Origin of the sequence: Rhizobium sp. CCGE 510 (assembly GCF_000292525.1) — a bacterium.
Lineage (GTDB): Bacteria > Pseudomonadota > Alphaproteobacteria > Rhizobiales > Rhizobiaceae > Rhizobium.
This window is the reverse complement of record NZ_AEYF01000002.1, coordinates 111,195-165,927: the sequence shown is the minus strand read 5'-3', so window position 1 is coordinate 165,927 and position 54,733 is coordinate 111,195. Positions and strand designations below refer to the sequence as shown.

The following is a 54,733-nucleotide window of genomic DNA, read 5'->3' as shown; positions in this document are numbered from 1 at the left end:
CCGGAAAGGCCTGATGGACCGGTGCGAGACCGAAATAGTAGTCGGGATCGTTGGTGGTGATATAGATCGTGGTCAGGTGCTTGCCGCTGGCCTTGATAGCATCGGCGACGACCTTGCCGTCCGAGAAGCTGAAGCTCGAGTCGATGAGTATCGCTTCCGTTTTCCCGGTCACCAGAACCGGAGCGCGCAGGAAGCCTGCTTCGCTGGCCTTGAATGCCGTCCATGACAGGGGAGGCTTCTCCTGTGCGAGACCGGATGTAGCGAGAGGGATCATGACAGCAGCTGCTGCGGCGATCGTTTTGAGGGTGGTGCGTCTGTCGATCATCGTAGGATTCCCGAGGTTTGTGGACGGGCCAGACCCTGCGCTCGAGGCAGAGAGGCCGCAGCCGACACCCGAATGATGTCGCCCACGCTGGAGCGCCGGATTGAGGTTTGGAAGGTTGAATCAGTAGCCGACGGTAAACCGCTGCCTGACGTGGGCCGGAGCTTCGACCTCGTCAACGAGTGCGATGGCGAAGTCCTCGAAGGAAATGCTGCTGCCGTTTTCGTTCGTCAGGAGCTGGTCCTTGCCGAGGCGGAAGATTCCTGTCCGCACGCCGGGGACGAATACGGCCGAAGGCGACAAGAAGGTCCAGTCGAGGTCGTTTTCAGCTTTGAGCTTGTTGAGGTAGTCGACGCCGCCCTGCGCTTCGGATTTGTAGATCGCCGGAAACTCGGGCGTGTTGACGAGGAGGACGCCTGGCGCGACTTCAAGGCTGCCGGCCCCGCCCACCACGTAGTAACGACGAACGCCGGAGGCCTTGACTGCGCCAAGCAGCTTGTCCGGATCGCTGGCGGAGAAATGCACCGAGCTTATGACTGCGTCATGGCCCTTCAGAACCTCTGCGAGAGCATCAGGTGCCTCGATGTCGCCAGAAGCGGCGATGACGTTGGAGAGAGATGCGATCTTGGAGGGATCTCGGGCGATCGCGGTGACTGTATGGCCGCGAGCTGACAATTCGGACAGGATGCGGGAACCGGCCTGACCGGAAGCGCCGATAAGAGCGATTTTCATGATGATACTCCTGGTTGGGATTGATGTTTCATGCGTCTGCGCGGAGCTCGTCGAGCGCTGCGACGAGATGAGCCGAACCTTGATATAGCGCCTCGCCGCTGAGGACGTGGGCCTCGCCGTTGATGACGGCGACGAGCTGCGGAACTCCGCGAATGCCGAGCGTGCTCATCTGACGCTGGGTGTCTTCCACCCGCACCAGCGTGCGCTCGCGCAAATCGGTGTCGTTCCGGAGCCTCCCGTCGAACGTCTCAACCGTCAGTTCGACGCCACGCTCACCAGCGACCTGAACGGCGACCGTCGCCACCTCCTGGACGTTGGACGTGTCGCGCCCGTTGACATAGCGAGCGATTTGGATGGCATGCAGGAAACGAGGCTCAAGCTTCATATCGTGTTCGCCAAGTGCGGTCAGCGCCAGCGTCGCAGGCCCGGAGTCGAAAATACCGTTCGGTGCGAGCAGGACGTTCTGATGGTACTCCTTGGAGAAACGTTGCCCGGTGAGAGCCTGGATCCTCTGGTCGTTGCGCCAGGCGTGGTCGGCGATCGACGAGACCGGCTGCCCTCCAGCGAACAATCCCGACGGGCGCATCATGAGCTTGTCTCCGAACTTGTCGGCGAGGCCAGCGAGTGCGGGTGCGCTTGCGTAACACCAGCCGCAGAAAGGGTCGAAGAAATATTGAAGTTCGATGTCGGTGGTCACTACGATCTCCTTGTGTTGCGAAAATATAATGTTGCGAGGATCAAAGATAAACGCCACCATGATCGACAGAATGTTGCATGAATCGAGCGAATAAATGGACCGGGTAATCGCGGCAAAAGTTTTGTTGAAGACCGTCGAGCACGGCAGCGCTTCCGGCGCAGCCGAAGAATTGGGCATGTCCCGGGCAATGGCCTCGCGCTACATCGCGTCCATGGAAGATTGGTCAGGAACAAGGCTTCTCCACCGCACGACGCGGCAGCTGAGCCTGACATCGGCGGGTGAACGCGTTCTTGAAATGTGTCGGGACATCGTCCGTGTTGCCGACGCGGTCACGGAAGTCGCAAACCATGCCGATACTCCGCGTGGTCTCCTTCGGGTGACGGCACCCAGCATTCTGGCCGAGGCGCAGCTCATCCCGCTGCTTTCAGATTTTGCGGACGTCTATCCGCGCATCAAGGTCGATTTACAGATTTCCGATCGGACGATCGACCTTGTGCAGGACCGCATCGATCTGGCGATAAGGATCGCCAACCGCCTGGACCCGTCCTTGATCGCGAAACGGCTGGGAGAGTGCTCGTCGCGGCTCTACGCCTCGCCGCGCTATCTCGGGGAATTCGGGACTCCGAAGGGACTAGAGGACCTCAACGACCATAGGTGCCTCACCTACACCCACCTTGGGGGGACGGAATGGTCGCTGAATAATCTTGAATCGCAGGTCGTCATTTCTGTGGAAGGTACCTTCCAGACCAATGACGCTCTCGCTCTCCGGCGTGCCGCTCTGTCCGGTCTCGGCATCGCAACGCTGCCTTGTTTTGCCGCCGATCAGGAGGTTCAGACGGGTAGGCTGGTTGTCGTCTTGCCGGAATGGAAGCCAACCACGCTTGGCATCCATGCTCTTTACGTTTCCCGAAAGCACCTCCCGATGGCTGCGCGGGTTCTCATCGACTTCCTTGCGGCAAGGCTGGCGGATATATAGGTTTAGATAACTCGGGTGATCGCTCGGGAGTGGCACTAGAAATACATTTTACCTTGCTTCGAATACGACCTCGACAACGGTTTCCAGCGTTAGACGTCCAATCACGCGCAACGGCATCGTGTACTCGTTGCACCGCCGGCCCGTGGGGTCTGCTCGCTGCTTATCACGCTGTTTTTATGGTGATCCGGCAAATTGTGACTAGCTGGACGCGTAGATTTTGTCATCCTCCCGGTGCAGATTGGCCATCGGCCGCTCTAGGTCGAGGAAAAATGGAGAGGAATATGAATTGGAAAGCAGTAGCTGCGGCACTAGCGATCGCCGGCATGGCCTTCGGTTCGGTGACCGCCGCCGACGGCACCCATGATTCGCGCATCGCGCTGATGAAGCAGATCGGCGGGGCGGCAGGCGCCCTGGGAGCGATCGCCAAGGGCACCAAGCCTTACGATGCCGAAGCGGTGAAGGCGGCGCTGACGACGATCGCCGCAACAGCCAAGGTGTTCCCTGATCAGTTCAAGCCGGGCACGGAAACGGGCGATAAAGAAGCGAGCCCGAAAATCTGGGAAAACATGGATGACTTCAAGGCGCGCGCCGCCAAGCTCTCAGCCGATGCCGAAACCGCGCTCGCCCAGCTTCCGGCCGATGCCGCGGCTGTCGGCGCCACGGTCAACACACTCGGCGCCAGCTGTGGCGGCTGTCACAAGGCCTATCGCCTCAAGGAGTAAGCGGTAGGCCGTGCAGCAGTTTGCGTCCGGAATGGCGCAAAACAAAGATAGACCACGATCCGCGCCAGCCTTGCCGCTGGCGCGGATCGCCTTATGTGGGATCGACCGGCGGCCAAATGTCGGCAAAAGGGGAGGCGGGGCATGGTCCGCAGGTTCATCCGGTTATTGCTCTGTCTGATCGGCGTCGCCGTGCTCGGCGGAGGCGCCTTCTATCTGGTGACCGCGCCCGATCCGCTGCCGGAAAGCCACTTTGCCGGTCTTGGTGCCCCGGATCCCGCCAACGGTCAGATGGTCTTCTGGGCGGGCGGCTGTGTCAGCTGTCATTCAGCTCCCGGTTCCGAGGGCGATGCCAGGCTGACACTCTCGGGCGGGCTGGCGCTGAAGAGCCCGTTCGGAACCTTCCACGTGCCGAATATCTCCCCCGATGAGAAGGCCGGCATCGGCGCCTGGACGCTGGCTGAGTTCGGCAATGCGATGAAACGCGGCGTCGGCCCAAGCGGCGAGCATCTTTACCCGTCCTTTCCCTATGGCTCCTATGCCCGCATGAGCGACAAGGACGTCAACGATCTCTTCGCCTTCCTGAAAACCCTGCCGAAGAGCGCCAACGTCGCGGCCCCGCATGAGCTGCCGTTCCCCTTCAACATCCGGCTGGCGCTCGGCGGCTGGAAATTCCTCTATTTCAACGACCAGCCGCGCGTCGCCTTGGCCAAAAGCGATGAGAAGGTGAAGCGCGGGCAATATCTTGTCGAAGGCCCCGGTCATTGCGGCGAATGCCATACGCCGCGCGATGCGCTCGGCGGCTTTAAGGCGGATCAGTGGCTCGCCGGCGCCCCCAATCCGGAAGGCAAGGGCCGCATCCCCGATATCACCCCGGCCTCCAAAAGCATCGGCGGCTGGAGTGGGTCCGATATCGCCAGCTATCTCGAAACCGGTTTCACGCCAGATTTCGATAGCGTCGGCGGTTCGATGGTCGATGTGCAGCAGAACATTGCCCATCTGCCGGCCGCTGACCGCGAGGCGATCGCGGCCTATCTGAAGGCCGTGCCGGGGCGCTAAAGCATGTCGTGCAAAAGTGTGCCGCGGTTTTGCGGCAACGACATGCGAAAGAGCCCACAGCTCAAGCGATCGACTGCATATAGCGCATGCCGGTCACCGGCCGCGGGGTGAAATCCATCTGTTCGTAGAAGCGGTGCGCCAGCACATTTCCGGTCGCGGCGCTGACGGAGAGGTAGCCGCAGCCGGCATTGCGCGCGGTCTCGCGCGCCCGGTCGACGAGCAACTGGCCGGTGCCATGACCGCGATGGCCGTCGCGCACGAAGAGATGGTGCAGGTCCATGCCGCGCTTTCCCTCTTGTGCCCTGTAGAGCGGCACCAGAATGGCGTAGCCGATCAGCCCTTCGTCGGTTTCGGCAACCAGCGCCGTGATCCACGGCAGTGGGCCGAACAGGTCGCGCTCCAGCTGCTCCGGCGTCGTTCCCGCCGCATCGCCGTGATGGGCGGCAAGCAGCGCGATCATCGCGTTGAGTTCGGGCAGGTCGCGCGGCTTGGCGGCGCGGATCGTCGCCACCGATGGGCGCATCAATGAAATTTCACTGTCTTCGATTTCGGTCATGGTCTTCGCGTCCTTTGATAGTCTGCCGTCAGGACGCTGCCGATACAACAAAGCCGCCTGACGGCGGCTTGTTGACAATATGATCTTGTCCGGCCGCCCTTTACAGGTACAGCCAAAAATACGAGCGGCTCTGGTGCGCGTTCTTGATCATGGGGCATCAATCGTCGGAAACGCGGCGTTTGTCAATGGCGTCAGAGCCGGACGCTGAAACAGCCCATCAGCCTTGATATTGGCCGGCGCCGTTGATAGTATACCCCCCTATACTATAGGTGAGCGCTGTCCATGTCCCACACCACGCTGCAGAAAAAGAAGCTCGTCGCCCGTGTCAGCCGCCTGAAGGGGCAGATGGAGGCGGTCGAACGGGCGCTCGAGGCTGAGCGCCCCTGCGGCGAGATCCTGCAATTGCTTGCCTCCGTCCGCGGCGCCCTGACCGGGCTGACCGGCGAGGTGCTCGACGATCACCTGCGCGAACATGTGCTGAATGCCGTCGATGACGCGGCGAGGGCGGAAGCGGTCGAGGAAATATCGGAAGTGCTCAGAACCTATATCCGCTGAGTGCCGTGACGAAGGAGCCTGTAATGAGTGCCGGAATCGGGAAAGCAATGAATACCTTTGAACACGATCATGTCTTCCTCGGCGCCGATCATCAGCGCAACGAGCGGCGCATCTGGCTGGTGATCGCGCTGACGGCGGTGATGATGGTGGCGGAAATCGCCGCCGGCACCGTCTACGGCTCCATGGCCCTGGTCGCCGATGGCTGGCACATGTCGACCCATGCCAGCGCTCTGCTGATTTCGGCGCTCGCCTATCTCTTCGCCCGCCGGCAGGCGCGCAATCCGCGTTTCACCTTCGGCACCGGCAAGCTCGGCGATCTCGCCGGCTTCGCCAGCGCTATCGTTCTGGCTTTGATCGCACTGCTGATGGCCTGGGAAAGCTGGCTGCGCCTTTCAAATCCTGTACCGATCGGCTTTGCCCAGGCGATCGCCGTCGCGGTGATCGGCCTTGCCGTCAATCTCGTCAGCGCCTGGCTGCTTTCCGGCCGCGGCCATACCGCGCATGGCAATCATGCGCACCATCACCATCACGGCCATGGCGATCACGCCCATCACGCAAAGCCCGGCGACAACAATATCCGCGCCGCCTATCTGCATGTCATCGCCGATGCCTTGACCTCGGTGCTTGCCATCGCGGCGCTGACGCTCGGCAGCCTCTACGGCTGGCTCTGGCTCGATCCGCTGATGGGCATCGTCGGCGGCCTGGTCATCGCCAATTGGTCCTGGAGCCTGCTGAAATCCGCAGGCAGCGTCCTTCTCGACGTCGTCCCGCACGGTGAGACTTTGCCGAAGGAGATTCGCGAGGCGATCGAGACGGAGGAAGACCGGATCACCGATCTGCATGTCTGGCAGGTCGGCCCCGGCCACCATGCGGCGATCGTCGCGGTCGTCACCTCTGAGCCGCGGGAGCCGGCCTTCTACAAGGGCAGGCTTTCGGCGCTGACGGAATTGTCGCATGTGACGGTCGAGGTCACACGCGCCGCGTGATCGGCGTGCGGACGACAAAGTCGCTCGGCGACAATAAAGTTGCCGCGGGGACAACAAGATTGCTCGGCGGACAACAAGATTGCCGCGGGGACGAGATGCCGCCGCAATCGCCCCTTAGCTCTGTCTTCCTCACCGCCGGAGGAATCATGGATCTCAGTCTTACCCGCCGTATGCTGATAGGCTCGGCTTTGTGCCTGCCTGCGCTAACGCTTCCCGTCAGAGCCCAAGAGACGAGTGAGGAAGACAACGACAACATCCAGCGCCGCCTTGCCGCGCTGGAAAAACGCACCGGCGGCCGTCTTGGCGTCTCGGTGCTCGACACTGAGACGAGCATTTCCTTCAACTATCGCGGCAGCGAAGCCTTTCCGATGTGCAGCACCTTCAAGGCGCTAGCCGCCGGCTTCGTGCTCGCCCGTGCCGACAAGGGCGAGGAAAGTCTCGACCGCCGGGTGACCTATGGAAAGGAAAAGCTGGTCGACTATTCGCCGCTCAGCGAAAAACACGCCGGCACCGATGGCATGACCATTGCCGAACTCTGCGCGGCGGCGGTGACCGTCAGCGACAATACCGCCGGCAACCTGCTGCTCGAAAGTTTTGGCGGTCCGGCTGCATTAACCGACTGGCTGCGCTCGATCGGCGACGGCACGACGCGTCTCGACCGCACCGAACCGACGCTGAACGAGGGCCGGAAGGACGATCCGCGCGACACGACGACACCGGATGCGATGCTCGACACGCTCGGCAACCTGACGCTCGGTTCGATCCTCACCGAGGCCTCCTCAGACAGGTTGATCGCCTGGCTGGTGGCCAGCACCACCGGCGGCGAGCGGCTCAGGGCCGGCCTGCCTAAGGATTGGAAGGTCGGCGACAAAACCGGCACCGGCCCAAACGGCTCCCTCGGCGACATCGCCGTCATCTGGCCGCCCAACCGCGGCCCGATCGTCGCCGCCGTCTATATCGCCGAGGCGACCGCGCCGGTGAAGGAACTCAATCCGGTCTTTGCCGAGGTTGGGCGGATGATCGCCGAGATGGTTTGAATTGGGGGAATGCGAAGGGCATGATCGCAAGCTGTCCGGTTCTCGCGCCGATGGCTGCCCCTCACCCTAACCCTCTCCCCGTAAAAAACGGGGAGAGGGGACGTGCCCAGCGAGACGTTGGCGAAGGACAGAGAGGTCGCGGCATATCCCTTCGCCCCGTTTACGGGGAGAAGGTGGCGGCAGCCGGATGAGGGGCAGGCGGCGATCTCTTCGCTGAGTATCCCCGGGAAGCGCGCCTCCCCATCACGGCAGCGTATAAGCAATCACATAATCGCCGGGCTTGGTGCCGACCGAGCCGTGGCCGCCGGCGACCATGACGACATATTGTTTGTTGTCCTCAGTCGCATAGGTCATCGGCGTCGCCTGGCCGCCGGCCGGAAGCCGGGCCTGCCAGAGCTCCCGGCCGTTGGTCACGTCATAGGCGCGCAGATAGTTGTCGACCGCAGCCCCGAGGAAGGCGACGCCGCCCTTGGTCAGCATCGGCCCGCCGATGCCGGGCACGCCGACCTTGAAGGGCAGGGGCAGCGGCGTCATGTCGTGTACGGTGCCGTTCTTGTGCATGTAGGCGATCTTGCCGGTGCGCAGGTCGACGCCGGCGACATAGCCCCATGGCGGCGCCTGGCAGGGGATCTTCATCAGCCCGAGGAACGGGCCCATGAAGACGCCGTAGGGCGCGCCGTCATTGCGGTTGAGCCCCTGTTCGCTGCCCTTCTCGTCCTGACCCCGCGGCGGAATGTCGGCGGCCGGCACCAGGCGCGAGGTGAAGGCGAGATAGGTCGGCATGCCGAACATGATCTGCCGCTCCGGATCGACCGCGACCGAGCCCCAGTTGAAGGTGCCGAAATTGCCGGGATAGACGATCGTGCCCTCGAGCGAAGGCGGGGTGTAGCGGCCCTCGTAGCGATAACGATGGAAGTCGATGCGGCAGGCGAGCTGGTCGAATAGCGACACGCCCCACATGTCCTTTTCCTTGAGCGGGTCGGGCGAGAAGGTGAGATCGGAGATCGGCTGCGTCGGCGAGGTGTGGTCGCCGGAGACCGCACCATCAGGCGCCGGGATCTCCTTGACCGGGATGATCGGCTCACCGCTGCGCCGGTCGAGCACATAGAGATCACCTTGCTTGGTCGGGCCAACGAGAGCCGGAACCACAGTGCCGTCCGGCTTCGTCAGGTCGATCAGCGCCGGCTGGGCCGGCACGTCCATGTCCCAGAGATCATGATGCACCGTCTGGCGCACCCAGCGCATTTGGCCGGTGGCGATATCCAGCGCGACGATCGAGGAGGAGAACTTCTCGACATTGTCGCTGCGGTTGATGCCGATCTGATCGGGCACTTGGTTGCCGAGCGGGATGTAGACCATGCCGAGCGCCTCGTCGACGCTGAAGACCGACCAGCTGTTCGGCGAATTGGTCGTGTAGGTCTGGCCTTCGGCGAGCGGCGTCGTCACGTCCGGATTGCCGGAATCCCAGTTCCAGAGCAACGCGCCGGTATTGATGTCGAAGGCGCGGATGACGCCGGATTGCTCCTCGGTCGAATAATTGTCGTTCACCGCCCCGCCGACGATGATCTTGCCCGCCACGGCGACTGGAGGCGAGGTGGAATAATAATAGCCCGCCGGGTTGTAGCGCATGCCGGTTTCCAGATGCAGCACGCCCTGGTCGGCAAAACTGGTGCAGACCTTGCCGTCCGCCGCGTCGAGCGCAATCAGCCGGGCATCGGAGGTCGGCAGGTAGACGCGCTCAGCGCAGGGCTGGCCGGCGGCCACATTGGGATCGGCATAGTAGGTGACGCCGCGGCAGGTCTGATGCTGGCGGTCCGGGTTCATCCCGGAATTGGCGTCGTATTTCCATTTCTCCTTGCCGGTCTTGGCGTCGAGCGCGATCGCCCAGTTATGCGGCGTGCACAGATAGAGCGTGTCCTTCACCTTGAGCGGCGTCACCTGATAGGTCGTCTCGCCGACATCGTCCGGGCGTTTGACGTCGCCGGTCTGGTATCGCCACGCCTCCTTGAGGGTGGAGACGTTTTCGGCGGTGATCTGGTCGAGCGGCGAATAGCGCTGGCCGAAGGGCGTGCGACCGTACTGATGCCATTCGCCGTCGGGGACGCTGCCGCCGAAGGCGGGGTTGGCGGCGACCTCATCCCTAGGCAGTTCGCCGGCAAGATCGTGCGGGTCTGTGGTCATCGAATAGAGGGCGACGAGGATGGCCAGAAGAACAGGCACGGCGAGCGGCCACGGGTTTGCGCCGTAGGTGATGCCCGTCGGGCTGCGAAAGCCGAGCGGCCGGCGGATCCACGGCGTCAGCAGCCAAAGCCCGAGCAGGATGATCATGCCGCCGCGCGGGCCGAGCTGCCACCAGTCGAAACCCACCTCCCAGATCGCCCAGGCCAGTGCCGCGACGACCAGCACCGCATAGACCCAGAGCGCCACCGCCTTGCGCATCAACAGCAGCCCGGCGGTGATCAGGAACATCAAGCCGGCGAACAGATAGAACATGCTGCCACCGAGCGTGACGAGCCATAGCCCGCCGCCCCCGAGGGTAAGCCCGATGATGATGAAGAAGATGGAGGTGATGACGATCGCCATAAGGCTGTCTCCCGCTTGATTTAGCCGGGGTGGAGGATCGGCGGAAAACTCCCGCCGATCAGGCAGATAGCGCGAAGGAGATGCCTTTCAACGGCCATATTTGCCGCAGGCTGGTGTCACGGTAGGGTTGCATTGTGCCGGGCCGTCGATCCCTTGATTGCCGCAGCCAAACGGCAAAGCCGCGCTCACGTCCCGCAAAAGGTCGCAAGCACCCGTTCGCTCGGCTGCGGAGGTTCCCGATAGGCGGCAAAACCCGGCTGGTCCTCATAGGGTTTGGAAAGCACGCTCAGCAGCGCCTCGAACAGCGAGAAATCGCCATTCTCGACCGCGGCCTCGATCGCCTGTTCGACCCGGTGATTGCGCGGAATGAAGGCCGGATTGACGCTGCGCATGGCGGTCGCGCGCTCAGCCCCCGTCTGCGGATCGCGTGACAGTCTCTCGCGCCACTGCGTGAGCCAGGTGCCGCAGGCCTCCGGTTCGCGGAAACTCGCGGCAAAGGTAGGCTTCGCGGTCTCGTCGCCGGCAAGATCAGACAGCCGGCGGAAGGTCAGGGTGAAATCGGCGTCCTGCGCCTGCATCAGCGAGAGCAGCGCCTGCACCAGGTCGAGGTCGCCGTCCTCTTCGCCGGCAAGGCCGATCTTGTCTCGCATGCCGGCCAGCCAATGCGCCTGGAACCGTTCGCCATAGGCCCGGATCACCGCGTTCGCCTTGTCGACTGCGCCGTCGGGCTCTTCGTCGATCAGCGGCAGCAGCGTTTCGCCGAGCCTTGCGAGGTTCCATTGGCCGATGCCCGGTTGGTTGGCATAGGCATAGCGCCCCTGCTGGTCGATCGACGAGAAGACGGTGGCGGGATCGTAGGCATCCATGAAGGCGCAGGGACCGAAATCGATCGTCTCGCCGGAGACGGTCATATTGTCGGTGTTCATCACGCCATGGATGAAACCGACATGCAGCCAGCGGGCGATCAGCGCCGCCTGCCGTTCCGAGACCGCCGAAAACAGCGCAAGGTAGGGATTGTCGGCCGCTTTCAGCGCGGGATAGTGCCGGTCGATCACATAGTCTGCCAGCGCCCGCACGCCGTCGGTATCGCCCCTGGCTGCGAAATACTGGAAGGTGCCGACGCGGATATGGCTTGCCGCGACGCGGGTGAAGACCGCGCCCGGCAAAACCTCTTCGCGGTAGACCGGCTCGCCTGTGGTCACCGCCGCCAACGCCCGCGTGGCAGGAACGCCGAGCGCAAACATCGCTTCGCTGATGATATATTCGCGCATCACCGGCCCGATTGCCGCCCGCCCATCGCCGCGGCGCGAAAAAGGCGTTGGTCCGGCACCCTTCAGCTGAATATCGAAGCGCCTGCCGCTGCGGTCGATCACCTCGCCGAGCAGGATCGCCCGGCCGTCGCCGAGCTGCGGCGAGAAGCCGCCGAACTGATGGCCGGCATAGGCCATGGCCAGCGGTTCGGCGCCTTCGGGAACAAGATTTCCGGAAAAGATCGCCGCACCGTCGCGGCGAAGCGCCTCGACGTCGAGCCCAAGCTCGGCGGCCAGCGGTTCGTTGAGCTTGATCAGCCAGGGCTCCGCCACCGAAGTCGGCGTCTGCGCCGCAAAGAAGCGCTCGGGCAGGCCGACATAGCTGTTGTCAAAGGCAAAGGCCGCGCCGGCCCGGTTTTTCTGCAGAGTGGAGGTCATGGTTCATAGGTAGGGCCGGGGCGCCCGCGGCGCAAGCCGGATTGGTCGGAGTGAATGACCTTCACGAAGCTCCGTCCGATGCAAGGAATCGTGATCTGCCTTTACCTCTCGTCAAAGCTGCTTTGCCATAAACGACATAGCGCCGCCATGATCGCAGGCGTATAGCAAATCGTCTCCCCTGGCCTTGCGCCATGTCATTCCCGCGGCCTTGCTGCCTCTTGTGCTCCGCCGCGCCACCGCGAGTTAATCCGGACGATGTCGGATCAGATCTACCAGGCGCCGATGGTTCGGCGCGCCGCGCCCAATTTCCGGGTGATCGCGATGATTGTCGCGAGTGCGATGCTGATGGAAAATATCGACGCGACCGTGCTGGCGACGGCGCTGCCGACCATGGCGCGCGATTTCAGCGTCAGCGCGCCGGCCATGTCGATCGCCCTGACCTCCTATCTCTTGAGTCTGGCGATCTTCATTCCGGCCAGCGGCCGGATGGCCGACCGTTTCGGCTCCCGCACCGTCTTCCGCGCGGCCATATCCGTCTTCGTGATCGGCTCGATCCTCTGCGCGCTGGCGCCGACGCTGTCATTCCTGGTGCTGGCGCGGCTGCTGCAGGGCATAGGCGGGGCGATGATGATGCCGGTCGGGCGGCTGGTGCTGATGCGCAGCGTCGACCGCAAGGATATGGTCAGCGCCATGTCCTGGCTGCTGGTGCCGGCCCTGATCGGCCCGATCGTCGGCCCGCCGCTCGGCGGCTTCTTCGTCACCTATCTCGACTGGCGCTGGATCTTCTACATCAACGTGCCGATCGGCATCATCGGCATGATCTTCGTGTCGATCTACATCGACGAGGTGAAGGGCAAGGCGAGCGGCCCCTTCGATACGCTCGGCTTCGTCCTTTCCGGCATCTCGCTCGGTTCGCTGCTCTTCGGCTTCGAAATGTCCAGCCATGAAGGCGAGGGCGCCTTCTCGATCTTTCTGATCGCCCTCGGCCTGCTCTTCGGCATCGCCTATCTCCGGCACGCTCGCAAGCACCCGTCGCCGATCATGGATTTCTCGCTGATGAAAGTCCCGAGCTTCGGCACCTCGGTGATCGCCGGATCGCTGACGCGCATCACGCAAGGGGCGCAGCCCTTTCTGCTGCCGCTGCTCTTCCAGATCGGCTTCGGCCTGTCCGCCGCTGCGGCCGGCCAGATCGTCATCGCCACAGCGCTTGGCGCGCTCGCCATGAAGCCGATGGCGAAGTTTGTCTTCCGCCGGCTGGGCTTCCGCCGAAGCCTGGTCCTCAACGGCATCTTCGGCACGGTCGGCTATGGCCTCTGCGCCGCCTTCCGGCCGGATTGGCCGATGCCGCTGATCTTCCTCGTCCTGATCCTCAGCGCCTTCTTCCTGTCGTTCCAGTTCACCGCCTATAACACCATCGCCTATGACGAGATCGACAAGGAACGGATGAGTTCGGCCACCAGCTTCTACACCACATTCCAGCAACTGATGCTGTCGCTCGGCATCTGCATCGGGGCCTTGGCGCTGCACGGTTCCATGGCCTTTAGCGGGGCTGAAACGCCGGCACTTGGCGATTTCTCGACCGCCTTTATCGTCGTCACGATCATTTCGATCACCGCCACCTTCTGGAACCTGCGCTTCTCCAAGACCGCCGGCGAGGAGATCAGCGGCTATAGGGCGAAAAGGACGAAAGGCACGTAGGCCTTGTGCCCCGTCAGCCCCCCTCTGCCCTGCCGGGCATCTCCCCCACAGGTGGGGAGATTGGCTGGGCGCACCGGCTTCCCGAAACAATGAGCGTCCAGCATGGCGAAACGGTAGAGGGGCACGAAGTCCAAGCCACTTGTGATCTCCCCACCTGTGGGGGAGATGCCCGGTAGGGCAGAGGGGGGCGGCCCCGGCACGCCCTTGCTGGGGACGACGAAGGCGTCAGAAATCGACCGGCTCCCGCAGATGCTCGCCCCCAAGGACCGACCCTTGAGCCCATAGGCGATCTGACCGTCAAATCCCCCGAAGGCGAGATCACTATCCCGCAGCGCCACCTCCACGGCCCAGGCTCAGTGCGCCTCTGCCGTCCCGTGATTACAAGCCACAGATCGTGCCAGCGGTGCTCACGCATCATCGGGCCCCCTATCGCCATTCTCTCCGCCTCTCAGGTCGTCACGCCGCCTGCGGCAGGCATGCCTCGCAGATCGCCGCGACATGGCGATGGTCGGTGCCGCAGCAGCCGCCAAGCACGCGCAGCTCGGGCATGCGGTCGATGAGCTTGCGGTAGCGGCGGCCGAGATCTTCGGGATCGCCTGCATCCAGCGTCTCGCTATTGTCCAGTTGCTCATGGCTCATGGTCGACGCATTGGCACGGATCCCGGAAATGCGCTTCAACCAGGTGCTTCGAAGATCGAGCGCCGCTTCGAAATGCGTCGGGTGGGCGCAGTTGATCATGTAATAGGCCGGCGCGCCGCCGGTCGCCGCATCCGTCGTCTCGATGGCGTCTTGAATGCTTCTGCCCGTCACCAGCCTGCCGTCCGTCTCCAGGGTAAAGGAGATGGCCGAGGGCATGCCTAGCGATTGTGCTGCCCGCGCCACGCCGATCGCCTCGTCGATATTGGTAAGCGTGAAGGCGGCCACCATGTCCGCCTCCGTGCCGGCGAAAGTCGCAATCTGGAAGGCATGGTAGTCTTCCGCTTCGGCCGCATCCATGGTGCCCGCCTTGTAGCCATCGCCGCGCGGGCCGATCGCACCGCTGATGACGATCGGCCGTTCCGGCCGCTCATAGGCGCTGCGTAAACCCACGAGCAGGTCGACGGCTTCCTCGTTTGCCGCCTTCAGGGCTTCGCTCGTATAGCCGAGCTTCTGCCCCCAATCCGGATTGGCCCGCCATGTCGCCGTATCGAGCACGAAGCCGGTGCCGTGCCGCCGGGCGATATCGAGATAACGGCGATAGTAATTGCGCATGCGCTGGCGCCCGTCTTCGGAAGCCAGCAATATGAAGGCAGCGAAATGCGGAAGATCGATGCCTTCCTGGAAGATCATCGTCGTTTCCATGCCGCCATCGCTAATGAAGGTGCCGCCTTTGAGCTGCGGCAAACCGCTTCTGTACTTTGCCATTGTTGAAGCCTCCCCCTCGCAGCAGCCGAAACGGCTGCCGTCGATGAGTGAAGTTCTGGCGCTTAATCGGCTGCCAAACTAGGCGACTTGCGGTATACTCCAGGCGGCTTTGATTTTTGCGTATTGATATCAATCGCTTGCTTCAACTGATCCTGCCCTGGGCGGCGGCAGGTCCGACCGTGCAACACTGAAAACTGTACCGCCGGTACAGGAGGGGACATGCGAAAGGGCGAGGAAACGCGGACCCGCATCCTCGATGTGGCCGAAGCGGCAGTCTTGCAGAAGGGTTTCGGCGGCACCTCCATCGAGGAACTGATCGCCGAGACCGGCATCACCAAGAGCGGCTTCTTCTATCATTTCAGGGACAAGAACGAGCTCGCCAAGGCGCTGCTCAACCGCTACATCGAAAACGACGAGCGCATCTACGACGAGATCTTCGGCCGCGCGCGTGATCTCGTGGACGATCCGCTGCAATCCTTCCTGCTCGGCCTGAAGCTGCTGTCCGAACTGCTCTCCGACCTGCCGAACGGCCATCCCGGCTGCTTGGTGGCGACCGTCTGCTATTACGAGCGGCTATTCGACCGCGAGATACAGGAGACCAACCGGAACGCAGTGCTTGCCTGGCGCCGCCGTTTCGGCCGCATGCTGCGGGAGATCATGGCTGTCTATCCGCCGCGCGAACCCGTCGACGTCGACCAGCTCGCCGACATGGTGTCCTCCGTTCTGGAAGGCGGCATCGTTTTGTCGAAGACGCTGAAGGAACCGAACACACTGGCCGAGCAGGTGCTGATGCTCCGCACTTTCGTAAAGATGCTCTTCCTGCCGGTGGCGGAGATGCCAAGGGCCTAAGGCAATTCCAGCAAAAATGCGAAGCGGTTTTGCGTCCGGAATTGCGCTGACATCCTCAGTCTCCGTCCTCCAGCGCCGCGGCCATTTCCGCGAGCTTGCGCACGGTGTTGAGATTGCGCGACGTTCCAGTGTTCAGCGCCGGCAGCTTCAGCTTCGAGCGGCCGGAGCCGTTGGGGTAATGCACATAGATTTCGTAGGTCCCGAGCTTTGCCTCCTCGCCATCAGGCGCCACCATCTTTTCCAGCGCATCGGCAGGCGGTTTTTCGGGCAGAAAATAGACGAGCAGGAAGTTCGGTTTGGCGTCGGGAAACGGAGCGCCGGCGGCAATGGCGTCGAGCTCCTTGCGGCTGCGCACCATTACGCCTGGCCGCTTGCCCACCTTTTGTCCGAGCGCCGCGTCGAGCTTTTCCTCCACCGTCTTTTCCGCTTCGTCCGAATGGAAAAGCACGTTGCCGCTCTGGATGTAGGTCTTCACGTCGGAAAAGCCGAGGCCTTTGCAGATAGCCTTCAGTTCGGCCATCGGCAAAGAGCCGGTGCCGCCGACATTGATGGCGCGGAGGAGGGCGATATAGACGGGCATTTCGTTGTCTTCCTTGGCCTGTTGTGCCGTGCCAGCCCCCCTCTGCCCTGCCGGGCATCTCCCCCACAGGTGGGGAGATTGGCTGGGGGCGATGGCTTCCCCAAACAACAGCCCGTCACATCAATCGTAAATCAGGGCGAGGCATATCCTCCTGCTGATCTCCCCCTTGTGGGGGAGATGCCCGGCGGGGCAGAGGGGGTGCCACTAGGCGCGCCCAACCCTTCACATCTTCCCAGCCACCTTGATCGCAAACGCATACTCGAACGCGATCTCTTCCAACCGCTGGAAGCGCCCAGACGCGCCGCCATGGCCGGCATCCATATTCGTCTTCAGAAGGATCGGCGCCTCGCCGGTCGTCTCCTCACGCAGCTTCGCCACCCACTTGGCCGGTTCCCAATAGGTGACGCGCGGATCGGTCAGGCCGCCGAGCGCCAGGATCGGCGGGTAGGGTTTGGCGCCGACATTGTCGTAGGGCGAATAGGAGGCGATCTGCTCGTATTCTTCCCGGCTGTCGATCGGGTTGCCCCATTCCGGCCATTCCGGCGGGGTGAGCGGCAAACTATCGTCGAGCATCGTGTTGAGCACGTCGACGAAGGGAACGGCGGCGATGAGGCCGGCAAACTTCTCCGGCGCCATATTGGCAACCGCACCCATCAGCATGCCCCCGGCCGATCCGCCCTCGGCGATGATCTTCGCGTAAGAGGTGAACTTCTGTTGATTCAGATAATCGGCGGCAGCGACGAAGTCCTTGAAGGTATTCGTCTTCTTGTCCATCTTGCCGTCTTCGTACCAGGAAAAACCCTTGTCCTTGCCGCCGCGGATATGGGCGATGGCATAGACGAAGCCGCGGTCGGCGAGCGACAGGCAATTGGTGTTGAAACCGGCCGGAATGGTGATGCCGTAGGCGCCGTATCCGTAGAGCAGGCAGGGCGCGGTGCCGTCCAGCACTGTGTCTTTGCGATAGAGCAGGGTGACCGGAACTGTCTCGCCGTCCCATGCCGGGGCGAAGACGCGGCGGGTGATATAATCGTCGGGATTGTGACCCGACGGCACCTCCTGGGTCTTCAGGAGCGTGCGTTCGCGGGTCACCATGTTGTAATCATAAAGCTGCGATGGCGTCGTCATCGACGAATAGGAGAAACGGATGACATCCGTGTCATATTCCGCCGCGCCCGAAAGCCCCAGCGAATAGGCTTCCTCGGCAAAGGCGATTGCATGTTCCTCGCCGGTTCTTCGGTCGCGGATCATGATCTGCGGCAGCCCGTCCTTGCGCTCCAGCCAAAGAAGATGGCGGGCATAGGCCATGTGGCTGATGATCAATGTGCCGGGCTTGTGGGCGACGACTTCGCGCCAGTTTTCCTTGACCGGATTGTCGGCCGGCGCTTGCATGATCTTGAAGTCTTTGGCGCCGGCGTCATTCGTCAGGATGTAGAAGACGTCGCCGCCCTCGGTCAGCGAATATTCGATGCCTTCCTCGCGCACTGCCACCAGCTTCGGCTCGGCGGTCAGGTCGCTTGTCGACAGCAGCCGATATTCGCTGGTCTCGTGGTCGTGGATGTCGATATAGATGAAGTCGTCGAGCAGCGAGCCGCCGACGCCCATGAAGAAGCCGGCATCGGCTTCCTCATAGACCAGCCGGTCCGCCGATTGCGGCTGGCCGACAATATGGTGGAACACCTTCGAAGGCCGGTGGTTCTCGTCGAGCGCCGAATAGAAGAAGCTCTTGCCATCTGGCGCCCAGACGCCGCCGCCGCCGGTATTTTCGATCCGGTCTTCGAGGTCTTGCCCGGTCGAGAGGTCGCGGACCTTCAGCGTGAAGAATTCCGAGCCCTTGTCGTCATAGCCCCAGATGCCGCAGCTGTGGTCGCTCGTATGGTCGAGACCGCCGAGACGGAAATAGGCCTTGCCTGATGCCTCCTTGTCGCCGTCGAGCAGCACCGTGCGGATCGCCTCGTCGGCGACGTCGCCGTCCCTAGCGATGCGAAAAAAACGCGGCTGTTCGCCGCCGGTGACATAAAACGTGCCGTAGGCATAGGCCCCGTCCTTCATCGGCACCGAGCTGTCGTCTTCCTTGATGCGGCCGCGCATTTCGGAAAACAGCACCTTTTGCAGCGGCTTGGTGTCTTCCATCGCCGCATTCATATAGGCGTTTTCGGCTTCGAGATGCCGGCGGATGTCAGGATCGAGGATCGAGGGATCCTTGAACATCGCCTGCCAGTTGTCGGCGCGTAGCCAGGCATAATCGTCCGTGCGGGTGATGCCGTGGCGCGTATCGGAGATCGGCTTCTTCGGGGCAGCAGGCGGTGTCGGCAGGTTTTTGAAAACGGACAAGGAATGGCTCCGGTGGGAATGTCAAGTTGGCAAGAGATAGAGGCGCCCCGGTCCCGGATCAAGCGTCAAAGCTGCGCCAAGGATGCGGAGGGCCTTCCACAAGCAAGGAGGCGGCTCTGCCCGCCTTGCCTTGATGTCACCACAATATTTAAGAATGTCCGCTATCAAAGAGCGAAAATTGCACGCGCCAAGCCTCCGGCAAGCTGCCTGTGGCAGGGTGAAGAATGGATAACAGCAAGGGATTTCTCCGCAATGCCGAAACGTCTGCTCCTGTTTGTATCCCTCGTCAGCCTTGCTGCCCCTGCCTTTGCCGTCGATCCGGCCATCAAGAAGCAACTTGAAAAACTCGATCCCTCGACCCGTCTGGAACAGAGCTGCGACACCGAGGCGATGAGCCGCATCAACCAGGAAAGCGCCGGCTTCAAGCCTGACAAGGTGATCGCTTATACCTTCAAGGACCCGATCCCCGGCGACAATTCGCTGCAAGCCCCGGGCGCGGTCTTCCGCAGCAAGGGCGATTGGTATCATCTCTCCTACAATTGCATCACCGGCCCGCAGCATATCAACGTGCGCGAACTCGACTACCAGATCGGCGACAAGGTGCCGCGCGAGAAGTGGGACAAGTATTATCTCTACGATTGATGCCCTTGGCTTTGTTCGGGCGGCAGCGGTGACATCCGGCCACATGGCGCCATGCAAAAGCATCCGCTAAAATCTGTCGAAACCGACTTGTAGAAGCCTCTGATATGAACCGCATCCTGCTCGCTTCGGCGTTCCTTCTGGCCGCCATGGCTCCCCTATTGGCGGACGAGTTGCCCTCAGCGCTGCCTGCCTCGGCCGCTGTCAGCCCGGCACCAAAGACGCCGGCGGTCAAGCTCGTCGAGCCGCATCTGCATATCGCCCGCTCCAACCTTGCCGGCCATGCCCGCATTGCGCTGACCTTCGATGCCTGCATGGGGCAGGCGGACGAGCGTATCCTGTCGACCCTGGTGCGCGAACGCATCCCGGTGACGATCTTCGTCACCGCCCGGTGGCTGAAGCACAACCCTGCAGCGGTTGCCGTGTTCCTGCAGAACCCCGATCTCTTCGAACTCGAAAATCACGGAGAGAACCATATTCCGGCCGTCGACACGCCAACGCTGATCTATGGCATCGCCTCGGCCGGCTCGCCGCAGGCGGTGAGGCAGGAAGTCGAAGGCGGCGCTGCTGCCATGGTCGCGGCCGGCATTCCGGCACCCCGCTGGTTCCGCGGCTCGACTGCCAAATATGACCTTTCCGCCATCGGCGAGATCCGCGCCATGGGCTATCGCATCGCCGGTTATTCGGTGAACGGCGACGGCGGTTCGCTGCTCGGGGCTGCGATTACCGAAAAGCGCATCGCCTCCGCCAAGGACGGTGATGTCGTCATCTCCCACGTCAACCAGCCGACGCATGCGGCGGGCGAGGGGGTGGCCAAGGCGCTGGTCGACCTGAAGGCGAAGGGCGTGCAATTCGTCCGTCTCGAAGACGTCGAGGATCTGGGCGACGACAAAACGACGGAGTAGAGCCTCCGAATCTCTCTGCTTGTTTACCCGCAGAAATCGAATAATGCTGTTCTTGTTTGTTCGGTTGAGGGGACGCATGTTTCGTGCGATTTGGGATGTCGAAAGTGAAATTCGAAATGAGCTTCATCCCGCCGAAGTGGTTGTTTGGATAGGGCAGCCAACTGCCTGGGGAACTTTCGTTTTTAAGTGGCCTGACGTGTTTTTTGGCGTGATCTTCGCGATCTTGGGTTCCACTTTGCTGTTGCCGGCAGATAACGGGGTTGTCAGCATCGATAAGCCAGCTGGAATCATGGGCATCATATTCCCCGGAATTTTCGCGCTCATTGGCATCGCGACTATCGCGGGCGTGGTTTTCGATATGATTGCTACAAGTCGAACCGCTTACGCCGTCACCGATCGCAGGCTTCTCATCATCCGAAATATGATCAGGCGACGCGTGACGACGATAGCGCCGACAGCCATCAACGTTGTGGAGGTCAGGGAAAAATGGGATCGCTCAGGAACCCTCACTTACCGTCGGGAGGGAGACGGAGATAGTGTCAAAAAATTCGGCTTTTTCGGTATCCCAGACGTTCGCGAAGTGGCCAAGCATGTTGAAGAATTGCGGATGATTGGAAAGCAAGCGAGCCAGACGAACTGAGATTTCAGCGCCTTTGGCTTTCCGTCACGTTTCGATGAACGCCCGAATGGAAACGCGCCAAACCCGGTCCATCCCTGTCGAGCGCAAAATCCTCGAACCAGTCGCGATGCATGCCTGCCAGCAGCGCGCCGATCATCTGGGCTGCGAGATAGGAAAAGGTGATGCCGTTGCCGCCGTAGCCGTAGGCGGCGAACACATGCGGCATCTCAGGCACCGGGCCGATCAGCGGCAGGCCGTCGGCGGTTTCGCCGAAGGTTCCGCACCACGCATGTTCCACGCGCGTATCGGCCTTCGGCCATAGCCGCTTTATTTTCTCCTGGATTGCGATGGTCTTGGCCGGCAGCTTGCGGTCGCGGGCTTCGGGATCGGTCGTGCCGTCATCCTCGCCGCCGGCGACGATGCGGTTATCCTCAGTCGTGCGCATATAAAGATAGGGGTGGCTGTTCTCCCAGATCAGCGCCCTGTCGCGCCAGAAATTTGCCGGATACTGGGGCACGGTGGCGAGTGCCCAGCTCGAGCTTGCGCGGTGCAGCTTCGGCATGTCGATGCCCGGCATCGAATAACCTGTGGCAAGCACGACATGCCGCGCCTCGATGATATGACCTCCGTCCGTCTCCGCCGTGACGCGATCGCCTTCGCTGTGAAGTGCCGTGACGGAAGCACTCACCAGCCGCGCGCCGCGCCGGATGGACATCTCGATCAATGCCCAGGTCAGCAGCAGCGGGTCGCATTCCGCCGAACCCGGCGAATAGATCGCCCCGTCGCGGTCGAATTCGAACTGGGTGAAAAGATCGGGATGTTCGAGGTAAACGCCGGGCAGGCCGGCCCGGCGGCGCAGCTGACGCTCCTCCAGTAGATCGCGCGCGCCTTCTTGGTTGGCGGCCAGATAGAGCGTGTTGCGCGGCCGGAAGCCGCATGCAATCCCGTTTGCGGCGATCAGCTTGGAAAGGCCGGCGACCGCAGCACCGCTGCGGCGATAGATGCCGGCGGCGCGTTCGAAGCCGTAATAGTCTTCAAGCTCGGTGAGCGTGCTGTCTATTTCCCATTGCAGCATCGCCGTGCTCGCCACGGTGCTGCCGAAACCGGGCTCCTCGCGGTCGATAATAACGACGGAAAAACCGCGCGCCGTCAGATGTTCGCCAACCAAGGCGCCGGTGATGCCGCCGCCGATCACGGCGACGTCGGTGGAAAAGTTCTGTTCGATCGGCCGCCATGCGGGCCGTATGCCGCTTTTTCCCCAGAGAGAACGACCGCTGACCATCTCGTTGTGATCGGATTCGTTGAGATCGAGATCAGAGGCCACGCGTGTCTCCCCGGTTGATCATTTCGGCAGCTGCGGCTGCGGCTTTTCCTCGATCAGCAATTCCTCGATGATCGTGATGACGATCAGCGACAGCGGCAGCGCCAGCATAGCGCCGACGGCACCCCACATCCATGTCCAGAACAGGATGGCGAGGAAGACGACGAAGGGATTGATTTCCAACCGCCGTCCCATCACCGCCGGAAAGATCAGGTTCTCCATGAGAAGATGCACGGTGAAGAAGGCCGCTGCCGGGATCAGGCCGATGACGAGGTCATCATGGGTGAGAATGCCGGCGACTGCGACGGCAAGCGTCATCAGCGTGATGCCGAGATAAGGGATGAAGCTCGACAGGAAGGCGAAGAAGCCCCAGAGCACCGGCGCCGCCAAGCCGCCGGCATAGGCGATAACCGTCATGACGACGCCGAGCCCGATATAAATCAGCGAGGCTGTGGCGAAATAGAAGCCAAGCACCTGCTCGACGGCATTGATGACGCGAATGGCCGCCAGGCGTTGCGTTCGGGTGCGGAAGGTCATGATAACAGTCTTGCGCAGGTTGACCCGGCTGGCGAGGAAGAGCAACAGCGCCGCAAAGAAGATCATCCCCTGCACGACAGCCGGCGTCAGGCTGGTGGTCACCACGTGCAGCACGTTGCCAGTGTTTTCGAGCAGCGCGCCGATCGACATCGGCCCGCTTTCGAATGTCGCCGGGGTGATATGCAGCCATTCGATGCGCTCGAGATAAGGCATGACGCGGTCCATGGTCCGCTCGGCAAAGGCCGGCCCCTCATTGGCAAACGTCATCAGCGGGCCGGCGAGCGAGTTGATCACCAGGAAGATCACCAGCGCCACGCTGCTCGACAGAATGAAGGCGTTGGCAAGCCGCGGCACGCCCAGTCTGCTGAGTTTTTCCGCGGCCATGCCAAGGATCATGCCGACGACGACGGCAAGCGTGATCGGGATGAGGATCAGCGACATCATGTAGACGGCGGCAAGGCCGAGAATGCCGAATATGCCGATGATCGCCCAGGCCATGCTGATATCGAGACCGTCTTTTTCCAGCCGGTGCAGCGGTGGCGGCGGCAGCTCTTCGGCTGTCTCCTTCAGCGTCTGCGCCCAAGCGCTGGTGCGACGTTCGCCGATCGCGATCTTTTTTGCCTGTTTGCGGATGCCGTTGGCGATGCCCATGCGGTCAGGTCCCCGAAGCCCCATTGCTTCGTCACGGAAACGCGCCGATGCGGTTCCGGTTCCGCAAGCCCTTTTGACCTCGCAGGGATAAGCCTCATCGGCAATTGGGTCGATTTGAATCATCCCGGCGGAACAACCTTGTAACCGCAGGAGTTCGGCCTGAGAAGGAGTGAAGCCATGATCAAAGATCCCGACCAGCGGAACGCCGCCGAGACTTATACGGCGGATCCCCCTTATGCCGACGAGGCAGCGCTTAAAGCAAGCGACCAGAGGCGGTGGTGGGGTTGGACGGTCCTGCTGGCCGGCGCAGCGGTGCTGATCATTGCCTGCGTGAGCGTCGCGATCTGGCCTGATCCTAGCAACAACGATCCGACGGCGACAGCCTCGACCAAGCCGGACCCGATCAATGCGCAACCATCCGGTCCCGGCGCCTTTAACGACGATCCTGCCTCCGGCCCGTCAAAGCCTCCGGAAGCGGTAGACCGTTCACCCTCGCCAAGCGGAAATGGTGGCGGACCGACCGGCGTCACGAGTCCGGCAGGCACCGAGAAGGTCAAGTAGCCTCGTCGCGATCAAGCCGAAAGCGTCAGGCCGATGCCCCACGGATCCCTGAGGAACACGCCGCCATCACGCTTCTCGCTCTTGATCTCCAGCGTATCGAGCTTGGAGATGGCCGCATCCAGCGTCGCCTTGTCATTGAAACGGAGCTTGTAGTCCGAAAGTCCGGTCATATTGTCGGCGCGTGCGACAGCACCCCGGCTGTTCCAGATATTGGCGGCGATGTGATGATGGTAGCCGCCGGTCGCAAAGAAACTTGCGCCGGGACGGCTTGCCATCAGCTTTAGGCCGAGGACGTCGCGGTAAAAGGCGTCGGCCTGAGGGATGTCGCCGACCTGCAGATGCAAATGGCCGATCGCCGTTCCCACAGCCATGCCGCTCCAATGCTCATCGGTCGCGCTGTCATAGAGCGCCTGCAGGTCGAGCCGCAGCGTTGCCATGTCGACCATGCCATCCTGATCGAACTTCCATTGCTCGTGCGGCCGGTCGGCATAGATTTCGATGCCGTTGCCCTCGGGGTCGGACAGATAGATTGCCTCGCTGACGAGGTGGTCCGAGGCGCCGTCGAGCACAACATTGTTGTTGGCGGCGTGGCGCAGCCAGCGTGCGAGCGCCGCCCGGTCCGGCATCAGGAAGGCGGTGTGGAAAAGACCGGCGGCATTGCGTGGCGCGATCGCCGCGTCTTTGGCGGTCGTCAGCGTCAGCGTCAGCAGCGGCAGATCGCCGACACCCAGCACTTGCCCGCTCGCCGTCTTCTCGATGACCTTCAGGCCGAGCATCGATTGATAGAAGCCGGAAACGACAGCGAGGTCGGTCACGACCAGATGCGACTGATCGATATAGGCGGGTCGTGTCAGCGCATAGGAAGTTTCGGTCGTCATGGATTGTTCTCCTGCCACTGATCTGGCCTGTGGAATGGACGGCGTGCCGGCGGTGGCGACGAATGTGCCGCCCGCGGCAAGGCCGAGAAAGTTTCGTCGATTCATCCGCCTCTGCCTCCTCTGGGCTGCCATAGCTGATCTCTATATGGCGGATTCCTATTGTTCACAGAAGATCCGTTTTTGAGGATGAAGCGTTGAGCAAATGTTGACGATGACGTCCACTTGATCGCGGTCAAAGCGCCCATATCTTCTTTAGAGGAAGCTTATAAATCTCAGTCATGGAGGGAAGCCATGTACAGGAAGATCATCGTAGCGATCGCGCTCGGCGGCATCGAAAAGGGAGGCACGATCCTGCGCAAGGCCGCGTCCCTGCTCGACGACGGCGGCGAGATCGTCGCACTCAACGTCATCGAGGACGTGCCGACCTATGTCGCCGTCGAACTGCCGGCCAACATGGTCGAGGACGCCATGCAGGACAGCCGCGACGAGCTGAAAGCGCTGATCGCTGCAACCGGTATTGCGGCAACCGTCGAGATCCGCAACGGCCCACCCGCCAAAGTGATCATCTCGACCGCCGACAGCCACGGAGCCGACCTCATTATCGTCGCCTCGCATGTTCCGGACTTTTCCAATTATTTCATCGGCGCCACCGCCGACCGGGTCGTGCGCCACGCCAAATGCTCGGTGCTGGTCGACCGGCAGAAGGTTTGATGCGCGCAGCTGCTCCGCCGTCAATCAGCCTGTCACGAAGATTTACCGCCCGTGCGCTTTGCCGCAGTTGCGTGCCTGTCGGTTCGATGCGACGATTGCAATCGGGGTCTGAAACGGATTGGCGGGCATGGCCGAATTCAACGGCATTCGCTGGGCTTACGACAGATACGAGCTGATAGCCGACGGTATCGTCCATGGCGTCGGTCTCGTGCTGGCGCTGATCGGCGCCACGGTGCTGATCTTCTACGCCACGCTCTGGAGTTCCTACGGCGCGCTCGCTGCCGCCTGGATCTATGGCGTCGGGCTGGTGCTGACGCTGGCCATTTCCTTTTCCTACAACGCCTGGCCTGTCTCGCGCACCAAATGGTACCTGCGCCGCTTCGATCATTCGGCGATCTTCCTGTTGATCGCCGCCACCTACACGCCCTTTCTCGAACGCGGCGCCGACGACCCGCTGCTCTTGTTCATGCTGGTCGCGATCTGGCTTTTCGCCGCCGCCGGCATTGTCCTGAAATGCGTCTTTCCCGGCCGTTACGACCGCGTTGCCATCCTGCTTTATCTCGCCATGGGCTGGAGCGGCGTGCTGGTGGCCGGGCCTGTCGCCGCGCGCATTCCCTCCGCCTCGATGCTGCTGATCGTCATCGGCGGGGTCATCTATTCGCTCGGCGTCATCTTCCATGTCTGGGAGAAGCTGCGCTTCCAGAACGCCATTTGGCACGGTTTCGTCGTCACCGCCGCGGCGGTGCATTATTCGGCCGTCTTCACCTGCTTCAGCCTGTCGGGGCCGGGGCTCTAAAGCATGTCGCGCAAAAGTGTGTAGCGGTTTTGCGGTAACGACATGCGAGAAAATAATGGTCTCAAGCGCAAGGAGCGAATCTGAAAGATCGCGACGCGCTTTGACGACGGCCGTGCCCAAAGTCGCCGGTATTTCGCATCCGCCGTTTACATCGTTCGAGGCCGGGCGTATGCCGCGTTTCGCAGACAATACGAACGGGCAATCATGACAGACGCTGTCCTCCTCCGCGATGCCACCGAAGCCGATCTTTCCGCAATCCGCGATATCTACAATCACGCCGTCGAGCACACCACGGCGATCTGGAACGACACGCTGGTCGATCTCGAAAACCGCCGGGAATGGATGAAGGCGCGCAAGGGTCGCGGCTTTCCGGTCATCGTTGCCGAGCTGTCAGGCAAGGTCGCGGGCTACGCCTCATATGGCGACTGGCGCGCCTTCGACGGCTACCGCCACACCGTCGAGCATTCCGTCTATGTCCACAAGGATTGCCGCGGCGCCGGCATCGGCGAGCGCCTGATGCGGGAACTGATCGCCGATGCTGCGGCAGGAAATATCCATGTGATGATCGCCGGCATCGAGGCAGAAAATACCGCTTCGATCAGGCTGCACGAAAAGCTTGGCTTCCGCATTGCCGGCAGATTTTCCGAGGTCGGCACCAAGTTCGGCCGCTGGCTGGACCTCACCTGCATGGAGCTTCGGCTGCCGCTCGACTGATGCGGCAACCCTCGGCGGCCCATTGTGAACGGCGCGCGCCATCTTTTTATTGTAGTCTGAGCTGTGTAAGAAAGGGAGGCAGCCTGCTTTCCGCGAGGCGGCCTCAGAATGGTATGGAGGTGAACAGCTCAATGGCAATGCACGGATCGTCGCTCGGTCTCCTTGCCCTCGTTCTTCTGGCATTTGCGCCGGTTGCCGCCCGGGCCGCCGATTGCGGCAGCCTGGCCTCGCCGAAGCTCGACTGGCAGGAATGCACCAAGAAGAACCTGATGCTGCAGGGCAGTGATCTCGAAGGCGCCAACCTCGTCGGCACCGATTTCTCGCTGACGGATCTTGCTGGCGCCAACGTCAAATCCGCCAATCTCGAAAAGGCGACGTTGGTGCGTGCCTCACTCGAGGGAGCCCACGCCGAAGGCACCAACTTCGCCAAGATCGAGGCCTATCGCGCCAGTTTCGCCAATATTGCCGCCGACGGCGCCTCCTTCGCCGGCGCCGAACTGCAACGCGCCAATTTCGCCGGCGCTACGCTTGCCGGCGCGAGCTTCGAAAAGGCTGAGCTCGGCCGCGCCGATTTCGACAAGGCGGTGCTGACGGGCACGAAATTCTCTTTCGCCAATCTCTCCCGTGCCGATCTCTCCAGCGCTACCTTCGAGGGCCCGCCGATATTCGAGCGCGCCTTCATGTTCCTCACCCGCATTGAAGGCCTCGACCTCTCCGCCGCCGCCGGGCTCGAACAGGCGCAGATCGACCTCGCCTGCGGCGACACCTCGACCAAGCTGCCGGCCGGCCTTTCGGCGCCGACGAGCTGGCCATGCCCTGCCGAACACGAGTGATCGGGCGGTTAGCCGGATCGTCGCGCTGCAGGCATGGTTTTGCGCCGAAAGCTGCCCCTCACCCTAACCCTCTCCCCGTTTTGACGGGGCGAGGGGACGTGCCCTGCAAGGGGTTAGTGGGGAACGGAGAGGCTGCGGCGCAACCCTTCGCCCCGTAAGCGGGGGTCCGAAGGACGGGTCGAGACGCGTGGCTCGACCCCGGTTGGCGCCGGCCGGCGGATGGGGCAGGCCGGCTCTGCCCTGAACGCCTACTTCCCAGGCTCGAACACCATGGAATGGCCATTGATGCAGTAGCGCAGGCCGGTCGGCGGCGGGCCGTCGGGAAAGACGTGGCCGAGATGGGCTTCGCAGTTGCCGCAGCGGATTTCGGTGCGCACCATGCCAAAGGCGGTATCGCGATGCTCGGTCACCGCATCGGGCGACACCGCTTCGAAATAGCTCGGCCAGCCGCAACCGGCATCGAATTTGGTGTCGGAGCGGAAAAGCGGGGCGTTGCAGCCGACACAGCGGTAAAGCCCCGTCTCGAAGGAATCCCAATAGGGGCCGGTGAAGGCGCGCTCGGTGCCGTGCTGGCGCGTGATGCGGTACTGCTCGGGAGTGAGCTGCTCTTTCCATTCTGCATCGGTCTTGTGGATCTTGGCGGTGGTTGCAGTTTCGGACATGCCATGCTCCTTTCGCCGAGGGGCGGTTCCGTTTCGCCAGAAAATGTGGTGCGCCGTCCCCGATTCATCAAGTCTTGGGCACCATCCTGCCCAATTCGCCGTGTACCGCTTTTGGAGGAGGACGCTTGCTCTTACATCCCTTAGGGGTTTTCTGTTAGGGTTAATCTTACGTGCATTGGGGAATCACTGGTGTTTGAAGCAGCAATCGTCCTGCTCTACGGCCTCGTCGCCCTGGCGGCCATGGCAGTCACGCTGTTGGAGGGCTGGGCCAACCATGACGGCTTGACGCTCCATCGTCTCGCCGGCCTCTTTGCCTGCCTGCTCTGGCCGCTGACGCTTCTGGTCTTCGTCCTGCACGGCTGCGTTGCCCGGCTGTTGACGCGTCGTTCTCGATCCGCGGCCTGATCCAACCAACCACCGCTGCGCTCCTTACCCCTCCAATCGAAATCGCTTGAGACGCCCTCCCGTTTCGCTTAAGTCAAGACAGGCCGGTTTTGCTGGCGCGTCGTTTATTGCGGTTGGGGAGGAGACATGGCCGATGTCACGGCTCTGACATTTCTGGCCCTGTGTCTGCCGCTTGCCGGCGCTCTTGCCGCCCCCTTCGTCATCCGCATCTTCGGCGCCAACGGTGCCTGGCTTCTGGCGATTGCTCCCTTGCTCGCCTTCCTGCATTTCCTGCGATTCGTTCCCGAGATCGCGCGCGGCGACGTCGTCACCGGCGGTTATTCCTGGGTGCCGAGCTACAATCTCTCCTTCTCCTGGTTCCTCGATGGCTTGTCGCTGGCTTTCGCGTTGCTGATCACCGGCATCGGCACACTGATCGTGCTTTATGCCGGCGGCTATCTCAGGGGACACAAGGATCACGGCCGCTTCTTCTCCTTCATCTTTCTGTTCATGGGCGCCATGCTCGGCGTCGTTGTCTCCGACAGTTTCCTGATGCTCTTCATCTTCTGGGAACTGACATCGATCACCTCCTTCCTGCTGATCGGCTTCGATCACGAGCGTCAGGCCGCTCGCCGCGCCGCCCTGCAGGCGCTTGTTGTGACCGGCGGGGGAGGGCTCTGCCTGCTGGCCGGCCTGCTGCTGCTCTGGAACATCTCAGGCGTCACGCAGATGTCGCAGCTCATCGGATTTGGCGATGTCGTGCGCGAAAGCCCGCTCTATCTCGCTGCCCTCATCCTGGTTCTTGGCGGCGCCTTCACCAAGTCTGCGCAGTTTCCCTTTCATTTCTGGCTGCCGAACGCCATGGAGGCGCCGACGCCGGTGTCTGCCTACCTGCATTCGGCCACCATGGTGAAAGCCGGCGTCTATCTACTGATGCGGCTCAATCCGGTCATGGGGGCGACACCCGCCTGGGAAATCCTTCTGCCCTTCTTCGGCGGACTGACGCTGGTGGTCGGCACTGCACTCGCCATTCGTCAAACGGATTTGAAGCTCAAGCTCGCCTACACCACCGTCTCTTCGCTCGGCCTGCTCGTCATGCTGATCGGCTTTGGCTCCGAACATGCGGTTGAGGCGGCGGCGCTCTATCTGGTGGCGCATTCGCTGTTCAAAGGCGCGCTCTTCATGGTCGCCGGCATCATCGATCACGAAACCGGCACGCGCGATATCACCAGGCTTAGCGGCCTGATGCGGGCGATGCCGCTGACATGGGTGATTGCACTTGCCGCGGCGTTCTCTATGGCCGGCCTGCCGCCATTTTTCGGCTTTCTCGCCAAGGAAGAGATCTATACCGCCCTGGTCGGCAGCGATGTTCGGGCGCTTACCTTCACCGCCATCACCGTCTTTGGCAATGCGCTGATGTTCGCCATCGCCTTCGGAGTGGCGCTGAAACCCTTCCTCGGCCGGCCGGTAGAGACGCCGAAACATCCACACGAAGCGCCCGTTCTGCTCTGGCTAGGCCCGGCGGTTCTCGCTGGCCTCGGCTTGCTTGCCGCGATCTTTTCGAACGTCACGCACACCGTGCTGTCCTCGCCGATATCAGCCGCCATCCGCCAGGACCCGGTAGACATCGACATTTCGCTGGCGCCGCATATCGGCCTGCCTTTGGGCCTTTCGCTCCTCACCGTGCTGCTCGGCGTCGTCGTCTATTGGCAGCTTGATCGCGCCCGCTTTTTGATGGCGATCTTCCTGCGCGCGGCCGGGCGTGGGCCGGATCACGGCTTCGACCTTGCCATTTCAGGCCTTGTCCGCTTCGCCGGCCGCCTCATGCGTGTCCTCCAGCCGGGCCGGCTGCAGATCTACGTCACCTGCACCTTCCTCTGCGTCGCCGCCATCCTCATCATTCCGCCCATCGCCTACGGCGAGCTGCCGCACCTTCCCGCCTGGCCGGCCGATGTCAGGCTCTATGAATGGGCGGTTTTGCTGATTGCCGCCTTCGGCCTTGCCGCCGTGCTCGTCGCCCGCGACCGGCTGACGGCGATCGTCTCGCTTGGCATCCAGGGTTTTGCCGTCGCCATTATCTTCCTGATGTTCGGGGCACCGGATCTGTCTTTCACCCAGTTCATGGTCGAAACTCTGGCGGTGGTCATCCTCGCTTTGGTCATGACCAGGCTCCGCCTTTCGCCGGCCGATCGGCGCCCGCTCGGCCGCAGGGTCTTCGACGGCGCGCTTGCGCTGATCTGCGGCCTCGGCTTTACGCTTCTGCTGTTGCGGGCAACGCAGGTCCCGTTCAACGCCGCGCTGACGATGTTCTTCAACGCCTATTCGAAAACGATTGCCCACGGCGCCAATGTCGTCAACGTCATCATCGTCGATTTCCGCGGCACCGACACGCTCGGCGAAATCGCCGTCGTCGCCGTCGCCGGCCTTGCCATCCTGGCGCTGATCCGCATCCGCGCCGGCACCGAGCGCAAGCTTGCGGCCAATGAACCCGCGGTGGAGACAGAGGGCTGATGAACACCCTGATCTTCCGCACGGTTGCGCCGTTCCTCACCGCGTTGATGTTGCTATTTTCCGTCTTCGTGCTGCTGCGCGGTCATAACGAGCCGGGTGGCGGCTTCATCGGCGGGCTGATCGCCGCCTCGGGACTGGCGATCTATGGCATTGCCCGTGGGGTTGCCGCCGTTCGCCGCGCGCTGTTTTTCCATCCGCTGTCGCTTGCCGGCTTCGGCCTGCTGCTGTCGACGGTAGCAGGCCTTCTCTCCATTCTTTTCGCCGTTCCCTTCATGACCGGCCTCTGGATCTATCCGAACCTCTTCGGTCTCGAAGTGCCGCTGTCGAGCGTCATGCTCTTCGACATCGGCGTCTATCTCGTCGTGCTCGGCGGCATCACCTCGATTGCGCTGACGTTGGAAGAAAAGGAGGTGGAGTGATGGAGCCGCTGCTGGCGATCCTCGTCGGTCTGTTCTTCGCCGCCGCCATTTATCTGATGCTGTCGAAATTCACGATCCGCATCATGCTCGGCATCGCCATCCTCGGCAATGCCGTCAACCTTCTGCTCTTTACATCAGGCCGGCTGACGCGTGGGGTGCCGCCGATCATCCCGGCCGGTCTCGACGCCTTGCCCGCCAGCACGGCCAATCCGCTACCGCAGGCCCTCATCCTGACGGCGATCGTCATCTCCTTCTCCTTCCTTGCCTTCCTGCTGGTACTGACCTACCGCGCCTATCAGGACCTCGGCACCGACGACACCAACGAAATGCACGCTGCCGAGCCCGACGACCGGCCGCTGCCGCCATTGGGATATTGAGGCGGATGTCGACGTTGGTGTTTACCCCCCTCTGCCCTGCCGGGCATCTCCCCCACAAGGGGGGAGATCGGCTGGGGGCGAAATCTCACCCTAGTTGGATGCTTGGGATGGGCGAGACGGATTGGGGTGCAATTGTTATATCGGGAAACGGGCGCGTCTTGCCGATCTCCCCCCTTGTGGGGGAGATGCCCGGCGATGCCGAGGGCCGTACCTGATGGCCGCCCCAATCACCATCGATCTCTCCGCCGCACTGATCACCGCCCCCGTGCCCATCGGTCATTGGCTTGCAATCCTGCCGGTCGCCCATTGCATCACGCTCGGTGCCGTTCTGCTGATGCTGCGCAACCATCCCCGCCTGCAGGCATGGCTCGCCATCTCAGGCCTTACGCTGCTGGCTTTGATCGATGCGGCGCTGCTCGCCAAGGTTTCGGCCGAAGGGCCGCTCACCATGGTCATGGGGCGCTGGCTGCCGCCTTTCGGTATCGCCTTCACCGTTGATCTCTTCGGTGCGCTGATGGCCTTCACCGCAGCCCTTGTGGCGCTCGCCGCCGGCATCTATGCGCTCGCCGATATCGGCGAAAGCGGGAGGCGATACGGTTTCTTCCCGCTGCTCTTGTTGCTGATGGCCGGTGTCACCGGCGCCTTTCTCACCGGCGATGTCTTCAATCTCTATGTCTGGTTCGAGGTGCTGCTGATCTCTTCCTTCGGGCTGATCATCCTTGGCTCCGAACGTCAACAGATCGATGGCGCGCTGAAATATGCGGTGCTGAACCTCATCGCCACGACGCTGTTCCTGATTGGCGTCGGCATCCTCTATGCCGTCTTCGGCACGCTCAACATGGCCGATATCGCGGCAAGGGCGAAGGATTTGCGCGGTACTGCACCGCTGATGACCCTGGCCAGCCTCTTCCTGCTCGCCTTCGGCATGAAGGCGGCAGCCTTCCCGGTCAATTTCTGGCTGCCCGCCGCCTACCATACGCCGCGCATCGTCGTCTCCGCGCTGTTTGCCGGGCTGCTCACCAAGGTCGGCATCTACGCACTGATCCGGGTGATGGTCATGTTGCTGCCGGTGGAGCGCCAGGAATTGAGCCTGCTGATTGCGCTTGCCGCCGCCGCGACCATCCTCGTCGGCGCGCTCGGCGCCCTGGCCGAGAACGATATCCGCAGGCTGTTCGGCTATGTCGTCATCTCGGGCATCGGCAACATGCTCGCCGGTGTCGCCCTTGGCGGCCCAGGTGTCGCCCTTGGCGGCCCAGGCGGCGGCATTGACGGCGTCAGCGGCGCGGTCTTCTATGCGCTCCATTCCATGGTGCTGATGACAGCGCTTTATCTGGCTGCCGGCGAGATCGCCCGGCGTGGCGGCGGCTTTTTATTGTCGGAGCTCGGCGGGCTCTATCGGCAGAGCGGCGCCTTCGCCGCGCTCTCCCTCGTGCTCTTCCTTGCCGCCTGCGGCCTGCCGCCCTTTTCCGGCTTCTGGCCGAAAGTCATTCTCGTCAAGGCTTCGCTCGATCTCGGTGACTGGTGGCTGGCGGCCGCAATCCTGGTCGGCGGTTTTCTGACGACGATCGCTTTCGGCCGCCTCTTCCTGCTCGCCTATTGGCGCCCGGCGCCGGTAGAGCGGATGCCGTCCGAAGCCGGATGGCGCACCGGTCTGCCGCTTGCGGCACTGACGGCGCTCATCATCGGCTTCGGCATCCTGCCGGAACAGTTGCTGGCGCTGTCGCAATCAGCAGCCGCCGGTCTTGCCGATCCTGCGGCCTATCTTCATTCGGTTTTTCCCGGAGGTGCACGGTGATCGCCTTCCTCTTCAACCTGCTGCTTGCCATTGCCTGGGTCGCCGTCACCGGCAGCGCCTCGCTGCACAATCTCGTCTTCGGTTTCCTGCTTGGCGCCCTGGCGCTGGCCATCATCCGCGAACCCTTCGGCGGCACGGGATATCTGCGCCGCGCCCGCCTGGTGCTCTCGCTCGCCGCTCTGTTTCTGAAGGAATTGTCGCTGTCGGCCTGGAGGGTCACGCTCACCATCCTCTCGCCTGATATGAAGCTGAAACCCGGCATCTTCGCCTTTCCTCTGACGGTGACGAGCGATTTCGAGATCACTTTACTCGCAAACCTCATCACCCTGACACCCGGCACGCTTTCGGTCGATGTCTCCTCGGATCGCCGCACGCTCTATGTCCACGCGCTCGATTGTTCCGATCCCGAGACCACCAAGCGGGATATCGCCAATGGCTTCGAACGCAAGATCATGGAGGCTTTCCGGTGATCACACCTGCCGCCATTATCGCGGTCGCATCCTCGGCTGCCCTCGTCATCCTCGGCCTGGCGCTGATTCTGACGGTCTGGCGCGTCGTTGCCGGCCCGACATTGCCGGATCGCATCCTCGCCCTCGATATGCTGACCGGCATCGCCATCGGCTTCATCGCTGTCATCGCGATCAAAACAGGCTTTTCGCTCTATATCGATATCGCCATCTCGCTCGGCCTCGTCGGGTTCCTGGCGACGGTCGCCTTCGCCCGATTCGTGCTGTCGCGCGGCAACATCGAATCGCCGGCATCTGCCTCTCCGGCAAAGGCCGGCGCGAAAAGGGGCCATGCGGGAGGAAAGAAGCGATGATGGATTATATTCTGGCTGCCATCGTCGCTCTGCTGCTGATCGCCGGGGCTTTTTTTGCTCTTTCGGCGGCGATTGGCCTGGTCAGGCTGCCCGATCTCTATACACGCATGCACGCGGCCTCGAAGGTGGGGACCGTCGGCTCCGGCCTGCTGCTCCTTGCCGCCGGCCTCTATTCGCAGGACCTGGCGATTCTCGTCCGCGCCATTGCCGGCTTCGTCTTCCTGTTGCTGACGGCGCCGGTCTCTGCCCATCTGCTGGCCAGAGCCGCCCACCTTTCGGGATATGCGCTCGGTGCCGTTTCGGTCCGTGACGATATGCACAAACGCTGAGCCTATGCTGTTCGCTGCTTTACCAGATTTATGCAAAACTTATGCACAGGAACCTGTGAGTAAATCTTGCCCTTGGGTGCCTTAATTCTTCATCTGTCATTTTTTCTCAAGAAAAACGACAAATAATAATTGGCCTTTCGACCAAACGATGCTATTTGAAAATGCAAGTAGAGTTCTGATTGTGAATTACAATCGTACTGCTTCCAAGTCCCTCAGTTTTGATTTTTTATGTCTAAACTGGGGTCATCGCCTGGGGCATGACGTAGTGGTTTCCAGCCAGGCAGTATAAGAACAGGTCTCGCTCTTCGGAATCTAGGGGTGGATTTCGTGTTTTTCGAAACAGAAGGTCGGTTCATGTGCTTTTGCTGTTCGCTTCTACGAGGCGGGTCTTTGACGTAACAGTCAAAGGCCGTTTGAGCATGCTAACAGGAGAAAAAATATGACGGAAATGGCGACCGGCAATGCGCCGGAGCTGCTTGTGGAACTGACGGCCGACATCGTCGCGGCTTATGTCAGCAACCATGTTGTCCCGGTCAGCGACTTGGCAAATCTGATTTCCGACGTGCATTCGGCACTGAGCAACACGTCCGTACCGCAGCCTGCTGCGGCCATCGTCGAAAAACAGAAGCCTGCAGTCTCTGTCCGCAAGTCCGTACAGGACGAGCAGATCACGTGTCTGGAATGCGGCGGCAACTTCAAGTCCCTCAAGCGTCACCTGATGACGCATCACAGCCTCTCGCCGGAAGACTACCGCGAGAAGTGGGACCTGCCGACCGACTACCCGATGGTAGCGCCCGCTTATGCCGAAGCGCGTTCGCGCCTGGCAAAGGAGATGGGCCTGGGTCAGCGCCGCAAGCGCGGCCGCGGCTGAGCTTTTTCGAAAGCCACCAACGACAAAAGCCGGGTCTTGTGCCCGGCTTTTCTGTATGCGCTCGAGGCAGGGGCGCTGCTCTATGCTTCGCCGGCGGACGCAGGATGTATTCCTGTACTATGAGCAAGTGTTAATATACTGATCCGCTGGGGCAGCGCTTTCCGAATCGCTCGGCTCTCGACCTCGCAAAGCCCCTCAACACAAGCGCGTTCACGCCGCGGCGCGGACCGTTGCTTCTTCCCGGATCCTGTTGACCATCGACCGCAATCCGTTCGAACGCTGCGATGACAGGTTTTCCACCAGGCCGATTTTCGAGAAGATCTCGAAGGCATCGAGCCCGGCGATCTCAGATGCCGTCTTGCCGGAATAGGTGGCGAGCACGATGGCGACGAGGCCGCGCACGATATGGGCGTCCGAATCACCCTCGAAGCTCATCACCGGGTTGTCGGGATCGCCTGTCGTATGCGTCACCAGCCACACCTGGCTGGCGCAGCCCATCACCTTGTTTTCGGAGGTGCGCTTCTCCTCGGCCAGGTCGGGCAGTGCCTTGCCGAGTTCGATGACATAGCGGTAGCGGTCTTCCCAATCGTCCAGGAAGGCGAAGTCGTCGATGATCAGGTCGAGGGATGCCATGGAGAAGCCTTTCACTATTAAAGCACTTCCAGCAAAAGTGCACAGCGGTTTTGCGTCCGGAATGCGCCAGGAAAAGCTCTAAACTGCATATAGGTGAAAGACCGGCGGATTTGAACCGTTAAAGCGCGTCGCGTCGAACAGGATTCAGGCGACACGCTTTGTTCTGTGTTTTTATGCATCTCGTTATCCCTGAACCGCGCGTCCTGATGACATGCATTAAAAGAAACGCCGTGAGGGATGGGCATCCTCACGGCGCAGCAAATGCTGAATTAAACAGGGCAGGCACGTCAGGCATGGGGCATTTCCGCGTCATGCGGACCACCGATGCAAGTTTAGAAAAATCAGATCGCAGGCTTCGGCGTGGGTAGCGGGATCGCGCCGGTGACAACCATCTCGGCAGAGGCGTCATCCTCGACCGGCGGGCGGTAAGGCATTGGCTGGTTCAGCGCGGCCTTTGCCTCGCGGAACTTTTCCTGAATGGCGGGTGCGGCCAGCGAAGGCAGGTTGAGCGCCACCGGCACCTGCTGTTCGGCGTGCCTTGCGGTCGCCGGCGCCTCGTCCTTGAACTGGCTGTCGAGAAGTTCGTAGGCGACGCGGGCGCCTTCGCGGGCCCGGTAGCCGAGCGCCGTGGCGGTTTCGGCGCCCTTGGCGCAGACTTCGGGCTTTTCCGAGCACATGCCTGTGAGATAGTCATAGGCGCCGCTTGCCGCCGTAAACGCGTCGGAAAGCTGCAATTGCGGGCCGTTGGCGAGCTTGTCGGAACTCTCCGTGCTGAAGACGGAAAGAAGCACGAGCACAAGGCCAAACCAGAAGGATCCTTTGATCAGAAACCACATTGTCGTTGCCCATCCTGTTTCCCCGTCCGGTTCTTGTCGCCGAATCAGGCCGGTTGTCCGGTGTGTTTTCACCCTACCGCCAAGTTGCGAACGCCGCTTTTCGAAACTCACGCGCATTTGCGGCAAATTTAGTTCAAATTTTAGCGAACGGTATTTGACGGACATTTTAGTCGAATGCGAGCAATCGCCGTTAAGCATCAGGGCAGCACCTCGCTGCAATTGCAGGACTTTTGCTGGCTCGCCTTGCCACAGGAGTTAATGCAATGCTGAAATATGAGGAAAATCCGTCGCTTACCTGCTATTAACCACAAAAGGCAAAGAGCCTTCCAGATGCTTCAAAACGGGATTTTCGGCGCTTTCAGGCTGTGAACAGCGCTTTTGCCTTATCCTTTCTTTAAGTCGCCAAGGCCTATTGTCCGGATCGATAGACAGCCTTTCTTGGCGGGTATTGCGTGCGTGTATTGAGTAACATTGGCGGCTGGGTGACGGCCCTCGTAGACCGGGCGGCGACAAGCTGGCTGTCCCGGACGGGCGGCGGCGAAGCCGTGCGCCAACGCGAGCTCGCGATCCTGCGCCGCCTCGTACTGTTCTCGTCGGCCGCTCTTATTGCTGCTCCTATAGGCCTCTCGGCGGTCACCAGTCCGGCCGTCGCCTTGCCGGCAGGCGTCGCCATGGTCTGCGCTGCCTTTCTCTTTTCTGCCGTCGGCAGCATCGCACTCGCCCGTCAGGGCTCGTCTGCCGGTATCGCGACGCAGTCGGCCGAGGATTTTTTCCTTGCCGCCACCCCCGGCCTGGTCTTCTTCCTCGACCCGCATGGCAGCGTGGCGACCATCGGTGGCCGCGACCGGCGCGATTTTCTCGCCTGGATGCGTGATCCCAAAGGCAGGGGTTTCCTGGAACAGGTGCACGTCTCCGACCGCATTCTTTTCCTGCAGGCGCTCGACGGCCTGCGCCGGGGCGAGGATGCTCAATGTGTCGATCTGCGCATCGACCGCCCCTCGGTCGCACGTGATCAACGCCAGTTCGCCTATCTCAGAATGGACATGACGGCCCGGCGCGACGCCGACGGCGAACTTGCCGCCGTCATTGCCCAGCTGCACGATGTCTCGGTCGAACAGCAGCTGCGTGCCGAGGCCCAGAACCGCGTCGCCGATGCCGAGTCGGCCAACGACGCCAAATCGCGCTTCCTCGCCGCCGTCAGCCACGAGCTGCGCACGCCGCTGAACGCCATTCTCGGTTTTTCCGACATCCTGATCGGAGAATATTTCGGCAAGTTCGAAAACGACCGCCAGCGCGAATATGTCGGCCTCGTCCGCGAATCCGGCGCGCACCTTTTGTCCGTCGTCAACACCATGCTCGACATGAGCAAGATCGAAGCCGGTCGCTACGAGCTGATCCTCGAAGCTTTCGATATATCAAGCTCGGTCAAATCCTGCGAATCGATGCTGGCATTGCAGGCCAAGACCAAGGGCCTGACGCTGACGAGCCGTATCCAGCGCGGGCTCGGCGAGATTGTCGCCGATCAGCGTGCCATCCAGCAGATCCTGATCAATCTCGTCGGCAATGCCATCAAGTTCACCGAGGCCGGCGGCGTCGTCTCGGTCGATGCGGCGGCGCGCGACGGCATCCTCAAGCTGACGGTCAGCGATACCGGCATCGGTATTGCGGCCGACAAGCTGGCATTGCTCGGCCAGCCCTTCGTTCAGATCCAGAACGACTATACCCGCCGCTTCGAAGGCACCGGCCTTGGTCTTTCCCTGGTCAAGGGGCTGGTGGCGCTGCATGGCGGGCATTTCGCCATTGCCAGCCAGCCCGGCGAAGGCACGATCATCACCATCGAGATCGCGGTCGACGGCTCGGGCGCCGTGTGCGCCGAAGACGCCGGTCATGGCGCGACTGTCGAGTTCCCGCCGCGGCTGAAGGGCGCGGTCCATACAGGTGGCGAATTGGGGGAGGGGCGTTTCGATGGCCGCGCGCAAGCGAAAATCGCCTAAGGGAAAAAGGGGACGGCAGCAGCCGGGCCTCGTGATGTCGGGTGCAGCGGCGCTCGGGGGTCTCGGCCTGCAAGGCGTATCCGTACTCGGCGGCGTCATCGGCCGCAATCCCTCGGTTGCCGGCGGCACCATCACCTTCGTCGTCATCTTCTCCTTCGTCGCCGCCAACGCGCTCTGGTATCAGCCGGGCCTGCATCCGCATCCGATGTTCCGCACCCGCGATCCGCAGTCCTCCAATGTGCTCGGCGCCCGCCGCCCGGCTGAAGAGCAGCAGGGCGACGTCACCACCTTCCGGATCGAGCGGCCGGAGGATGCTGCAACCACCACCAACGCAACGCCGGCGCCCGCAGCAGCCGGCCAGCAGCCGAGCCAGCTTGTCATGGACATCCAGCAGCAGCTGGTGCGCCGTGGCCTCTATAACGGCATACCCGACGGCGTCATCGGCCCCCGCACCAGTGCGGCCATCCTGTTCTTCGAGGAAACCATCGGCATGGTCCAGACCGGCGATCCGACGCCGGAGGTATTGGCGGCGCTGAAGACCGATGCCGCAGGCCCTTCGACCGTGCCGGCGGAAAAGCCGCCCGAGGATGTGAGCTCGAAGGCGGCGGCGGAAGACCCGGTGGCAGCGGCGATCCGCAGCGCCGAAAAGACCGTTAAAACCGCTCCTTCGGCGGCAAAGCAGGTGCCGTCGAGCGAAATCACCAATGTCGACCTGGTGCTGAAGATCCAGAAGGGCCTTTCCAACATGGCCTATGCCAATGTCGGTGTCGACGGGGTCGCCGGCGAGCAGACCCGCGCGGCCATCCGCCATTTCCAGAAGCATTACAACCTGCCCGAAAACGGCGAGCCGACTCAGGCGGTGCTGAAAAAACTCAAGGAAATCGGCGCGATCTAATGCATGTCATCAGGAAGTGTGCGGCGGTTCCGGGATAAAGACACGCATAAAATCAACGCGCTTTAGTCGCTACGATGCCGCCTTCAACGGCCGATAATGTGCCGTCATCGCCTGGCCCTCGACATCCACCGCCTCTTCGATCGGCCCGGCCTCGCGGGCCATCGCAGCACGATAACGCTTCGGTGCGATACCGGTCATTCGCTTGAAGGCGTTGCTGAAGGCGCTTTCGGATGCGTAGCCGAGCGAAAGCGCCAGCGCCGAAACCGGCATGCTGCCCTCGCGCAGCTCGCGTTCGGCAAGACGCATGCGCCAGCCGGTGAGGTAGGTGAGTGGCGCAACCCCCGCCACTGTCTTGAACCGTAAAGCAAAGCTCGTGCGCGACATCCCGGCGGCCTTTGCCAGTTCGCCAAGCTGCCAGGACCGGCCCGGATCGCCATGCATCAGCCGCAGCGCCGGCGCAATGCGATCGTCGCCGAAGGCTCGGAGCCACCCGACCGTCAGGGGCGCCGAACTCATGATGTGCGCCCTCAGCACCTGGACGAACATCAGTTGCGCAAGCTGTGTTGAGGCGAGCAGGGCGCCCGGCCGTTTTGCCGCCATCTCCCGCACCAGCTGGTCGAGTAGCCAGCACAGCACGCCGGCTTCGGCAAGGGCGGCGCGTACATGGATGATCGGCGGCAGCACGTCGGACAGCAACTCCATGCCCTGTGGTCCGAGCGCGATGTGGCCGCCGAGATAATGGAAATCCTCGCCAACGCCGTGGCGCGCCATGCCGTCGATCTTCTCCTTGAAGGCGCTGACCGCATCGGTCGGCGCAACTGCAAGGTTACTCGCCAGGACGAAGGAGTGCCGGCCGTTCAGAAGCGCAACGTCGCCTGCCTCGAGCAGAATCGGTGCACTGCCATTGTCGAGCGAAAGCCAGCAGCGCCCTTTGGCGACCGCGCTGATCTTGATCCTATTCGGCCGGGGGAAACGCAGCGCCCAGGCGCCGCCGGCGACCAGCCCGCCGGACACAAGGCAGCGCGCATCGAGCAGATTGAGCATTTCAGAGAGCGGGTCGCTGGTCATTTGTGAACGATGGAGCAGGAAATTGGGATTTGCAAGCATTCAGAATCCCATTTCCCAGACGTATATAAGGCCATCGTGCAACCACGGAGGCATACCATGTCCACCCCACAGGCTCCCATCGGTTCTGACTTCGGTGCTACTTCGACCGCCGAGGAGGTCATTGCCGGGCACGATCTCTCAGGCAAGGTCGCGATCGTCACCGGCGGTTATTCCGGTCTTGGCTTCGAGACGGCTCGTGTGCTCGCCCAAGCCGGTGCCAGGGTTGTCGTCCCCGCCCGCAATCTCGGGAAAGCCAAGGCCGCCGTGGAAAGCATTCCCGGCCTTGTACTGGAGGCGCTCGACCTGATGGATCCCGGCTCTATCGACGACTTCGCCGACCGCTTTCTTGAAAGCGGCGCGCCCTTGCATCTTCTTATCAACAACGCCGCCGTGATGGCGAACCCGCTGACGCGCGACGCCCGGGGATATGAGTCCCAATTCTCCACCAATCATCTCGGCCATTTCCAGCTCACTGCCCGCCTCTGGCCGGCGCTGGCAAAGGCCGAGGGTGCGCGCGTCGTCGCCGTCTCCTCGCGCGGTCACGTCTTCTCTGGGGTCGATTTCGACGATCCGAATTTCGAGAGCCGCGCGTACGCGCCTTATCTCGCCTATGGCCAGTCGAAGACCGCAAATGCTCTCTTTGCGGTGTCACTGGACGCTTTGGGTGCAAAGCACGGTATCAGAGCCTTCTCGCTGCATCCCGGCGGTATCGTCACCACCAATCTGGTCCGCCATCAGTCGAGCGACTTCCTCAAGGCGAGCGGTTATGTCGACGAGCATGGCAAGCCGGTCATCGATCCGGAAAACAACAAGAAGACGATAGAGCAGGGGGCTGCGACCACAGTATGGTGCGCCGTCAGCGAGAAGCTGGACGGTTTGGGTGGCGCCTATTGCGAGAACTGCAATATCGCTACCGCCGTTCCCGGTGATTCGACCGAGATGCTCGGTGTCCGTCCTTGGGCAACCGATCCGGAACTCGCCGAACGCCTCTGGCAGTTGAGCGAGCGGCTGACCGGCTTCGTCGCCAGCTGACGTGTCGCCCACGGCCAGACAATAGTCACGGCGTCGGCTTCCTCAGCAACCTAAGTCCAAGATGCGAGCGCTGCTTGCAACCTATTCACCATGCTGCCTGAAGCTTTTCCGATTGAGACGGGGAGCGTCGATCACCGTCCATCGACGGCACTGGGGTGGATTGCGGCTGGCCGTCAAGGTTTGACCCCAGGGGCAATGCTTGCTTCCGCATTGCCGAGGCCTGCGCCCCGGTCTATACCGCGCCGATGAGATTACGCGCCGACATCTTCGTTTCCGCCCTCCTGCGCCGCGTCTTCGCCAGCGGCGATTTTGCCGCCGTCGAGAAGAAGGGGGCTGAGGAGGCGGGCGCGATCTTCATCCGCCAGCATTTTCGCGACGGCTTGGAAACCCTTTACGCGCCAGCGCCGCAGACCGCCTTCGGCGAGGGCGACGCGAGCGGCCGTCTGTTCGAGATCCGCCTGTCGCGCGGCGATCCGGAAGCGGTGCGTGCCATGCTGGAACGCGAACGCCGGTTCGACCCCGATCTCTGGATCGTCGAGCTGGAGGCGGAGGAATTGGGAGACATGATCCCGCTTGCGCGGGATGGCTGAGGGCCGGCGGCACTCCTGATCTCAGCGGGACCGCCGCCCCAGGACGCGCATGTCGCGCTGCGCCGGCGCCTGATTGAGGAAGCGGTGGTTCGGCGTTTCCTGTAGCGCCGGCGCATTGGCCACTTCGGGCTTATAGGTGTAGCGATCGGCGCGGCGCCAGGCGTCCACACGTTCGTGGCATTCTTCCGGATCGAGCGCATCGAGCACCATCCAGCCGCGCGTGACGTTGTGCTGCTGTTCGGCAAGGTGCGGATAGAGCTTCTCGAGTACGAAGACGGCGTCGAGAAAGCCCATGCCGAGGCTCGTCAGCGTCGTCGCGAGCTGTTGGCCGGAAAGATCGAGCATGATGCGCTCGGCAAGCCAGCGGCTGGCCGACAGCGCATCGGCAAGCGCGGTTGCGAAATGTGTCGCCTCGCGCGAGCGGGCAAAGCGCACCAGCAACGCCTCCTGAATATCGGTGAGCGTCCGCAGGCCGAGCCTGTCCTCGTCGGCCCGGCCGAGATGACCGGCAAGACCGAGGATACGCTCGCGCAGCGCCTCTTCATTGGCAGCCCGCTGTCCCTGCAGCGCCTCCGCCTCGTTGTTCTCGGTCGGCGCCGGCGAAAGCGCAACCGTCTGTGACGCTGCGATTGGTGCCGGTGCGGCCGCCGGCCGCGGTTGGCTCTGGCGTAGCGCCACCAGCGCATCGATGACCTTCGGCGAGAGTGAATCGCGGCTGACGATCGCCTTGACATGCGCTGCACCCTGCGTGCGCGCGATGGTAATCAGCGTATCGTCGGCGACTGCCTTGGAGGCGGCAAGAAAAGGGGCCGCGATCTCGATCGGCTGATTGCCGATGAACAGCGCCACGGCCGCCGGCATGTTCGCGCATTGGGAGAGAGCAGCAACCGCCTGGCGCTTGGCCTCGTCGGAGGAGGCCTGAAATAGCGGCATGAAAAGCTCGGCAAATTGGCGCAGTTCGGACCGTGTCGGATGAGACAGGCTCTCAAAACTGCTGACAGTCGCCATCAATACCACGTCCTTTTTCCTGACGGCCAATGGGCCCTCTAGGTCTCGAAACCGGTCACGCACAAGAACACCCCGAAAACGCCGAACCAAGGGGAACCACGGGCCGATATGCGCTGGCGGAACGCATGTTGGACCACATGGGTTATGAACAAATCCTACACCGGTAGGGTTAATGGATGCTGAAGATTTTATTAAAATTCGACGGAAATATACACGCAATACGTGTCGCGACGTGATCAGCCGGCCCGACAACAATGCCGCTTTGAAAAGGCGCAGCAGCGACTGCTCATCGCTGGTGTGACGGGGGAAAGTTCAGGCGGCCCTGCGATCACGTAGCGCGTGCAACAGGGTTTCGCGGCTGTCGTGACCGGCCTGATAAAGGTCGAGGGCTGCGGATGCCGCAAACTGCGCCTCGACGCTCTTGATGTCGATGCGCCGTTCCACACACCAGGCATCGAGCGCACTGCGCAGCACGTCGAGATCCTCAGGCGAGAAAGATGAATTCACCAGCAAAGACATCGCCGGCCCTCTGCATTCCGGCAAGGACGCGGAATATCCGCGATCGACCGGTGCCCGGAAACGTGTGGTCGACGATTGAATCATACGCGTATCCGAATCGCCCGCAATTAAATATTTTCATGAAGCATTTTTGCAACAACGTGCCTTTCCCGATGAATACGCTGCAGCGTTCATGCCAACTATATGAATTGCTTTTAATTTTATACGGCGATCCTCGGCCGGGTCTTTGCGCGGTCGAGTGAAACCAAATCAACTCGTCCTGCGTTACAGAGGAAGTGACGTGAACTGTGTTTGGCGTCCGCCGGACATTAGTAAACTGTTAACTGTCATCTGTCTCAATTCGGCTAGGAACGAAGCGATTGAGTGTTTGGATCGTTGAAACTCCTGATCACGGTATTTCAATCAGGTGCCGTGGGAAAGGCGCGAATGCCCTCGGGCCGGTCACTCCGGCACCGCAGGACGCGTCGGCTCGCACATTGGCGGGCAGGGTGAAATCCATCGCAAGTTCATCCGTCTCGGGCAGTGCATGGAGACGAGAATGGCAATAGTAGTCGCATTGGCGGATCGGCAGCCGCGGGCGCCGCGTCGCCCGGACAAAGAGCCCCGCGAAGCAAAGATCCTATGGTTCACCGGCGTCCGCTACGAGCGGCTGGCCGAGAGCCCTAGGCGTGCCCCGGCGCCCGCGCCGCGCGTTAACACGAAGTGACGCGTGTTCAACCTTAGCGGGCGGTGAATTGCTCGCAGCCGGCTTCCGTCAGGAAGTTCCGCGCTGCCTCATCGAAACTTTCCTGCGGCGCCAGCGTCCGCAGCACGGCGTAGCCGTCCGGTCGTGCCATCTCCACCAGGATCGCCTGCTGCAATTCCTGCGGCAGGTTCTTGCGCAGGTCGGTCAGCTGGATCGGACCGCCTGCCAGTACATCGAGCGCGCCGCCGACCGAGGTCCTGTCGTTCATGCTGAAGACCTCGTTGGAGGCGCTGTCGTAGATCGCGATCGACCAGAAGGGCACATTGCCCTTGGCAGTGAAATGCACCGGCGCATCCTCGACGTCGAAGGAGCAGACGGCGGTGCGCACGAAGGGGTCGCCATTGGCAAGGCCTGCCTCGTCATACCGGCCGCCGAGCAGGGTGAAATTATTGAGATCGCCCTCCGCCTCTACACGGGTCGCCGCATCCTTGCCGGTGAAATGCGGCAGCGAAAGGATGATGACGAGGTGCAGCAGCGCTGCGCCGAAAAGGCCGGTCAGGATGGCGAAAAATATCCTAAGCATTGCCGCATCCGGTCTTGGTGAGCTTCGGCATGGCAAGGTCGATCACCCCGGAACTGCCGGCGGTCGGTGTGTCGAACAGCGTCAGCACAAGCCGGAACGTGCCGGCCTCTGGCAAGGCCAGCCAGTTGCCCGGCTGCGCGGCGGCTGAGATTTCGATCGAGAAGCCGCTGTCCGGCTGGCGCAGCACCGTCCAGGAATTGAGCGCCGAGGGATGTCCGATCTTCACCGCCGCCGGATTGCCGCCATTGTCGGCGGTAAACAGGGTCCAGAGCCGGGCAGGCGGCGTCTGCCCGCTGATGCGGTAGCGGCAGCCGGCATTCAGCCGCGCGCCATCATCGTCGACGCTCGCCGTAAAGGTCAGGCCTTCGGCGCTGCCATAAAGCAGTTTGCCGGCGCGGGCGCGGTGCGATTTGGCATAAGGATCGGCTTCGACCGTCTGCAACGCCGGAAACGCCTCCCAGGCCCCGAGCTTGATCGCCCCGAAACCCTGTGTGGCATCCAGCGCATAAAGCGAAATCATGATCCCGCCGCCGAAGGCGACGATCAGCGTGACAAGGATGAAGAGGGGAAACCGAAACACGTCATAACCTTGGAAACCATATCAGATGAAAGGGTTACCACTGATTCTGGCAGGGTGGAATGCCGGGCGGCGACATGGGCGCTGATCTGTCCGGTTAACGTCGAAAGCTGCCCCTCACCCTAACCCTCTCCCCGTAAAAAACGGGGAGAGGGGACGTGCCAAACGCAGCGTCGAGATTTAGGCGAGCGGGTGCGACATGCCTCCTTCGCCCCGCAAGCGGGGGTCTGAAGGACGGGTTGAGACGAGTGGCTCTACCCAGGTGGGGTGCCGGCAGGCGGATGAGGGGCCGGTCTCGCCGATCTCCTGGGTGTGGGTTACTCCGAGCTCGCCACCTTCTGCGGCGCAAGCGGAGCCGCATCCTTCAGCTTTTTGCCGAGATCTTTCAGGATATTCGTCGATTGAACCGAGAGCATGCGCGGCCGGATGAGCTGCGGCAATCCGTCCTGCGGCTTGGCGGTGGCGGTCTTGGCGAGATCCTTTTCGGAAGGCAGGGGATTTTCGACCCCCGGGATGGCCCGCAGCGTCACACCCTGATGGGCGTAGTCCATGGCGCGCTTGAAGGTCATCGCCGGCAGCGAGCCGCCGGTCATGTTGTTGGTCGAGGTGTAGTCGTCATTGCCGAACCACACGGCGCAGGTGTAGTTGCCGGTGAACCCGACGAACCAGGCGTCGCGATAGGCCTGAGTCGTGCCGGTCTTGCCGGCTGTCAGAATGCCGTTGTCCAGGGCTGCCTTGCGCGCCGTGCCGACATAGGGAACGCGCGACAGCATCTGGTTCATGTAGGCGTCGGCCTTTTCGGACAACACGCGTTTGGCCGCCGGCTCGTCGCGGTCGAAATCGTAGAGCACGTCGCCGTCATAATCGAGGACCTGGGTGATGCCATGGCGGCGCGACTGGTAGCCGCCAGCCGGGAAGGTGGCATAGGCCGTCGCCTGATCGAGCACGGTTACCTCGGATGTGCCGATCGGGATGGTGACGTCGTCGCGGATCGGCGTCTCGACGCCGAGGTTCTTTGCCATCGCCCGGATCGGCTGAATGCCGAGTTTTTCCTTGGCAAGCCGTACCGGCACGGTGTTGATCGACTGGGCAATCGCGGTCTCGAGCGTTATGCGGCCGGCATAGTGGTTGGCATAATTGTGCGGGCTCCAATTGCCCCAGGAGATCGGCGCGTCGACGATGGTCGTCTGCGGCGTCATCCCGCTCTCCATGGCCACCGAATAGGTGTAGACCTTGAAGGAGGAGCCCGGCTGGCGCAGCGCCCGGGTGGCGCGGTTGAACTGGCTCTCGCCGTAATCGCGGCCGCCGACCATGGCGCGCACGGCGCCGCCATTCTCGATCATCACCATGGCGCCCTGCTTGGCGTGGTAGGCCTCGCCATATTCGCGCAGCGACGTTTCGACCGAATCCTCCGCCGCCTGCTGGATGCCCATGTCGATGGTCGTGCGCACGATCAGCGAATGCTGGTGGAAACGCGGCGAAAGCCGCTGCACCTCGTCGAAGGCCCAGTCAAGGAAGAAGTCGGGCGATTCCACCTCGTTGCGGTCGACGACGGTGGCCGGGTTGCGCCGGGCGGCAATCACCTGGCCCTCGGTCATCAGCCCGCTCTGCACGAGATTAGTCAGCACCTCGTTGGCGCGCGCACGTGCTGCCGGCAGATTGACATGCGGGGCGTATTTCGCCGGCGCCTTGAACAGGCCGGCGAGCATGGCGGATTCGGCCAGGTTCACATCGGTGATATTCTTGCCGAAATAGAACTGTGCCGCCGCGGCTGCGCCAAACGTGCCGCCGCCCATATAGGCGCGGTCGAGATAGGTGGAAAGGATTTCCTTCTTGGAGAGGTTTGCCTCGAGCCAAAGCGCCAGGAACGCTTCGGTGACCTTGCGGTCGATCGAGCGTTCGTTGGATAGGAACAGGTTCTTGGCCAACTGCTGGGTCAGCGTCGAGCCGCCCTGCACGACTTCACCGGCCTGGGCGTTGGTGACCATGGCGCGGAACAGGCCGATGGCGTCGATGCCGAAATGGTCGAAGAAGCGCCGGTCTTCGGTGGCGAGCACGGACTTGATCAGGGAATCCGGCAGTTCATCGATCGGCACGGAATTTTGATGGATGACGCCACGATGGCCGATGACGTTGCCGTAGCGGTCGGTGAAGGTGACGGCGAAATCGCCGCGGTTGCGCCAGTCCTCCTTGGTTGCCTCGAAGGCCGGCTGGGCAAGCAGCAGCATCAGCACCGAGCCTACCGCCCCGAGCGTCAGCCCTTCGCCGGCAAGTTCGAAGACCATGCGCTTCCAGCCGCGCACGCGGAAGCGGCGAAAGAAGATGGTGATGTCTTCCCAGATCTCGGCGGCGCGGAAGCCGGCGTTCCAGACGGTCGAATCGATCCATGAATCGATGCGCAGCAGAATGTGACGGCTCTTCGTCGGCCGCTTGTCCGCCGCTTTTTCTGGTCCATTTTGAGGCCCCTTTTCGGGGTTGTCCGGATCCTGCACGTCCTGTATTCCCGCCTGATCGCGCTTCGCTCATGTCCGGCCGTCGGAAAGCGACGAAAGCGCGAGGCCGCCATATGGCCGCAAAGCGCTCCGATACCAGAAGCAAGTTCTCCGGTACCAGGAGCATGCTGAAGAATTGATTGATTTTGCGGCTGATAACAAGAGAGATAGATGGGGGTCACGTGAATTTGCGGGCCGCTGTTGCAAGAAACGAACGATGAACGATCTGCCCTTCTGGAAGAGCAAGACACTGGCCGAAATGACCGTCGCCGAGTGGGAAAGCCTCTGCGACGGCTGCGGCCTCTGTTGCCTCAACAAGATCGAGGAATGGGATAGCGGCGATATCTATTTCACCTCGGTCAGCTGCAAGCTGCTCGACGGCGAAAGCTGTCGCTGCTCCAGCTATGAGAACCGCTGGGATTTCGTGCCGGATTGTGTGCAGCTGGCCAAAGAGAACGTGCCCGATATCGCCTGGCTGCCGCCCACCTGCGGTTACCGGCTGGTCAATGAAGGCCGTGACCTCTACTGGTGGCATCCGCTCGTCTCCGGCGATCCGGAAACCGTTCATGCCGCCGGCATTTCTGCGCGTGGCCGCACGACCAACGAAAACGAGATCGATATCGACGATCTCGAAGACTACGTCGTCGACTGGCCGCTGACCGTGGGCGAAGAGAAGGACGAGGAAGAAGCCTGAAGCGGCCGGCGCGCCCGGCTTTCTCTTACGGGGAAAATGACCCAATTGCGCGGCGGCCTTATGTCAGGCGCAAAATATAAAGTTGGCGCCGCCCGCTGCTTGATTATTGAAAAGTGACACCCCACTTGCGGCTCAACCCGCTGGTCCGGGCCCCTCTGGCGAGAGCTTCGGCACTCTTGCGATGTCGGACCTCTTCTCCGACAACCAGTGCCGACCAGGGGACTATCCTTGAATCTCTCTTTTTTGTTCGTCGAGTGGCTGGGAACGCCGCTCTGGATGTGGTCGAGCTTTTTCGCCCTCGTCATCGCCATCTTGTCGTTCGACCTCGGTATTCTTCATAAACAGAACAAGGAAATCGGCGTCGGCGAAAGTGTCAGACTTTCAGCCCTCTATATCGCGCTCGGTCTCGCCTTCGGTGGTTGGGTATGGTGGTATCTCGGCTCCGAGGCCGGCCTTGCCTATATGACCGGCTTCGTCGTCGAAAAGACGCTGGCCCTCGACAACGTCTTCGTCATCGCTTTGATCTTCTCCTTCTTTGCCGTGCCGCGCCTCTACCAGCACCGGGTGCTCTTCTGGGGCATTCTCGGCGTCATCGTGCTGCGCGCCATCATGATCGGCGTAGGCGCCACGCTGGTCGCAGAATTCGCCTGGCTTCTTTATATCTTCGCCGCGTTCCTGATCGTCACCGGCATCAAGATGCTGTTCGTCAAGGAGGCCGAGCCCGATGTCTCGAAGAACGTCCTCGTCCGCTTCATGCGCAGCCGTTTCAATGTCACCGAGGAACATCACGGCGAACGGTTCTTCGTCAGAAAGGCAAACCCCAGGACGGGAGCGATGACCTGGTTCATCACGCCGCTCTTCATGGCGCTCGTGATGGTCGAAGTGGCCGACGTCATCTTCGCCGTGGATTCGGTCCCCGCGATCTTCGCGATCACCACCGATCCGTTCCTTGTCTATACCTCGAACATCTTCGCAATCCTCGGCCTTCGCGCCCTCTATTTCGCGCTGGCGGCGATGATTCATCGCTTCCGCTATCTGAAGCCCGCGCTTGCCATCGTGCTGATCTTCATCGGCTCGAAGATCTTCGTCGCCGATCTGCTGGGCCTGGAAAAATTCCCGGCCGCGCTCTCGCTGAGCATCACTTTCGCGATCATCGCCGCCGGCGTGGTCTGGAGCCTCCTCAAGACGCGGGATCCGCAGCAGCCTGCCTGAGCGGGCTCTGCGAGGAAGTACGTTAACAAAGGAAGGAAACAGATATGATTTCGGATTTCATCGGTTGGATTTTTGCTCTCCTCGTTGTCGGTCCGCTGCAGGCTGAGATACAGCAACAGGCTGAGCGCGCCCGGCTTCCCGTGGAGATCGTCCGTCAGTCCCAGGCCTGCCTGACATCCCAGGGACCGCGGCTCATCGAGCGCGCCGCCGGCGACTACGTCTGGGCGGCGGCCACAGTCGTCAGCATAGCGATCGGCCACACCGCGCCGGCAGAACTTCTCGACGGCAGCGACCCGCAATGCGCAGCCCTCGCCAGTGCCCTGAAGGGAGACGGCGAGGGTGCGTGACGGCAACCAGCCGAAAATTGACCGTGTGATTGATCAAGACGGAAATAGACACCCGCCGCGCGGTGTCACCACTGCGCGGCTTGGGGAGATGCTGGAAATCGCCCGGGTGAAAGGCGGCCTCTCCATCGGCGAGGCTCTGGAGGCGATGGGCCAGACGAGTATCGCCTTCACCATCCTGTTCCTGGCAATCCCGGCACTGACCCCAATCCCCGGACCGTTCGGAATGGTTTTCGGCACCGCGCTGGCGCTGGTCTCCCTGCAGATCGTCGCCGGAGGCCGGAAGGTCTGGTTGCCCGCCATCCTCAGGGATCGCCGGGTTTCGCCCGCGGCGCTTGAACTTATCGTGGGTCACGCGGTTCCGGTGATCGCCCGGGTGGAAAAACTCGTGCGCGCCGGCCGGCTGCAGGCCCTCACCGGTCCGACAGCGCAGGCACTTCTTGGCATTCCCGTCTTCCTGCTCGCCGTGGTGATCGCGCTGCCGATCCCCTTCGGCAATATTCTGCCGGTGGTCTCGCTGGTAGTACTCGCCGTCGCCCTCATGGAGCGGGATGGTCTCGTCACCCTGATCGGACTGCTGCTCACATCGGCGACGATCGTGGCGACCACCGCCTTGCTTTATTTTATCAAGGCGATGATCTTCACCGCCTCTTAAGCTGAATGGACAGCCACCGCGGCGAGGAAACGCCGCAACTCCGCCTCCACGAAGACCGCCACCGGCCCTTCGGTGCCAAAACCCCACCAGGTGAGCGAGCCCTGCCATTGCGACAGCATCAGCCGGGCGATCGTCTCCGGCGCGCTCGCCGATCCGAAGCAGCGAGCGATCGCCACAGTCAGCGCTTTGCCCCAGGCGGCACCGCGGGCGCGCAGCACCGGATCACGAAAGTCTTCACGAAGCACCAGCAGCCCCTCGCCATAGGCGGCGGCATCGTCGCCGTAATCCTGCGACAGACCGACCAGTAGGGCGATCGCGCCTTCCGGCGTTTTCGGCACGCTCTCGGCAAGTCGCGCCGTTTCTGCCTCCAGCCCGTCCCAGGCGTAAAGCAGCGCTGCACGCAGCATCGCCGCCTTCGTCGTAAAACGCTGTACCAGCGTCGAGCCGGAAAGGCCGCTGGCTTTGGCCACCGCGGCAAAGGTCGCCGCATCCGGCCCCTCGGCGTGGATCAGCGCCAGCACCATGGCGAGAAGCTGTTCGTCGGAAAGCGTGCGGCGGCGCGGCATGAAATTCCTCTTGCATTCGCCGTATTTATGAACGAACGTTCGTTTATATACAATGGGCGTTTTTCAATTCTTGCGTAGAGGATGGAGAAGTGACAGCGAACTTGCGGGAGAAAGTGGCTTTGGTGGCAGGCGCAACGCGTGGCGCCGGCCGCGGCATCGCGGTAGAACTCGGTGCTGCCGGCGCCACCGTCTACGTGACGGGACGCACGACGCGCGCCCGGCAATCCGAATATGCCAGGCCGGAGACGATCGAGGAGACCGCCGAATTGGTAACGGCTGCAGGCGGCAGAGGCATTGCCGTGCAGGTCGACCATCTCGTCGAAGCCGAGGTCGAGGCGCTGGTCGCTCGCATACGGGCGGAGGCCGGCAGGCTCGATATCCTTATCAACGACATCTGGGGCGGTGAAAAATTGTTCGAATGGGACAAGGCGGTCTGGGAGCATTCGCTGGATAAGGGACTACGCATGCTGCGGCTCGGCATCGAGACGCATCTGATCACCGCCCATTACGCCCTGCCGCTGATGATCGAGCAGCCGGGCGGGCTGCTGGTGGAGATGACCGACGGCACGGCCGAATACAACGCCACCCATTACCGGCTGTCGCCCTTCTATGACCTCGTCAAAACGGGTGTCACCCGCATGGCCTGGGCGCATGCACAGGATTTGGCAAAACACGGCGCCACTGCGGTTTCGATCACCCCCGGCTGGCTGCGTTCCGAAATGATGCTGGATGCTTTTGGTGTTGGAGAGGAGAACTGGCGCGAGGCGACGAAGACGCAGCCGCATTTTGCCATTTCCGAAACCCCGCGCTTCGTCGGCCGCGCGGTGGCGGCTATCGCCGCCGATCCCGACCGCGCCCGCTGGAACGGCCAGTCGCTGTCGAGCGGTGGACTGGCCAAGGTCTACGGCTTCGATGACATCGACGGTTCGCGGCCGGATTGCTGGCGCTACATGGTGGAAGTGCAGGAGCCGGGCAGGCCGGCGGATGTGACCGGCTATCGCTAATGCATGTCATCAGGAAGTGTACAGCGGTTCCGGGATAACGACATGCCCAGAGCAAGAACCAAGCGCGTCGCATCAATCAGATGCGACGCGCTTTTATTGCCTCTGATTACTGCGCGGCTGCGAGCCGCGCCGCATCGCGAAACGACACCAGCCGTTTCGTCTGTTCGTCCCACAGCACCAGCTTGACGCAACGCAGGCTTTCCAGGAGGGTGATCCGGCCGAGGTCGGCAAGCTCAGGATGGTCTCGCAGCACTTCCGGCAGCCGGTAATAGGGCACCCGGCTCGACAGATGATGCACGTGGTGGATGCCGATATTGCCGGTGATCCAGCGCAGCACCGGCGGCAGGTCGTAATGCGAGGCGCCGTGGAGGGCCGCATGCTGGAACTGCCAGTCAGGCTTCTTCGACCAATGGGTTTCCTCGAATTGATGCTGGACGTAGAACAGCCAGACGCCGGCAGCACCGGCCAGAAGCACGGTCGGCAGATGCACCAGCAGGAAGGGGACGATCCCGACGGCCCAGATCAGCAGTGCGGCGACCAGTGCGATGGCAAGATTGGTCGCCATGGTCGAGACCCAGGGCAGGGCGCCGGAACGCATCATGCCGAAAGGCAGGCGCTGCTTGATGATGAACAGCCATGCCGGGCCGATTCCGAACATCACGATCGGGTGCCGGTAGAGCCGATAGCCAAGGCGGCCCCAGCGCGACAGCGCATGGTATTCGGCGATCGTCAGCGTTTCGATGTCGCCGACGCCGCGCTCGTCCAGGTTCCCGGCCGAGGCGTGGTGTTCCGCATGCGCCCGGCGCCAATAGTCGTAAGGCGTCAGCGTCAGGACGCCGATCGTTCGCCCAACCCAGTCGTCGACGCCGCGGCGTGCGAAAAACGAGCCATGGCCGCAATCATGCTGGATCATGAACAGCCGCAGCAGGAAAGCAGCGGCTGGAACCACCAGGATCAGGCCGGGCCAGAAGCTGTAATGAACCGAGGCCCATGCGGCAGCCCAGAACAGCGCGAAGGGGACGACGGTGACGGCAAGCTCGAAAGCGCTGCGTCCGGCTCTCGGCTGACGATATCCGGCAAGGATCTTTAACCAGCGCTTTTCAGCGAAAAGCTCGTTGTGACCCGCGGAGGGGTCCAAGGTTTCGGCGGGTTCGGCCAAAGGGGCCAATTGCATTTCCTCGCTGTCGTTGCGGCGCGCGGAT

At 62.1% G+C, this 54,733-nt stretch carries 57 protein-coding genes (1 of these 57 running past the window's edge); 34 read left to right on the top strand and 23 right to left on the bottom strand.

The genetic code is table 11. The annotated features are described in order from the left end of the window. The 3 genes from RCCGE510_RS02500 to RCCGE510_RS02490 all read right to left on the bottom strand — a co-directional run. Positions 1-325, bottom strand: the start of a protein-coding gene (locus RCCGE510_RS02500; protein WP_007626849.1) for an MBL fold metallo-hydrolase. 581 nt of this gene lie to the left of the window's left edge; only the first 325 of its 906 coding nucleotides appear in the window; its start codon is at positions 323-325; its stop codon lies off the left edge, out of view. A gap of 120 nt (positions 326-445) precedes the next feature. Next, positions 446-1,054 carry an NAD(P)-dependent oxidoreductase gene (locus tag RCCGE510_RS02495; RefSeq protein WP_007626847.1) on the bottom strand — a complete coding sequence of 203 codons (609 nt, stop codon included), beginning with the start codon at positions 1,052-1,054 and terminating at the stop codon, positions 446-448. A 28-nt stretch (positions 1,055-1,082) separates the two neighbouring features. Next, positions 1,083-1,751 carry a DsbA family protein gene (locus tag RCCGE510_RS02490; protein WP_037077533.1) on the bottom strand — a complete coding sequence of 223 codons (669 nt, stop codon included), beginning with the start codon at positions 1,749-1,751 and terminating at the stop codon, positions 1,083-1,085. A 94-nt stretch (positions 1,752-1,845) separates the two neighbouring features. On the opposite strand from RCCGE510_RS02490, the gene RCCGE510_RS02485 reads away from it, so the two are divergent. The 3 genes from RCCGE510_RS02485 to RCCGE510_RS02475 all read left to right on the top strand — a co-directional run bounded on the left by RCCGE510_RS02485 (position 1,846) and on the right by RCCGE510_RS02475 (position 4,505). Then, the gene (locus tag RCCGE510_RS02485; protein WP_037077532.1) at positions 1,846-2,727 is read left to right on the top strand and encodes a LysR family transcriptional regulator; all 882 of its coding nucleotides are present in this window, start codon (positions 1,846-1,848) and stop codon (positions 2,725-2,727) included. A 281-nt stretch (positions 2,728-3,008) separates the two neighbouring features. Then, entirely contained in the window at positions 3,009-3,449 is a 441-nt protein-coding gene (locus RCCGE510_RS02480; protein WP_037077529.1) for a cytochrome c, read from the top strand. Between the two features lie 141 nt (positions 3,450-3,590). Continuing rightward, positions 3,591-4,505 (top strand): cytochrome c, encoded by a 915-nt coding sequence (locus RCCGE510_RS02475; protein WP_007626840.1) that lies wholly within the window; start codon positions 3,591-3,593, stop codon positions 4,503-4,505. Positions 4,506-4,566: 61 nt separating this feature from the next. On the opposite strand, the gene RCCGE510_RS02470 is transcribed toward RCCGE510_RS02475, so the two are convergent. Next, positions 4,567-5,061 carry a GNAT family N-acetyltransferase gene (locus RCCGE510_RS02470; protein ID WP_007626839.1) on the bottom strand — a complete coding sequence of 165 codons (495 nt, stop codon included), beginning with the start codon at positions 5,059-5,061 and terminating at the stop codon, positions 4,567-4,569. Positions 5,062-5,343: 282 nt separating this feature from the next. Here RCCGE510_RS02470 and dmeR point away from each other — a divergent pair, with 282 nt between their 5' ends. The 3 genes from dmeR to bla all read left to right on the top strand — a co-directional run bounded on the left by dmeR (position 5,344) and on the right by bla (position 7,639). After that, positions 5,344-5,616 (top strand): Ni(II)/Co(II)-sensing transcriptional repressor DmeR, encoded by a 273-nt coding sequence (gene dmeR, locus RCCGE510_RS02465; RefSeq protein WP_007626838.1) that lies wholly within the window; start codon positions 5,344-5,346, stop codon positions 5,614-5,616. A 23-nt stretch (positions 5,617-5,639) separates the two neighbouring features. Further along, positions 5,640-6,602: a CDF family Co(II)/Ni(II) efflux transporter DmeF gene (gene dmeF / locus RCCGE510_RS02460; RefSeq protein ID WP_007626837.1), complete on the top strand. Its 963-nt coding sequence runs from the start codon at positions 5,640-5,642 to the stop codon at positions 6,600-6,602. Positions 6,603-6,748: 146 nt separating this feature from the next. Next, the gene (bla, locus tag RCCGE510_RS02455) at positions 6,749-7,639 is read left to right on the top strand and encodes a class A beta-lactamase (RefSeq protein ID WP_007626836.1); all 891 of its coding nucleotides are present in this window, start codon (positions 6,749-6,751) and stop codon (positions 7,637-7,639) included. Between the two features lie 243 nt (positions 7,640-7,882). Here the strand turns inward: bla and RCCGE510_RS02450 are convergent, their stop codons facing one another. Continuing rightward, positions 7,883-10,222, bottom strand: a complete 2,340-nt coding sequence (locus RCCGE510_RS02450; protein WP_007626829.1) for a glucose/quinate/shikimate family membrane-bound PQQ-dependent dehydrogenase — start codon at positions 10,220-10,222, stop codon at positions 7,883-7,885. A gap of 185 nt (positions 10,223-10,407) precedes the next feature. Continuing rightward, positions 10,408-11,910, bottom strand: coding sequence for a protein adenylyltransferase SelO (locus RCCGE510_RS02445; RefSeq protein WP_007626828.1), 1,503 nt, complete (start codon positions 11,908-11,910; stop codon positions 10,408-10,410). 255 nt (positions 11,911-12,165) lie between these two features. Here RCCGE510_RS02445 and RCCGE510_RS02440 point away from each other — a divergent pair, with 255 nt between their 5' ends. Further along, positions 12,166-13,608, top strand: a complete 1,443-nt coding sequence (locus RCCGE510_RS02440) for an MFS transporter (protein ID WP_007626827.1) — start codon at positions 12,166-12,168, stop codon at positions 13,606-13,608. 456 nt (positions 13,609-14,064) lie between these two features. Here the strand turns inward: RCCGE510_RS02440 and RCCGE510_RS02430 are convergent, their stop codons facing one another. Further along, entirely contained in the window at positions 14,065-15,012 is a 948-nt protein-coding gene (locus tag RCCGE510_RS02430; RefSeq protein WP_007626825.1) for a homocysteine S-methyltransferase family protein, read from the bottom strand. Between the two features lie 219 nt (positions 15,013-15,231). On the opposite strand from RCCGE510_RS02430, the gene RCCGE510_RS02425 reads away from it, so the two are divergent. After that, positions 15,232-15,861: a TetR/AcrR family transcriptional regulator gene (locus tag RCCGE510_RS02425; RefSeq protein ID WP_007626823.1), complete on the top strand. Its 630-nt coding sequence runs from the start codon at positions 15,232-15,234 to the stop codon at positions 15,859-15,861. 55 nt (positions 15,862-15,916) lie between these two features. Here RCCGE510_RS02425 and RCCGE510_RS02420 read toward each other — a convergent pair whose 3' ends face one another. Next, positions 15,917-16,441, bottom strand: coding sequence for a DUF1697 domain-containing protein (locus tag RCCGE510_RS02420; protein ID WP_007626821.1), 525 nt, complete (start codon positions 16,439-16,441; stop codon positions 15,917-15,919). 222 nt (positions 16,442-16,663) lie between these two features. Next, complete coding sequence (locus RCCGE510_RS02415; protein ID WP_007626819.1) at positions 16,664-18,772, bottom strand: S9 family peptidase; 2,109 nt, start codon at positions 18,770-18,772, stop codon at positions 16,664-16,666. A 252-nt stretch (positions 18,773-19,024) separates the two neighbouring features. Between RCCGE510_RS02415 and RCCGE510_RS02410 the strand changes: the two genes are divergently transcribed. The 3 genes from RCCGE510_RS02410 (at position 19,025) to RCCGE510_RS02400 (ending at position 20,956) form a co-directional block, all read left to right on the top strand. Then, a complete protein-coding gene (locus RCCGE510_RS02410) occupies positions 19,025-19,414 on the top strand; it encodes a DUF930 domain-containing protein (RefSeq protein ID WP_007626817.1) in 390 nt (129 codons plus the stop codon). Between the two features lie 104 nt (positions 19,415-19,518). Continuing rightward, the gene (locus RCCGE510_RS02405) at positions 19,519-20,316 is read left to right on the top strand and encodes a polysaccharide deacetylase family protein (protein ID WP_007626813.1); all 798 of its coding nucleotides are present in this window, start codon (positions 19,519-19,521) and stop codon (positions 20,314-20,316) included. 76 nt (positions 20,317-20,392) lie between these two features. Next, entirely contained in the window at positions 20,393-20,956 is a 564-nt protein-coding gene (locus tag RCCGE510_RS02400; RefSeq protein ID WP_037077565.1) for a PH domain-containing protein, read from the top strand. Positions 20,957-20,960: 4 nt separating this feature from the next. Here the strand turns inward: RCCGE510_RS02400 and RCCGE510_RS02395 are convergent, their stop codons facing one another. Then, entirely contained in the window at positions 20,961-22,259 is a 1,299-nt protein-coding gene (locus RCCGE510_RS02395; RefSeq protein ID WP_007626811.1) for an FAD-dependent oxidoreductase, read from the bottom strand. Between the two features lie 18 nt (positions 22,260-22,277). Next, positions 22,278-23,444: an AI-2E family transporter gene (locus RCCGE510_RS02390; RefSeq protein ID WP_007626810.1), complete on the bottom strand. Its 1,167-nt coding sequence runs from the start codon at positions 23,442-23,444 to the stop codon at positions 22,278-22,280. A 177-nt stretch (positions 23,445-23,621) separates the two neighbouring features. On the opposite strand from RCCGE510_RS02390, the gene RCCGE510_RS02385 reads away from it, so the two are divergent. Then, a complete protein-coding gene (locus RCCGE510_RS02385) occupies positions 23,622-24,005 on the top strand; it encodes a hypothetical protein (protein WP_007626802.1) in 384 nt (127 codons plus the stop codon). 11 nt (positions 24,006-24,016) lie between these two features. Here RCCGE510_RS02385 and RCCGE510_RS02380 read toward each other — a convergent pair whose 3' ends face one another. Then, positions 24,017-24,988 (bottom strand): VOC family protein, encoded by a 972-nt coding sequence (locus RCCGE510_RS02380; protein WP_192815268.1) that lies wholly within the window; start codon positions 24,986-24,988, stop codon positions 24,017-24,019. A gap of 186 nt (positions 24,989-25,174) precedes the next feature. Here RCCGE510_RS02380 and RCCGE510_RS02375 point away from each other — a divergent pair, with 186 nt between their 5' ends. The 4 genes from RCCGE510_RS02375 (at position 25,175) to RCCGE510_RS02360 (ending at position 27,937) form a co-directional block, all read left to right on the top strand. Then, positions 25,175-25,594, top strand: coding sequence for a universal stress protein (locus tag RCCGE510_RS02375; protein ID WP_007626800.1), 420 nt, complete (start codon positions 25,175-25,177; stop codon positions 25,592-25,594). 127 nt (positions 25,595-25,721) lie between these two features. Next, positions 25,722-26,390 (top strand): hemolysin III family protein, encoded by a 669-nt coding sequence (locus RCCGE510_RS02370; RefSeq protein ID WP_007626799.1) that lies wholly within the window; start codon positions 25,722-25,724, stop codon positions 26,388-26,390. 204 nt (positions 26,391-26,594) lie between these two features. Then, positions 26,595-27,104 carry a GNAT family N-acetyltransferase gene (locus RCCGE510_RS02365; RefSeq protein WP_007626798.1) on the top strand — a complete coding sequence of 170 codons (510 nt, stop codon included), beginning with the start codon at positions 26,595-26,597 and terminating at the stop codon, positions 27,102-27,104. Positions 27,105-27,235: 131 nt separating this feature from the next. After that, a complete protein-coding gene (locus RCCGE510_RS02360) occupies positions 27,236-27,937 on the top strand; it encodes a pentapeptide repeat-containing protein (RefSeq protein ID WP_007626797.1) in 702 nt (233 codons plus the stop codon). Between the two features lie 248 nt (positions 27,938-28,185). Here the strand turns inward: RCCGE510_RS02360 and msrB are convergent, their stop codons facing one another. Beyond that, a complete protein-coding gene (gene msrB, locus RCCGE510_RS02355) occupies positions 28,186-28,599 on the bottom strand; it encodes a peptide-methionine (R)-S-oxide reductase MsrB (RefSeq protein ID WP_007626796.1) in 414 nt (137 codons plus the stop codon). A gap of 189 nt (positions 28,600-28,788) precedes the next feature. On the opposite strand from msrB, the gene RCCGE510_RS02350 reads away from it, so the two are divergent. The 9 genes from RCCGE510_RS02350 to RCCGE510_RS02305 all read left to right on the top strand — a co-directional run bounded on the left by RCCGE510_RS02350 (position 28,789) and on the right by RCCGE510_RS02305 (position 36,105). After that, entirely contained in the window at positions 28,789-29,004 is a 216-nt protein-coding gene (locus tag RCCGE510_RS02350; RefSeq protein ID WP_007626794.1) for a hypothetical protein, read from the top strand. 126 nt (positions 29,005-29,130) lie between these two features. Beyond that, positions 29,131-31,494 (top strand): putative monovalent cation/H+ antiporter subunit A, encoded by a 2,364-nt coding sequence (locus RCCGE510_RS02345; RefSeq protein WP_007626792.1) that lies wholly within the window; start codon positions 29,131-29,133, stop codon positions 31,492-31,494. Continuing rightward, positions 31,494-31,913: a Na(+)/H(+) antiporter subunit B gene (locus tag RCCGE510_RS02340; RefSeq protein ID WP_007626790.1), complete on the top strand. Its 420-nt coding sequence runs from the start codon at positions 31,494-31,496 to the stop codon at positions 31,911-31,913. Before RCCGE510_RS02345 ends, RCCGE510_RS02340 begins: the two co-directional genes overlap by 1 nt. Next, positions 31,913-32,290, top strand: a complete 378-nt coding sequence (locus RCCGE510_RS02335; RefSeq protein WP_007626788.1) for a Na+/H+ antiporter subunit C — start codon at positions 31,913-31,915, stop codon at positions 32,288-32,290. The genes RCCGE510_RS02340 and RCCGE510_RS02335 overlap by 1 nt, the downstream gene beginning before the upstream one ends. Positions 32,291-32,504: 214 nt before the next feature. Then, complete coding sequence (locus RCCGE510_RS02325; RefSeq protein WP_007626784.1) at positions 32,505-34,085, top strand: Na+/H+ antiporter subunit D; 1,581 nt, start codon at positions 32,505-32,507, stop codon at positions 34,083-34,085. Further along, positions 34,082-34,555, top strand: a complete 474-nt coding sequence (locus tag RCCGE510_RS02320) for a Na+/H+ antiporter subunit E (RefSeq protein WP_007626782.1) — start codon at positions 34,082-34,084, stop codon at positions 34,553-34,555. The genes RCCGE510_RS02325 and RCCGE510_RS02320 overlap by 4 nt, the downstream gene beginning before the upstream one ends. Then, positions 34,552-34,905 (top strand): cation:proton antiporter, encoded by a 354-nt coding sequence (locus tag RCCGE510_RS02315; protein WP_007626780.1) that lies wholly within the window; start codon positions 34,552-34,554, stop codon positions 34,903-34,905. The genes RCCGE510_RS02320 and RCCGE510_RS02315 overlap by 4 nt, the downstream gene beginning before the upstream one ends. Then, complete coding sequence (gene mnhG / locus RCCGE510_RS02310; protein ID WP_037077525.1) at positions 34,902-35,234, top strand: monovalent cation/H(+) antiporter subunit G; 333 nt, start codon at positions 34,902-34,904, stop codon at positions 35,232-35,234. Before RCCGE510_RS02315 ends, mnhG begins: the two co-directional genes overlap by 4 nt. 439 nt (positions 35,235-35,673) lie before the next feature. Beyond that, positions 35,674-36,105, top strand: a complete 432-nt coding sequence (locus tag RCCGE510_RS02305) for a MucR family transcriptional regulator (RefSeq protein WP_007626776.1) — start codon at positions 35,674-35,676, stop codon at positions 36,103-36,105. 210 nt (positions 36,106-36,315) lie between these two features. Here RCCGE510_RS02305 and RCCGE510_RS02300 read toward each other — a convergent pair whose 3' ends face one another. Together RCCGE510_RS02300 and RCCGE510_RS02295 are read right to left on the bottom strand one after the other, a co-directional pair. After that, entirely contained in the window at positions 36,316-36,738 is a 423-nt protein-coding gene (locus RCCGE510_RS02300; protein WP_007626775.1) for a SufE family protein, read from the bottom strand. Positions 36,739-37,079: 341 nt separating this feature from the next. After that, positions 37,080-37,574: a DUF5330 domain-containing protein gene (locus RCCGE510_RS02295; RefSeq protein WP_007626773.1), complete on the bottom strand. Its 495-nt coding sequence runs from the start codon at positions 37,572-37,574 to the stop codon at positions 37,080-37,082. 452 nt (positions 37,575-38,026) lie between these two features. Between RCCGE510_RS02295 and RCCGE510_RS02290 the strand changes: the two genes are divergently transcribed. Together RCCGE510_RS02290 and RCCGE510_RS02285 are read left to right on the top strand one after the other, a co-directional pair. Beyond that, positions 38,027-39,568 carry a HAMP domain-containing sensor histidine kinase gene (locus tag RCCGE510_RS02290; protein WP_037077522.1) on the top strand — a complete coding sequence of 514 codons (1,542 nt, stop codon included), beginning with the start codon at positions 38,027-38,029 and terminating at the stop codon, positions 39,566-39,568. Then, the gene (locus RCCGE510_RS02285) at positions 39,540-40,463 is read left to right on the top strand and encodes a peptidoglycan-binding domain-containing protein (RefSeq protein ID WP_007626764.1); all 924 of its coding nucleotides are present in this window, start codon (positions 39,540-39,542) and stop codon (positions 40,461-40,463) included. The genes RCCGE510_RS02290 and RCCGE510_RS02285 overlap by 29 nt, the downstream gene beginning before the upstream one ends. Before the next feature lie 69 nt (positions 40,464-40,532). On the opposite strand, the gene RCCGE510_RS02280 is transcribed toward RCCGE510_RS02285, so the two are convergent. Continuing rightward, positions 40,533-41,570, bottom strand: coding sequence for an AraC family transcriptional regulator (locus RCCGE510_RS02280; RefSeq protein ID WP_007626763.1), 1,038 nt, complete (start codon positions 41,568-41,570; stop codon positions 40,533-40,535). Positions 41,571-41,627: 57 nt separating this feature from the next. Here RCCGE510_RS02280 and RCCGE510_RS02275 point away from each other — a divergent pair, with 57 nt between their 5' ends. Further along, a complete protein-coding gene (locus RCCGE510_RS02275; RefSeq protein WP_007626762.1) occupies positions 41,628-42,602 on the top strand; it encodes an oxidoreductase in 975 nt (324 codons plus the stop codon). Positions 42,603-42,847: 245 nt separating this feature from the next. After that, entirely contained in the window at positions 42,848-43,192 is a 345-nt protein-coding gene (locus RCCGE510_RS02270) for a DUF1491 family protein (RefSeq protein WP_007626761.1), read from the top strand. 21 nt (positions 43,193-43,213) lie between these two features. On the opposite strand, the gene RCCGE510_RS02265 is transcribed toward RCCGE510_RS02270, so the two are convergent. The 5 genes from RCCGE510_RS02265 to RCCGE510_RS02245 all read right to left on the bottom strand — a co-directional run bounded on the left by RCCGE510_RS02265 (position 43,214) and on the right by RCCGE510_RS02245 (position 49,056). Continuing rightward, positions 43,214-44,263 (bottom strand): DUF2336 domain-containing protein, encoded by a 1,050-nt coding sequence (locus RCCGE510_RS02265; RefSeq protein WP_081525667.1) that lies wholly within the window; start codon positions 44,261-44,263, stop codon positions 43,214-43,216. Between the two features lie 249 nt (positions 44,264-44,512). After that, the gene (locus RCCGE510_RS02260) at positions 44,513-44,719 is read right to left on the bottom strand and encodes a hypothetical protein (RefSeq protein WP_037077563.1); all 207 of its coding nucleotides are present in this window, start codon (positions 44,717-44,719) and stop codon (positions 44,513-44,515) included. Between the two features lie 719 nt (positions 44,720-45,438). Then, on the bottom strand, positions 45,439-45,987 hold the full coding sequence (locus RCCGE510_RS02255) for a hypothetical protein (protein WP_007626758.1): 549 nt from the start codon (positions 45,985-45,987) through the stop codon (positions 45,439-45,441). After that, entirely contained in the window at positions 45,980-46,567 is a 588-nt protein-coding gene (locus RCCGE510_RS02250; RefSeq protein ID WP_007626757.1) for a DUF1214 domain-containing protein, read from the bottom strand. The genes RCCGE510_RS02255 and RCCGE510_RS02250 overlap by 8 nt, the downstream gene beginning before the upstream one ends. Positions 46,568-46,881: 314 nt before the next feature. Further along, positions 46,882-49,056 carry a PBP1A family penicillin-binding protein gene (locus RCCGE510_RS02245; protein ID WP_007626755.1) on the bottom strand — a complete coding sequence of 725 codons (2,175 nt, stop codon included), beginning with the start codon at positions 49,054-49,056 and terminating at the stop codon, positions 46,882-46,884. Positions 49,057-49,273: 217 nt separating this feature from the next. Here RCCGE510_RS02245 and RCCGE510_RS02240 point away from each other — a divergent pair, with 217 nt between their 5' ends. From RCCGE510_RS02240 to RCCGE510_RS02225, 4 genes are all read left to right on the top strand, one after another. Further along, positions 49,274-49,750, top strand: coding sequence for a YcgN family cysteine cluster protein (locus tag RCCGE510_RS02240; RefSeq protein ID WP_007626751.1), 477 nt, complete (start codon positions 49,274-49,276; stop codon positions 49,748-49,750). A 228-nt stretch (positions 49,751-49,978) separates the two neighbouring features. Further along, positions 49,979-50,962 carry a TerC family protein gene (locus RCCGE510_RS02235; RefSeq protein ID WP_007626745.1) on the top strand — a complete coding sequence of 328 codons (984 nt, stop codon included), beginning with the start codon at positions 49,979-49,981 and terminating at the stop codon, positions 50,960-50,962. 44 nt (positions 50,963-51,006) lie between these two features. Beyond that, entirely contained in the window at positions 51,007-51,309 is a 303-nt protein-coding gene (locus tag RCCGE510_RS02230; protein ID WP_007626744.1) for a hypothetical protein, read from the top strand. A 25-nt stretch (positions 51,310-51,334) separates the two neighbouring features. Beyond that, positions 51,335-51,961 (top strand): exopolysaccharide biosynthesis protein, encoded by a 627-nt coding sequence (locus RCCGE510_RS02225; RefSeq protein ID WP_037077562.1) that lies wholly within the window; start codon positions 51,335-51,337, stop codon positions 51,959-51,961. Here the strand turns inward: RCCGE510_RS02225 and RCCGE510_RS02220 are convergent. After that, positions 51,958-52,527, bottom strand: coding sequence for a TetR family transcriptional regulator (locus tag RCCGE510_RS02220; RefSeq protein WP_007626742.1), 570 nt, complete (start codon positions 52,525-52,527; stop codon positions 51,958-51,960). The two genes, RCCGE510_RS02225 and RCCGE510_RS02220, sit on opposite strands and share 4 nt — an antisense overlap. A gap of 89 nt (positions 52,528-52,616) precedes the next feature. Here RCCGE510_RS02220 and RCCGE510_RS02215 point away from each other — a divergent pair, with 89 nt between their 5' ends. Further along, positions 52,617-53,531: an SDR family oxidoreductase gene (locus tag RCCGE510_RS02215; RefSeq protein ID WP_007626737.1), complete on the top strand. Its 915-nt coding sequence runs from the start codon at positions 52,617-52,619 to the stop codon at positions 53,529-53,531. 106 nt (positions 53,532-53,637) lie between these two features. Here the strand turns inward: RCCGE510_RS02215 and RCCGE510_RS02210 are convergent, their stop codons facing one another. Next, positions 53,638-54,705: a fatty acid desaturase gene (locus tag RCCGE510_RS02210; protein ID WP_192815269.1), complete on the bottom strand. Its 1,068-nt coding sequence runs from the start codon at positions 54,703-54,705 to the stop codon at positions 53,638-53,640. Positions 54,706-54,733: the final 28 nt, after the last annotated feature.

Coding starts and splice junctions, on each gene's coding strand:
- RCCGE510_RS02385 (WP_007626802.1), top strand. CDS start 23,622: ATGATCAAAGATCCCGACCAGCGGAACGCCGCCGAGACTTATACGGCG.
- RCCGE510_RS02485 (WP_037077532.1), top strand. CDS start 1,846: ATGGACCGGGTAATCGCGGCAAAAGTTTTGTTGAAGACCGTCGAGCAC.
- RCCGE510_RS02335 (WP_007626788.1), top strand. CDS start 31,913: ATGGAGCCGCTGCTGGCGATCCTCGTCGGTCTGTTCTTCGCCGCCGCC.
- dmeR (WP_007626838.1), top strand. CDS start 5,344: ATGTCCCACACCACGCTGCAGAAAAAGAAGCTCGTCGCCCGTGTCAGC.
- RCCGE510_RS02495 (WP_007626847.1), bottom strand. CDS start 1,054: ATGAAAATCGCTCTTATCGGCGCTTCCGGTCAGGCCGGTTCCCGCATC.
- RCCGE510_RS02295 (WP_007626773.1), bottom strand. CDS start 37,574: ATGTGGTTTCTGATCAAAGGATCCTTCTGGTTTGGCCTTGTGCTCGTG.
- RCCGE510_RS02475 (WP_007626840.1), top strand. CDS start 3,591: ATGGTCCGCAGGTTCATCCGGTTATTGCTCTGTCTGATCGGCGTCGCC.
- RCCGE510_RS02240 (WP_007626751.1), top strand. CDS start 49,274: ATGAACGATCTGCCCTTCTGGAAGAGCAAGACACTGGCCGAAATGACC.
- RCCGE510_RS02210 (WP_192815269.1), bottom strand. CDS start 54,705: ATGCAATTGGCCCCTTTGGCCGAACCCGCCGAAACCTTGGACCCCTCC.
- RCCGE510_RS02480 (WP_037077529.1), top strand. CDS start 3,009: ATGAATTGGAAAGCAGTAGCTGCGGCACTAGCGATCGCCGGCATGGCC.
- RCCGE510_RS02380 (WP_192815268.1), bottom strand. CDS start 24,988: ATGAATCGACGAAACTTTCTCGGCCTTGCCGCGGGCGGCACATTCGTC.
- RCCGE510_RS02280 (WP_007626763.1), bottom strand. CDS start 41,570: ATGCTTGCAAATCCCAATTTCCTGCTCCATCGTTCACAAATGACCAGC.
- RCCGE510_RS02275 (WP_007626762.1), top strand. CDS start 41,628: ATGTCCACCCCACAGGCTCCCATCGGTTCTGACTTCGGTGCTACTTCG.
- RCCGE510_RS02345 (WP_007626792.1), top strand. CDS start 29,131: ATGGCCGATGTCACGGCTCTGACATTTCTGGCCCTGTGTCTGCCGCTT.
- RCCGE510_RS02405 (WP_007626813.1), top strand. CDS start 19,519: ATGAACCGCATCCTGCTCGCTTCGGCGTTCCTTCTGGCCGCCATGGCT.
- mnhG (WP_037077525.1), top strand. CDS start 34,902: ATGATGGATTATATTCTGGCTGCCATCGTCGCTCTGCTGCTGATCGCC.
- RCCGE510_RS02260 (WP_037077563.1), bottom strand. CDS start 44,719: ATGTCTTTGCTGGTGAATTCATCTTTCTCGCCTGAGGATCTCGACGTG.
- RCCGE510_RS02360 (WP_007626797.1), top strand. CDS start 27,236: ATGGCAATGCACGGATCGTCGCTCGGTCTCCTTGCCCTCGTTCTTCTG.
- RCCGE510_RS02450 (WP_007626829.1), bottom strand. CDS start 10,222: ATGGCGATCGTCATCACCTCCATCTTCTTCATCATCATCGGGCTTACC.
- RCCGE510_RS02430 (WP_007626825.1), bottom strand. CDS start 15,012: ATGGCAAAGTACAGAAGCGGTTTGCCGCAGCTCAAAGGCGGCACCTTC.
- RCCGE510_RS02425 (WP_007626823.1), top strand. CDS start 15,232: ATGCGAAAGGGCGAGGAAACGCGGACCCGCATCCTCGATGTGGCCGAA.
- bla (WP_007626836.1), top strand. CDS start 6,749: ATGGATCTCAGTCTTACCCGCCGTATGCTGATAGGCTCGGCTTTGTGC.
- RCCGE510_RS02400 (WP_037077565.1), top strand. CDS start 20,393: ATGTTTCGTGCGATTTGGGATGTCGAAAGTGAAATTCGAAATGAGCTT.
- msrB (WP_007626796.1), bottom strand. CDS start 28,599: ATGTCCGAAACTGCAACCACCGCCAAGATCCACAAGACCGATGCAGAA.
- RCCGE510_RS02470 (WP_007626839.1), bottom strand. CDS start 5,061: ATGACCGAAATCGAAGACAGTGAAATTTCATTGATGCGCCCATCGGTG.
- RCCGE510_RS02300 (WP_007626775.1), bottom strand. CDS start 36,738: ATGGCATCCCTCGACCTGATCATCGACGACTTCGCCTTCCTGGACGAT.
- RCCGE510_RS02445 (WP_007626828.1), bottom strand. CDS start 11,910: ATGACCTCCACTCTGCAGAAAAACCGGGCCGGCGCGGCCTTTGCCTTT.
- RCCGE510_RS02270 (WP_007626761.1), top strand. CDS start 42,848: ATGAGATTACGCGCCGACATCTTCGTTTCCGCCCTCCTGCGCCGCGTC.
- RCCGE510_RS02440 (WP_007626827.1), top strand. CDS start 12,166: ATGTCGGATCAGATCTACCAGGCGCCGATGGTTCGGCGCGCCGCGCCC.
- RCCGE510_RS02365 (WP_007626798.1), top strand. CDS start 26,595: ATGACAGACGCTGTCCTCCTCCGCGATGCCACCGAAGCCGATCTTTCC.
- RCCGE510_RS02325 (WP_007626784.1), top strand. CDS start 32,505: ATGGCCGCCCCAATCACCATCGATCTCTCCGCCGCACTGATCACCGCC.
- dmeF (WP_007626837.1), top strand. CDS start 5,640: ATGAGTGCCGGAATCGGGAAAGCAATGAATACCTTTGAACACGATCAT.
- RCCGE510_RS02375 (WP_007626800.1), top strand. CDS start 25,175: ATGTACAGGAAGATCATCGTAGCGATCGCGCTCGGCGGCATCGAAAAG.
- RCCGE510_RS02255 (WP_007626758.1), bottom strand. CDS start 45,987: ATGCTTAGGATATTTTTCGCCATCCTGACCGGCCTTTTCGGCGCAGCG.
- RCCGE510_RS02420 (WP_007626821.1), bottom strand. CDS start 16,441: ATGCCCGTCTATATCGCCCTCCTCCGCGCCATCAATGTCGGCGGCACC.
- RCCGE510_RS02370 (WP_007626799.1), top strand. CDS start 25,722: ATGGCCGAATTCAACGGCATTCGCTGGGCTTACGACAGATACGAGCTG.
- RCCGE510_RS02285 (WP_007626764.1), top strand. CDS start 39,540: ATGGCCGCGCGCAAGCGAAAATCGCCTAAGGGAAAAAGGGGACGGCAG.
- RCCGE510_RS02410 (WP_007626817.1), top strand. CDS start 19,025: ATGCCGAAACGTCTGCTCCTGTTTGTATCCCTCGTCAGCCTTGCTGCC.
- RCCGE510_RS02390 (WP_007626810.1), bottom strand. CDS start 23,444: ATGGGCATCGCCAACGGCATCCGCAAACAGGCAAAAAAGATCGCGATC.
- RCCGE510_RS02305 (WP_007626776.1), top strand. CDS start 35,674: ATGACGGAAATGGCGACCGGCAATGCGCCGGAGCTGCTTGTGGAACTG.
- RCCGE510_RS02220 (WP_007626742.1), bottom strand. CDS start 52,527: ATGCCGCGCCGCCGCACGCTTTCCGACGAACAGCTTCTCGCCATGGTG.
- RCCGE510_RS02230 (WP_007626744.1), top strand. CDS start 51,007: ATGATTTCGGATTTCATCGGTTGGATTTTTGCTCTCCTCGTTGTCGGT.
- RCCGE510_RS02340 (WP_007626790.1), top strand. CDS start 31,494: ATGAACACCCTGATCTTCCGCACGGTTGCGCCGTTCCTCACCGCGTTG.